Genomic DNA, 46,192 nt, shown 5'->3' with positions numbered 1-46,192 from the left:
ACTGGCGATCACCCATTGAAGTCTTTATGCGAAAAATGTTTCGATGAAGTGTTCAATTTATTTATTGCAATCTGCCAAGAAGAAAATAACCATTATTCAGTTTTAGCAACCAATACTAATTAGGCGCGGAGCAACATGTAACTTATATAGTGATAACAATATCATCAAAAAGTGTTGATAAAAAGTAACTTTTCTAGAAGGGTCATCCCTGTATCTCAGGTACAATTGAAGTCTACCAAACGATCAGTGGAAAGAGAACTGTTTTTACCGATCTTATAACCAGGATATAAATGTTATATTTATGATGTAATTACTCCATTTGCGGTTTCTTTTGAGCATAAAATGGTGATAAATGAATAAGAACGTTTATACTTACTATATACTTTTTAATTAAGGGGGAAACTGATGGATATCAGAAAAATCAACACGCAAGCGCGCTTGAAAGAAGGCTTTTTCCTGCTACTCGCTGAAAAGAACCTTTCTGAGTGCACGATTAGCGATATTGTTGAATATGCCAAAGTAAGTAAAAAAAACGTTTTATAATTATTACCAAAACAAGCGAGAATTTTTAATTGAAACCGAGCGTGATCTCCTGGAAGGACTGCAGCAAGCACTTTTAACCGATCGTGAACAGGTAAAGCTACTAGACCACCAGCCTACCGCAAAGGAGATTGTCGAGCTATCAGCTCATGCCTTTAACGCTACCTTGGCATTTTGCGACCAATACAAGGTTCAGTTCTCACGACTGCTGTCTTCAAATGGTGATATGTTTTTCTATAAAAATATTGTCAAAATTGGGATGGAAGAATTTGACTACCGTTTTCCCTACCTATTTGGTGAAGAAAAATCACCGAACCGTAAGAACATTTTGCCCCTTAGTTTCGTGAAGACAATTTATGTTGAAACGATCATCAATCTTCTCGTCCACTGGGGGAGAAATTCTAACTCGATGAGTATTAGCGACGTTAAATTTCTCGTCGGTATTATTCAAACGAAATCACCTGTCGAATTAGTCAAGCTAAGTCAATTTGAATAATTAAAGGGTCAGACACTTCACTTTTGGTCTGACCCTTTTTAGTCGTTATGGTACTTGTATACTTTCACTATAAAAAGCGGTAGCGGCTTGCTATCACCTCAGTTATAAGGAATATGTTTTAGAACTTCATGACTACCTGTAGTCAACAGTAATAATACTAACCTTTCATTTTCAATCCGATAGCACAGGACCCAATCATCATTGTAGCTTCTATCTACATGAACATGCCAAACAGTAGGATGTGTTCCTTTGATTATTCCTAACTTATGTTTTCTTTTTAATTCATCCACATCATTTTCAACTATTAGCTTAACAACTTTCTTTAGTCGTTCAATATCGTAATGCTTTCGTTTTAGCTTTTTTACATTGCGCTTGAAAGTTGGTACTTGCTCAATTTTCATCTAATGAGGCCGCCCAATCATCAAAATTGTCAAACGTTTCTACTTGCCCCCGATCGGCTTCTGCGATAGCTTGATCAAGTTCTGACGTAGCCTTGGGAGTAAATGGCAGTTTATTGTCTTGCGTAACTCGCTTAAGATAAATTTTAATGCCGGTAGATAAATCCAATCCCATTGAAGAGAAAACTTTAGTTGCGTCTTTCTTTAAGTCATCATCAATTTTGATATTAATTTGTGCCATCTCAATCACCTCTTCAACGATTAATTATAGCATATCGTATATATTATTTATATATGGTATATTTATATTTTCTTTCTAATAGTACTGTTCATCTCTCCAGTTACAAAAAGCAGCAGTTGATGTCGAACCATTTTCTGTCCCCCACTGTAAAGGAGATAGCTTGGAGCCAACTGTTCTTAATGGTGCATTAGCCATCATTAGAGAACAACCATAACTTAAAAATAGTAAAATCGCTGTTGTATTAGAAGATGATGACAACGAAACTGCTTTAAAGTGTGTTAAATTAATGTTAATGGCGAAACGGTTTTATATGCCGCTATTGGCTTTGTGGATAGTAACCCCGTGTTAATTGTCTGTACTAATACCCGCATTATTTTTCTTGGTCGTGATTAATTTACGGAACTGAAACAAAAGAAATCCCTTTGGATATGGTTGATAGAATTTCTTGCTCTAAAGAGTTGGTTCTAGGAAGTTGCTGTCAATAAGTCCCTCAGGATAGCTCTCAGGGCCGTTAGCTTGGCTAAACAAAAATTTCCACTTCTACTTGCTCTCTCGTTGTCCTTCTGCTAGCACAAGGGATAAACCTGTACGCAATTTCTAAACAACTAGGTCACTCTAACTTGTCGACTACCGCTAACACTTATGCTTATCTAATTGACGAATACAAAGATAAAATAGATCAGCAGATAATTGATGCTCTAAAATCCTTATAGTATAAGACTTCAAGTTCTGTTTGGCTCCCACACAAAATGGGAGCTTTTTATTTATTTGTGTGGAAAATGTGTGGCACTTGTATACTTTTCTATGCTTTTCCATGTGAACTAAAAGAGCACAAACCCCAATATTTCAAGGGTTCGTGCTTCTTTGTGCTTTCACAAGCTTTATATATAAAGGAGAGTACAGGATTTGAACCTGCGCGCCCGCTCAACACGGGTTCGCCGGATTTCGAGTCCGGTGCATTACCACTCTGCCAACTCTCCATATTCAACTGCATTATTATAGCAAAGAAATGCCTTAGCGTAAAGCTACCATGCAGTTGAAATTTGCCTACTTTTGATTTGCAATATCGTAAGTAGTCTGACCATCCTTCGCCGTGTATACCGCCTGCTTTGTATTATCTGGGTTAACAATACTGATAGAATAGTCACCATTCAGCGCCTTTGATACCTGCGCTGAATTCTTCTTAATCGAATTAGTTAAGTCTGACCAACCGATTTGCGATGCTTGGCTAGGGTCATCCACCAACGCCTTAATTGCACTGACGGTATTATCATCAGTTGGCTTGATCACGTACGTATTCGTGCTTTCCTTAAACTCAACCGTTCCCAGCTTTGAATACCCCTTTTGCAGTTGGCGCAGGACTGAAGCCTGCTGATTGGCACTCGTTTGCCCACCATTAATCCCGCTTAACCGGTTCGAAAAGCTTGAATCCTGAACAACCTGCGCTGAAGAGCTCTCCTGACTTGCCGACTGCTTATCCTTATGGAAATAAGGTAGGTTAATTGCACCATAAACCACCGCAATCAAACTCAATACCACAATGATTGTCCCTGATTTCCATTCACGGTACCGTTGCCAGGAATTAGTTAAATAAAAAGCCCCTAAGATCAGCATCAGGCCACCGAAAATTACTAAGAAAATCATTTGCATAACTCCTTTTGGTTGCTATAAAAAGAAGGGTGTGACGGTTTGTCCACCCTCTTTTTTAAAATTCCATCAATGTCTTAACGCCGTACTTATCAATCTTTTCACGACCATTAAGGTCCTTTAATTCAATCAAGAAGGCACAGCCAACGACGATTCCGCCCATTTCTTCAACCATCTTGATCGTAGCAGAAATGGTACCACCGGTTGCCAGGAGATCGTCAACCACTAATACCCGCTGGCCAGGCTTAATCGAATCTTTTTCCATTTGCAAAGTAGCGGTGCCATATTCAAGCGTGTAGGTTGCGCTGACCGCTTCACGAGGAAGCTTCCCCTTCTTACGGGCTGGCGCAAATCCAACTCCCAGTTCACGGGCAATCGGGCAACCAACAATAAAGCCCCGCGCTTCCGGGCCTACTACCATGTCAACTTGTTTATTTTTTGCGTAATCAACCAATTCATCAGTTGCTTGCTTGTAAGCTTCACCGTCAGCCATTAGTGGCAAAATATCCCGGTAAATGATCCCCTTCTCCGGGTAATCAGGAATACTAGCAACATATTTATAAAGGTCTAAAGTCATACCAGAAATTGTCTCCTTTAATTCTTCTTCAGGCACTGCATGACCCACTCGGTCAGCGTACCAGCATTACTAAACAAGAGCGTTTGCTCAGCTTGGTAGCGAGCGAGTTGCGCTTGATAGTGGTCTGTCTGTTTTAAATCTCTTTTCTGGACACCGGTCACTAGATTTAAAACACCATCATTAATTGTAACAAATCCTACCTCAGAAAACACACTTATCATTAAATTTAATCGAACTTCATTAATTCTTAAGTAACGACTAACTGCTGACCGTTGTTGTGGCCACTGAAGATTCGGGTGCTGAGCAATAAAACGGTAGAAGCTGGCAAAGTCCGCCCGGGCAGGCATCCCCGCCAAGTAAATACTATTGGCATCATATAACAACAAGCGGATCACCGCTGGTTGTCCACTATCGCCATCAAAGATTCCCTTAAACTGGTCTAATTGTGGTGGACAGTCAACAACCGTCACACTTTGGCCACCAAAATCAACTGTTGTTGCTTCTGCCGGAGTAAGGACGTGTCCCGCACTAATATGTGGCGTGATATTATCATGGAGCCGGTCATCAGCAACTACATAATAACCTTCCATGGAAAAATGTTGCGGCGTTAGGTGGTTTGTCCGCTGGTCAAGGATAATCGTTCCACCAATCTGAATATCAACGAGCATGAGCTGCACGGTTCGCTTACCCCGCCATTCATTAATGCTTAGTTTAACAAGAATATCAATGTCTGCTCCCTGTCCGGTTAGCAGCGGCGCCAGCTTTCCCTTTCCAAAGGCAACCACCGTTACCGGTCCTAGGTTAAATTTAAGGTGAGAGTTATCCTTACCCATTGTTTTGATACTGTGGGGTAGAACATCGTCCATTTCAAAGACCGGCTGCTCATTTCCCGGCCCAAACGGACCCAGTAACTGAACCTCTTGATAGAGTTTTTCATTTACGTCACCAACAACCAGGTGTCCGTCTACGGCAATTTTACTTTTTTCTTGGCCGGTAAAGCCCTGCTTTTTAGCTTCGTGAACCAATGCTGACCGTAACTGGTCGAGATTTTCCTCCGCAAACGATAGGCCGCAAGCCGCTGGGTGCCCACCAAACGTTGTAAACAAGTCACGGTGAGCGGCAAGGGCCGTAAATAGGTTAAAGCCATCGCTACTCCGACCCGAGGCTTTGGCGACCGTTTCACCATCATTGACGCCTGCAACGATGGTCGGTTTACCCGTCTCATCCATAATCCGGCTAGCGACAATGCCTAAAACGCCCTGGTGCCAATTGTGCCCCAGGAGAACAAGGGTTGGTGAATCAGCGTTCTCCGGACTCGCCGCCTGTTCACGAGCACTGGTCATAATCTTATCAACCAGTTCTCGCCGCTTCTGGTTAGCTTCCTCAACCTCGGCAGCCAGTTCTTTCCCTCGTCCTTCATCTAAGGTTGTTAATAGTTCAACCCCTTCGTTAGCATTAGCTACCCGTCCTAGCGCATTTAAGCGTGGTGCAATTGAAAAACTAATATCTTTGTCCGTCAGCTGGCTCTCATTTACTCCTGCTAGTGAAACCAGTGCGTGTAACCCCGGCCGCATCCCCTGTCGCAGTTCCTGTATACCAAGTGAAATCAATGCCCGATTCTCATCAGTAACATTTACCACGTCAGCAATTTCACCAATTGCTAAGAGGTCCAGTTCTTCCTCTGGAAACTCCTTTTGCAGAGCCCAGACAACCTTAAACGCAACCGCGACACCAGATAAGTCGGGGAAGGGATAGTTACTGCCCGGATAGCGGGGGTGAACTATTGCCGTCGCATTGGGCAGCTCAGCGGGCAATTCGTGGTGGTCAGTAATGACAACATCAACGCCCTTGGCCGTCGCCTGGTCAATCACTTCTTTACCGCTAACCCCGTTGTCAACTGTAATAATTAAGTTTGTGCCGTCCGCAATGATCTTATCATAGGCAGTCTGGTTTGGGCCGTAACCGTCCGTAAAGCGATCCGGAACATAGTAGTTAACGTTAGCACCAATTCCCGCCAATGCTTCATACATTACTGCCGTACTGGTAATCCCATCCGCATCATAATCGCCATAAATGGTTATCTTTTCACCATTAGCAACTGCCTCTTCGATCCGTTCAACCGCCTTGTCCATATCATGGAGCTGACGCGGGTCATGAATGGTTTCTAAACTCGGTTTCAAGAATTCTTGTGCCTTGTCAGGATCAGTTAGACCACGTTCTGCCAATAACTTTGCCATCACTGGTGAGACGCCCAACGCCTTTTCCAGTGCCGCAGTTTGCCCTTTATCAACGCTGGCCGCCTTTTCCTGCCAATTATATTGTGCTTTAATCATTCTTTTCCCCACATTTCCTAAAAATAAGAAAGGCGTGGCAAAAATGCCACTGCCCCTTCAATGCCCCTAACAATTTGAGCGGGCTAATATAACGATCGTTACTACAGTGAGACTGAGGATTTCTACAATTCCTTTTTATTTTGCTGAAAATCAAAGAACTTCTTGATCGCCCAGTCACCGAGACCTGGGAAGACCTGGTAAGCCCAGCCAAAGTAAGCAACATAGCCGGGGACGTTGATTTCACGTGTCTTGTAGCCAACGTTATTCCAAATCCGCCGCGCCAGCTCGTCCGGTTCAATAAACATCCACTTTGGCAGGTGAGCCCGGTAGCTACCGTCCTGGTCGGCCTTATCAAAGAATGGTGTGTTGACGGGGCCAGGGTTAACAGTTAACACTTGGACCCCGTAATCAGCAACTTCCATCCGCAAAACATTATCAAATTGGATAACGCCAGCCTTAGTTGCGGAATATGCCGCACTGTTAGGTGTTGGAATCTTCCCACAAGCGGATCCGAGGTTGATAATGGCACCGTATCCCTGGTCCATCATCTGCCGGGCAACGCACCGACTGATGTACATTAATGCTAGCAGGTTTACTTCCGTCATTTGATCCATTGTCTTATAGGATTGCTCAGCCGCCGGAGCAAACTCCGCCAATCCAGCAGAATTGACTAGTACATCAATCGCGCCGACCTGGTGACGAATCTGGGTAAGTACTTCATCAATTTGGTCCGGTGAAGTTGCGTCCATCTGGTAGGCAAAAGCTGGCCGCCCTGAAAGAAGCAAACACTGTTTTGCAACTTGGTCAAGTTTCTCCTTATTCCGGGCAGTTACGACTACGATTGCACCGCGCCGGGCCGCCTCTAATGCTAATGACTTACCGATTCCGCTGGAACCACCCGTGATCAAAACAACTTCGTTCCGTAAAAACCGCAACGTCTTTACCCGCTTCAGCATAATCATCGCTCCTTACTTATTAAAAGGAATGTCTATAACATCAAAATCATTTACTACCCGCGTATTTGGAAATACGTCGCGAACCTGGTAGGCAAGCTGGTAAGCCGACTTACCAGCATACCGTGCCGAGATGTGGTTCAACAAAAGCTGCTTTGCACCGGCCCGCTTGGCAATTTCAGCCGCCTGGAGACTAGTCGTATGGTAGTAGCTCCGGGCCAACTTAACTTCATCCTTCGCAAAGGTACTTTCATGGACAAGTACATCCGCGTCCTTTGCTAGTTTAACAGCATTCTCCGTCTTCCGGGTGTCACCACAGATTGCCACAATTCGGCCCTTCTGTGGTTTTCCAATAAATTCTTTACCATCAACCGTCCGGCCATCATCAAGGGTCACCGTTTTACCAGCCTTCAACTGCCCGTACACCGGACCGGAAGGAATGTTCATTTCACGCAACTTATCAACCTGGAGTTCACCAGGGTGGTCCGCTTCAATTACCCGGTAACCATAACAAGCAATCTTGTGATCAAGCTTTTTAGCAATTACCGTAAAACCGCGATCGTGGAATACCTCCCCCTCATGGTCAATTTCTACAAAGTGGAGGGGGTAGCTTAGCCGTGATTCACTTACCTGTAAAGCAGTTACCACAAACCGCTTGATCCCAACCGGTCCATAAATCGTTAACGGCTCATTGCCACCCTGGAAGGAACGTGAACTAAGTAACCCTGGTAAACCAAAAATATGATCGCCATGAAGGTGGGTAATAAAGATTTTTTCAATCTTCCGTGGTCGAATCGTTGTATTTAATATTTGGTGCTGAGTTGCTTCACCAACGTCAAAAAGCCAAATTGCGTTCCGTTCTTCAAGTAACCGCAACGCCACACTTGAGACGTTCCGTTGCTTACTTGGGGAGCCCGCTCCCGTTCCTAAAAATTCAAGTTGCATTATAAAAATTCCCTACCTTTTCTAGTAACGACTACTGGATAAACTCAAAGACAAACTTCCGGATTCGAACCATCTCGCCGTCTTTAATTCCCTTTTCACGAAGGGCATCATCAACACCCATTTGTCGCATCTGACGCGCAAACCGTAGTTGACTTTGTTCGTGCGTCAAATCTGTCATGTCAAACAAGCGAAGGAGCTTTTCACCGCCCAGAACCCAGGTACCATCTTCGTCCCGTGTAATGGTAAATGCTGGACCTTTATCCGCTTGAAATTCTTTACCAGCCTCTTCATACGCTGGTGTCAATTGTTCATCGTGGCTTTCACTATCAAATGCCGGCGTCTTATCCAGTATGTCTGCCGTTAACTGCATTAACTGCTGAACACCCTGGTGGGTAACTGCCGAAATTGGGAAGATCGTCGGTTGGTCGGCCGACGTATCATCCGCCGCTAATTGCTTTTTAAAGACTTCGAGATTCTTATCAGCATTTGGCATATCCATCTTTGTTGCCACCACAATCTGCGGCCGCTTTAAGAGTTCTGGATCATAATTTGCCAGTTCGTGGTTAATCTGACGGTAACGCTCAATTGCTTGGTTTTCGTCTTCTGCCGACATATCAACCAAGTGTAAAAGAACCCGTGTCCGTTCGATGTGGCGAAGGAACTTTAATCCCAGGCCAATTCCCTTTGAGGCGCCTTCAATTAACCCTGGCATATCAGCCATGGCAAAGTCCCGACCGTCAGGCAGCATCACCATTCCCAAGTTTGGTACAAGGGTAGTAAATTCATATGCCGCAATTTTAGGCTTGGCACCAGTGACAACGGACAGGAGCGTTGACTTACCGACTGATGGGAATCCGATCAGGCCGACATCAGCTAACATTTTCAATTCTAGCTCAAGATACCGGTCCTCACCTGGTTCACCATTTTCCGCAATTTCTGGCGCCGGATTTTTAGCAGTGGCGAAGTGGATGTTGCCACGACCACCACGGCCACCCTTAGCAATTACTAATTCTTGACCATTCTCAACCAGGTCACCAATTATTTTACCAGTATCCAGGTCGCGGACAGTTGTCCCCTGGGGAACAGCAATCACGGTGTCTTCAGCACTAGGGCCGGTCATCTGCTTATTCATCCCGTTACCACCATTTTTTGCTTTAAAAATCCGGTGGTAACGAAAATCCATCAACGTCCGCAGTCCTTCATCGACTTTCAAGATGATTGAGCCACCATGGCCGCCATCACCACCAGCTGGTCCACCGTTGGGAACATACTTTTCCCGGCGGAAGGCAACCATTCCGTCGCCCCCTTTACCGGCATGTGCTTCTATTTTAATTTGATCTACAAAGGTATTCATGATAATTTCTCCGTTCTTTCATCTTATACCTAGTATATGGGAAAAAATAAGGGGCGTCAAAATCAATCGTGACTACTCCCCTTAGCAACTTCCGCATTTTTCTGCAACGAAACCTTAATCAGCTGGGCGGTCGGCCGATTGATCCCCAGCGAGTGAATTTCATCAACCGATGCCTGAGCGATCTTAGTCACTGAACCATACTTTTTCAGTAACTTTGTCCGGGTTCGCGGTCCAACCCCCTTGATCTCATCCAGCCGTGAACTGAGTGAGTGTTTTGTATGGACATTCCGGTGGAAGGTAATGGCAAAACGGTGAACCTCATCTTGAATCCGTTGTACAAGGTAAAAGCCCTGGCTCCGCGGGTTCAGATTAACGTGTTCATCATTTTCACCGAAGAGAAGGTCCGCCGTCTTGTGCTTGTCATTTTTAACCATCCCCACAACTGGGATGTCCAAACCAAGCTCATTTTCAAGGACATCCTTAACGGCGTTCATCTGGATTTCGCCACCATCCATAAAAATCATGTCCGGCATCGGCTTATTTTCCCGGAGAAGGCGACTATACCGACGACGAATGACCTCCCGGGTACTAGCAGCTTCATCCGCATGGTTAATCACTGTCTTTAGCTTATACTTACGATATAGCTTCTTTGCTGGTTCGCCATCCACAAAGACGACCATTGCGCTAACCGGGTCTGCCCCCTGGATATGTGAGTGGTCAAAGGCCTCAATCTTGTGTCCTTCCGGCAGGCCAAGTGCATCGGTAATTTCTTTCATAGCACCGGTCGTCTTCCCCTTGTCCATTTCTAATAACCGGAATTTTTCATCCAGGGTCAGGCGCGCATTTTCGGCCGCCATTTCCATCAGGTCCCGTTTCTCGCCCCGTTCCGGCGTCCGTACCGGGATTCCAAGGATTTCGCTGATTTCCTTATTAGGGAGCCCCTTGGGAAGCAGCAGCTCCCGGGGGAGAATATTATTCCGCCGGTTATAAAATTGCAGGATAAAACTAGTCATTTCCTCCACGGCCGTATCGACAACCGGGAATAAGCGTTTTTCCCGTTTCATTAGCCGGGCCTGCCGGATAAAGAAGACCTGAATTGATAACCAGCCCTTGTCCATATAGAAATTGAAAAGGTCCCGTGGCGTCTTATCGTTGGAAATGATCTTTTGCTTTTCGACCGTTACTTCAATGTAGTGCAGCTGGTCACGAATCTCTGCTGCCCGTTCATATTCTAGATTTGCTGCCGCCTTATTCATTCGCGCAACCAGGTGCTTTTTTACCGTGGCGGTATTCCCATTTAAAAAGGACTTGATCCGCTTAATTTGCTGGTCGTATTCTTCACGAGGCACCTCCTTAAAGCAGGCACCTAAGCACTGTCCCATGTGGTAGTAAAGACACGGGCGCCCCTGGTAGCCATTGCACCGACGAAGGGGGTAAACCTTCTGGATAAAGTGCACCGTCTCCTCTGCCGCATAGACATTTGGATAAGGGCCAAAGTAGTAGGCACCATCCTTATTAATCTTACTGGTAATCTTAATTTCGGGGTCACGCTCATTAGTAATCTTAATGTACGGGTAACCAGTCCCCCGCTTCAATTTAATATTAAAGTAAGGCTGGTGTTTCTGAATTAATGTGATTTCAAGTAAAAACGATTCCTTGTTTGTCGACGTAATAATCGTTTCAAAGTCTGCTACTTCAGAAACCATCTTTGCAACTTTTCCGGTGTGACTGGATTTAAAATAGGAACGCACCCGGTTTTTCAAGTTTTTCGCCTTACCAACGTAAATAATTTGTCCGTTAATATTCTTCATCAAGTAGCAACCGGGCTTATCCGGCAATAATGTTAACTTATGCTCAAGATATTCACTTGCCATCGTAACCCTCCGTATGAAATGCTAGTATAATATTATAAATGATAAAGCGCGGTCAGGGCAAAGAATGTGACCGAATTTAATGGGGATTTCTTGCGGCACGTTTGCGGCATGTGCTAAGATAGGTGCAAATAAAAAGGAGAGCGATAGGATGGGCTTAGTAACGAGACGGAGTGAACAACTCGACCGCCTCTTCGACCAGTTTGCCATTGACCCAAAGAAGAAACGGCCAACTGATAAGTCGAAGGATCAACAAAAAGAAAAGCAAGAAAAAGAAAAAAATTAAATCAATAAAAGTGAAAGCGGGAGCGTAACAGAACTGAGTTTTGTCATACTCCCGCTTTTCGCATATATCCACAGAAAAGGCTTATTTATTCATGCTTCTTAAACCCAGTTGGGTAACGCCGGTTTAATTCCGCAATATTTGCCTTAGCAACCTCGTCAAACGGAATGTCCGCCCATTCAGCGATTTGTGAAAGGTACCACAAAACATCTCCCATCTCATGGACTAATTCTTCCCGACTTAGTTTTTTCCCCTTAAAGGTATAGTTTTTCACCAAGTCAACCACTTGACCTGACTCGCCCGCTAAACCCAGGGCACAATTAGTCAGAACTTGCTCATTGCCATATAACGTTCGCTTGGCTGCATCTTGGTATTCATTAAAATTCACCGTTAATTCATCCCCGTCTGCTCTTCAATCCAGTTCCAAACAGCATCTTTGCCGGTCTTCTTCACCGCCGAGAATAAGACAAGCGGTGTTTGCTTATCAATTCCCAACGTTTTCTTCACCAAGCTCTCTTCCCGGTTCCAGGCGTTCCCCTTCACCTTATCAATCTTGGTTGCAACGACCATTGTAGGAATATCATAATACTGCAACCACTGGTACATACTTATATCATCATCTGTCGGTGCGTGGCGACCATCAACCAGTAGGATTACTCCCCGTAATTGTTCCCTTGTCGTAAGGTACTTTTCAATCATTTGGCCAAAGCGTTCGCGTTCCTTTTTTGAAACCTTTGCATAACCATATCCGGGAACATCCACAAAGTATAACTCATCTTCCACCACGTAGAAATTTAATGTCTGGGTCTTACCAGGTTGACTAGAAGTATGCGCAAAGTTCCGCCGGTTAATCAAAACATTAGTTAATGAGGACTTCCCCACGTTCGAACGACCAACCAGGGCAATTTCCGGATAGTTAGTCTGCGGGTACTGTTCTGGTTTGACCGCACTAATTGTTAAATCAACATTATGAACTTCCATCTCACACTCTCCTGTTAATTATGAGGCTTTCTCATCCTTCATGATGAACTTTGGCTGGGCATGGTCAGTGACACAACGCTTCCCAATTACCACTTTGGCCACATCATCACGACTCGGCAGTTCAAACATTACGTCCTGCATAACCTCTTCAATGATCGACCGCAAACCACGGGCACCAGTATTACGGGCAATTGCTAGTTTAGCCATTGCGGTTAAGGCACCATCTGTAAAGCTCAGCTCGCTACCATCTAAGCGAATTAATTCCTTGTACTGCTTAACCAGCGCATTCTTCGGTTCGGTAAGAATCCGTACCAAGTCATGTTCGTCAAGCTTTTCTAGCGCCGTCATTACTGGCAGCCGACCAATAAATTCAGGAATCAGGCCAAACTTAAGCAGGTCTTCTGGAATAACATGCTGCAAAATATTCTTTTCCGTAATGTTGTCCCGTTCAGAAGTACTAGTTCCGAAGCCAATCGTCTTTTCACCGATTCGTTCCTTTACAATATTTTCAATGCCGTCGAAAGCACCACCAACGATAAAGAGAATATTGCTGGTATCAACCTGGATAAATTCTTGTTGCGGGTGCTTCCGTCCACCCTGTGGCGGTACATTGGCAATTGTCCCTTCAAGGATCTTTAACAGTGCCTGCTGAACCCCTTCACCAGAAACATCACGGGTAATCGAAACGTTCTCACTCTTTTTGGCAATTTTATCAATTTCATCGATGTAAATAATGCCCTTTTCGGCCCGTTCAACATCGAAATCAACTGCTTGTAAGAGCTTGAGAATGATGTTTTCAACGTCTTCACCAACATAGCCGGCTTCAGTTAACGTAGTTGCGTCGGCGATTGCAAATGGGACATTCAAAATCCGTGCTAGTGACTGAGCCAGGTAAGTTTTACCGGAACCAGTTGGACCAATTACCGCGATATTACTCTTTTGTAATTCGGTATCATTATTATCACCAGTCATCATCGCGTTTACCCGCTTATAGTGGTTGTAAACAGCGACGGCCAACGTCTTCTTGGCATCGTCCTGGCCAATCACGTAGTCGTCTAAGTCCTTGACAATTTCTTCCGGTGTTGGTACACGGAAGGTCTTCTTAGCGCTGTCCTCCGCTAATTCTTGGGTAATGATCTGCTGGCACAGATCAACACACTCATTACAAATATAAACGCCTGGTCCAGCCACAATCTTCTTTACTTCGTCTTGTGATTTACCGCAAAACGAGCAATGAACGGAATCCATTCCACTGGTATCTTCAAACATTTATAAACCTCCTCTAAAACTTATGAAATAATCATACCAAAATTCCGCTATAAATACGAATATTCTGTTTTGAAAAGAATTGATGCTGCGAGGTAAGTCCTCAATTAACAACAGTTAACATGGTACGTAATCGTTCACAAGCCACGATTTGCTATTGAAATTGATCCCCCTAAAAAATCAATCAATGCTTGGCGCTATGACAACCCCAGTATTTTGAAACAATAATGGTGGCGCAGCGTAAGTCATTCCTGATAAATTAAAGTTGAACACAAATAGGGATCCAGAGTTCACGGTTTCTTGCCGGTCTCTGGACCCCTATTGTACTTGCAGGGCTCGAAAGTCAGTACTGACCTTCGTCTTGTTCCCTTCAATATGACAAAATACTAACGATTACTTGTCAGCCTTTTCGTCATCCTTCTTGGCATCCTTAACTTGCTTTGCTGAATCAGCAACCAAGTCAACTGCCTTCTTAATCTTGATATCATGACTCAGCATGTCCTTTGACAGGGCCTTTTCAACGGCATTTTCTTCCATCCCGTATTGCTTTGCCAAGTCCTTGATTTCATCCTTGATTTCGTCATCGCTTGCTTCCAGGTTAGCATCATCAACGATTGCTTCCAGAACTAAGTTAGTCTTAACCCGTTGTGCAGCGTCATTAGCGAATTGCTTCTTCAGGTCGTCTTCCTTAGTACCAGTGATTTGGAAGTACATTTGAGGACTGATACCCTGTTGTTGCATACCAGCAAGGTATTGTTGCATTTGCCGGTTAGTATCTTCGTCCAGCATTGCTTGTGGGATGTCTTCGATTTCTGCGTTAGCAACTGCCTTTTCAATTGCAGCATCTTCAATGGCACCTTTAGCTTGGTCGTCCTTTTGTTGTTGAAGTTGCTTCCGGGTCTTGTCCTTCAATTCATCTAAGGTGTCAACATCTTCGTCAACGTCCTTAGCAAAGTCATCGTCTAATTCTGGAAGTTGCTTTTCCTTAATTTCGTGAACCTTTACCTTAAAGATTGCATCCTTACCAGCAAGTTCCTTTGCGTGGTAGTCTTCAGGGAAAGTAACCTTAACATCAACGTCATCACCAGAGTTAGCACCAACTAATTGGTCTTCAAAGCCTGGAATAAAGGAACCAGAACCTAATTCAAGTGAGTAGTTGTCGGCAGAACCACCGTCAAACTTCTTACCATCAATGCTACCTTCGTAGTCGATAACAACCGTATCGCCCTTTGCAGCTGGCTTGTCTTCCTTCAGAACTAATTCAGCTTGTTGTTGACGCTTCTTTTCGATTTCTGAGTCAACATCAGCATCGGAAACAGTTGTGTCTTGTTCTGGAACTTCCATTCCCTTGTATTCGCCCAGCTTAACTTCTGGTTCAACTGCAACTTCAGCAGTCAAAGTCCAAGGTTGACCCTTTTCCATGCTCTTGATGTCAATCTTTGGTTGGTCAACTGGCTTGATACCAGTTTCCTTAACGGCATCACTGTAAGCATCTGGTAATACCTTGTTTAAAGCATCTTGGTAGAGAGATTCTTCACCGTACATTTGGTTGAAGATTTGGCGTGGAACACGGCCCTTCCGGAAACCTGGAACCGTAATCTTCTTCCGAGTTTCAACGAAAGCTTCGTCAATTCCCTTGTTAATCGTGTCGACATCAATATCAAACGTTAATGTCCCTTTGCTGGCATCGCTATCGCGTTCCCATTTTGCTGACATTTTATTTCCTCCAATAACAATCAATTTGACCATTGCTTAAAAGCAGGTCTTTACATACCTTATTAGTTTACCGTACGCCTGCCGCAATTGCAACTAAATGCAAGCTTTCCACCCTTATTATTTAAAAGAAAAAGAACCCGGAATAATCCGGATTCTTTCAAATTGCCTAATTGAAAAATTAGTCTAAGACTTCTGATACCACACCGGCACCAACAGTGTGTCCACCTTCACGGATGGTGAACTTCAGACCCTTTTCAAGGGCAACTGGCTTTTGCAGGTTAACAGTGAACGTTACGTTATCACCAGGCATAACCATTTCTACGCCATCTGGCAATTCAATCGTACCAGTAACATCAGTTGTGTGGAAGTAGAATTGTGGACGGTAGTTGGAGAAGAATGGCGTGTGACGGCCCCCTTCTTCCTTGGTCATAACATAAACTTCACCCTTGAAGTTCATGTGAGTTTGGATCGAACCTGGTTCAGCAAGAACTTGACCACGTTGAACTTGGTCGTGTGAAATACCACGAAGAAGTACACCAACGTTGTCCCCGGCTTCACCAAGGTCAAGAGTCTTGTGGAACATTTCCAGACCAGTAACAGTTGACTTCAGAACATCTTCAGTCAAACCAACGATTTCAACTTCGTCACCAATCTTAACAGTACCACGGTCGATACGACCTGAAGCAACAGTACCACGACCAGTGATAGTGAAGACGTCTTCGACAGGCATCATGAATGGCTTGTCAGTAGGACGCTTTGGAGTTGGGATGTAGTCATCAACAACATCCATCAAGTGAAGGATAACCTTTTCTTGTTCTGGGTCACCTTCAAGAGCCTTGAGGGCAGAACCACGAACAACCGGAATGTCGTCACCAGGGAAATCGTATTCACTAAGCAGGTCACGAACTTCCATTTCAACCAAGTCAACCAATTCGTCATCGTCAACCAAGTCGGTCTTGTTCAAGAATACAACGATGTATTGAACACCAACCTGACGAGCCAGAAGAATGTGTTCACGGGTTTGTGGCATAGGACCATCAGTTGCGGCAACAACCAAGATAGCACCATCCATTTGTGCGGCACCAGTGATCATGTTCTTAACGTAGTCGGCGTGACCTGGAGCATCGATGTGGGCGTAGTGACGCTTTTCAGTTTCGTATTCAACGTGGGCAGTGTTGATAGTGATACCACGTTCCTTTTCTTCTGGAGCAGCATCGATATCAGCGTAATCTTCTGCCTTAGCAAGGCCCTTTTCAGCAAGTACCTTAGTGATAGCAGCAGTTAAAGTAGTCTTCCCGTGGTCAACGTGGCCAATAGTACCAATGTTAACATGGGGCTTAGTACGTTCATAATGTTCTTTTTCAGCCATTAATGAAAACCTCCTGATAATTTACAAGTATAATGCCAGTCGTCCCATAAGAATGACTGACACACCTTTATAGATATTGTACTACTTCTTTTCGCCAATTGAAAGATTTATATCAACAGCTCGAAGAAGAATTCTTAAATATAATATCAACTATCATCCAATTTGTAAATAATAATGCTAATGTTTTTCGCTTAAATCATCAATTATCCTGGTTAATTCTTCCTGAGTAGCCATTACCTTTGGATTTACCTTCCCTTTTTCACCACGAATCCGCATGATCAGACACCTAATCCACTCTTTTACATCATCAATTTGATTATTAATCAGTGGGTAAAGCAGCATCAACTGCATCTGAAGCTCCTGGTTGGCAAGCTGAAGCTCACTTGGGTTGTGGTTGCCTAATTCATTGGTCAACTCATTTCTTAATGCTTGAACAAGTCCTAAATCATCAATCGAAAGTAAATCACCGGGAACAAACGAATATTCCTTGCCGTCGATCCAGCGAATAACCATTTCTTTTTCAATGCCAATTTGCCGGAGCGTATCGACAATCGACGCCTTAATTAACTGGTGGGTAAAGGGATCACGCAGCAAAAATTGTGCCCCGGTTAAATACTCATCGAGTGGTAATTGCTGTGCTTCACTCAGCCGCTCTTGTTGTTCATTTAATGAACAATCACCAAGGTGGTAAAAGGAGCGCAATTCCGTCTGAATTGTTGTTTGAAATTTCTGACGCGCATCCCGTTCACCTTCTTCAACCAACTGGATGAGTTCGTCTTGCCAACCAGCTGGTAACCCAGCGATAAACAGGCGGGCTGAAATGTAAGACTGGTTATGAAGCAAAAGGTGAACCGCCAGCCGCGCATTAGGTTGGTCAGCCGCAAAAACGGCCGGTTGCTCAACTAGGTAAACAAATGCTCGCGCGTATTGTTTCCCCCGGTACAAGGCAAGTACTAGTGATTTTGTGACGTCATCACTTGGCACTTGGTTAAGCAAGTCTTCAAGCAATGAAGCTGCTTTTAGCCACTTTTCTTCTGTCATTAATTTTAAAGCTTTTTGGTATTGTTCTTCTTGCTCGTTATTCATGTGTTGTTCCTCATTATAGATAGAAAGCGGGGTTGTGGAAGATTGCCCACAGCCCCACTTGCACATATTCAATTAGTTACCTTGCTTTTTCTTGTCTGCTTGATGTTTCCGTCCTCGACCGCGACCACGGTGTTGTTCTTTCTTGTGGTTAGCTTTTTCCTTCTTGTTTTCGCTCCCACTATTATTTTTGGCCTTTTTCTTAGCGTGTTGGTTAATTTCCATAATTACCGGAAGAATAACCGGGTGCCGCTTAGTCTGGTCAAACAAGAACCGGTTTAACTTTTCACGGACGTCTTGTTTAAGGTGCCCCCAGTCAAATTCCTTTTGGTCGAGGTTGTCTTGAACTACCTTTTCAACCAGGTCAGCACTTTGCTTCATCAACTGGTGGTTAGTCTTAACAAAGACAAAACCACGGGAAGTAATTTGTGGACGAGCCACGATCTTTTTCTTCTTCCGGTCAATTGTTGCAACAACTACAAAAATACCATCTTCGGAAAGAACCCGGCGGTCACGAAGAACGATGTTCCCAATGTCACCAATACCGGTACCATCAATCATGGTATTGCCGACATCAATGTGTTCACCGACATGGAATTCACCATTGTCGTAATCTAAAACATCCCCCTTATTAGTAATGAAGATGTTTTCTGGCTTTACCCCAACTTCCTCTGCCAGTTCGGCATGCTGGTCTAAGAGGCGGTACTCACCCTGGATCGGGATAAAGTATTTCGGCTTCATGAAGTTAAGCATTAATTGTTGGTCATTTTGGTTAGCGTGACCGGACGGGTTAAGATCATCAGAAATAAACTTAACTTCCGCACCAGTGCGGTAGATCATATCTTTAGTCTTCTGTACTTCAGTTTCTTGCGCATATGAAGGCGTGGTGGTGACAAATACCAAGTCATTATCCGTTAGCTTAATCTTTGGGTTGTCCCCGTTAGCAATCTGCTGAAGTGACTTAATTGGCTCACCCATTTTGCCGGTTTCAAGAATAACCACTTGATTTGGATCCAGCTTGTCAGCTTCCTTAATGCTAATCAGTAAGTCCTGTGGAAGCTTTAACTTGCCCAGGTCCATCGCGGTATCAATAATTTGTTCGATATCGCTACCAGAAAGAACGATTTTACGGTCAACCGCTACCGCTGCATCAATAATCTGCTGGACACGCATAATATTTGAAGCAACACTAGCAACGACGATCCGCCCACTCTGGTACTTGAAGGTCTCCTTGATATATTCACCAATATCCTTCTCCCGCGTCGAAGCACCGGCAATGCCAGCACCCGCAGAATCACTAAGAAGAGCTAGCACACCCTGGGAACCAACTTCTGCCAGTCGTGCTAAGTCAGTTTGGTAACCTTCAGTTGCCGTTTGGTCGAACTTGAAGTCACCAGTATAAACAATATTTCCTTCGTTTGTCTCCAGCACAATTCCTAATGTTTCCGGAATCGTGTGCGTGGTCTGGAAAAACGAAACAGTTACGTCGTCAAAGTCAATCGCGGTGCTCTCGCCAACCACGTGAAAGTCGTTAAACTTCTTAGCTTCCTTATGCTTCTTTACTGCCAGCTTAGCAAGTGCAATTGTCATTTCACTACCGAATACTGGAACGTTAAAGTCCATTAAGAAGTACGGTAGTGCTCCGATCGAATCCGCATGTCCGTGGGTCAGGAAAACGCCGACGATCTGGTCCTTGTGCTTGCGTAAGTATTCCCAGTCTGGAATAACAACATCAATTCCCATCAATTCATTTTCGGGGTACTTCAGACCAGCGTCCAGAATAAAAATCTGGCCATCAATTTCCACCGCGTACATGTTTTTTCCATTTTCACGAACCCCACCAAATGGGATGATTTTAATTTTGCTCATTAGCTTGGCTCCTTTAAGTTTATTTCTCTTTTTAAGTTAATCAACAAAGAGAATTTATTTCGTCCAAAAATAGCTATTAATATCTTACCACATTCAATATTAACAATGGAAACCAAACAAATAAAAAAGGTATCCCAGCGAAAACTGGAATACCTTTTCGTGAATTAAGATTAACGACGTAAACCTAATTCCTTAATCAATTCACGGTAAGCAGGAAGGTCAGTCCGACGTAAGTAAGCTAACAGGTTACGACGGTGACCAATCTTCTTCATCAAACCACGTTGTGAGTGGTAATCATGCTTGTGAGTACGAAGGTGTTCGTTCAGTTCATTGATGTCAGCAGTTAAAACAGCGACTTGAACTTGAGTAGAACCAGTGTCACCTTCATGAGTTGCGAATTGCTTAATGATTTGATCCTTGCGTTCCTTTGAAAGAGCCATGATCAATTTCCCACCTTTCAATAATTAAATCTGCCTAGTTCTAAGTACGACGTCGGTGAGGATCGTCAAACTGAGAAGAGGCAATGCCGCAAACGCGGTCTTTAACAATATACGGCATCTTCGCCCAGATTGCAATACTTTCTCTCCAATCCACTCCTATTATGGTTAAACTATTGCATTGGCGGCGAGTCTTTTGTATAATGACAAATGTTGAAAATTCTGGTCAACTGAATACTGGGTAACGGAGGTGAAACTCATGCCAATTATTAAGTCAGCGATCGAACGTGTTAAGACTAGTGAAAAGGCCGAAGCACGTAACGCTTCCCAATTAAGCCATATGCGGACTGCTATCAAGAAGTTCGACAAGGCCAAGCTTGCTGGTGAAGGCGACCTTGACAAGTTATACAAGGATGCTATTTCAGCAATTGACCGTGCCCACTCAAAGGGTCTTATCAAGGCTAACAAAGCAGCACGGGATAAGTCTCGTCTGTCAGCTCGTTACAACAAGTAATGAGATTTGTTAAGGCAACTTATCTGAGTTGCCTTTTTTCTTTCTAAAAACATACATACAAAACAAGAGACTAGGAAAGGTTTATTTTCTTCCTAGTCTCTTGTTTTTTAAATTAAATCAGACCGCTCGTGAATATTGGAGTAAGAAGAGCTGAAACAGTAATTCAGGGTCCCGTTGGGTCGTCTTCAGCGACTTCTCAATTCCTACGAGCCCCAAATAAGCATTTTCTAAGTCTAACAAAGTAAAGCGCCGGACCGTTTGCAAACCTAGTTTAACCCGGTATGGGTGTACGCTTAGCTTGCTGGCAATACTTCCCTGACTCAGGCCATGCTTTGCTAGTACCTTAATTTGAATCAATAAGCGGAATTGGCTTACTAATACCGCATTAATCTGCAGCGGCTGTTTTTGCCCTTCCAGGAGCTGCTTATATAATTCCAGTGATGTCACCTGGTTATGTTGTAAGACCGTAGTCACCAGGTCAAACACATTATCATCAAGTGACTGTGGTACCAAATCTTGGACCATTTTTACCGTGATTAGTTTTTCTTGGTAAGCAAGGATCTTAAGCTTGCTTAGGTTAGCGACCATCAACCCATAGTCAGCATTCGTCCGTTGAACCAGTTCATCAAGTGCCTGGTCTTCAATCGAAAATCCCTCCGTCCGTAACTGGTTAGCTAACTGCTGACGGGCCTGTTGTTCGTTAAGCGGTGCGGCACTAACGGTAACCGCAACCTTCTTTAACTCTTTAACGATTTTTTTACGGCCATCAAGTTTTTCGTACGGTGCAAGAAATACTAAGGTTGTCGCCGGTTCCGGGTGTTGTAAATAATGCAGTAACGAGTCAAGGTCGTGGTCTACCTTGGCTCCCTTTTCATTGGTAAGAAAGTAAGGTTTGTTAATAATTACCAAGCGTCGGTCGCCAAAGAAAGGCGCTGACATCGCATCATCGAGTGCACTGGCAACCGGTGTTACTTCCATATCATACCGTCCAACGTTCATCACCTGCTGGTCTGCCGGGATAATTGAAAGAAAGCTATTTAACGCAGCCTGCTGCAATACCTGCTGGGTTCCTAAAACTAGGTATATCATTGCTGGCGCTTTTTGTTTTAACTGTTTAGTGAGTTCGGTAACGTCCACCGAATTTCATCCCCCTTTAGTTTCGTCAGCCAACGGCCGTGTGTTCCATAATACTTATATTTTATCATCCCATATTGCTGGGTTGAAAGCGTACTGATCCGTCCTTGTTTCAGCTCATCGACCACCTCATCATTTGGGTGGTGATAACGGTTAAACCGTCCCGCCGAAATAATCGCATACTTAACCTGCAATTGAGTTAAGAAGTGCGGATCACTAGCAGTGCGACTACCATGGTGTCCTAGTTTTAACACATCGACCCGTAAACTAGGATACTTAGCGAGAATTGCTAATTCCCCCTGCCGGTCAAGGTCACCGGTAAACAAGAATAGACGACCACCAAACCGCCCCGTCACCACTAATGAGTCCTCATTTTTGCCTTCACCAACCGTAAAGGGGTGTAAAACCCTTAGCTCACGATTGATTGCCGGCGACTGGTCCGTTACCCCGAGCACTTGCCCGTTAAATGGACAGCCAGCCACTTTTCGTAAAAAGGCCGCCTGCTTCTCCATTCCCGCGGGCACAACAACCTGCTTCACCTTCATCTCCTGCAAGAATGTCGGTAAGTAACCAATGTGGTCAGCATCATGGTGACTAAGATAAATGGTGTCGAGCCGATTAACCCCCTGGCTTTTTAAATAATTAATTGTTGCCCGGTGCGCAAGGTCACTTGTAAAACTGCTCTGCGCCCACGCAGGTTGCCGAAAAGTTAGTTTGCCACCAGTATCAATTAAGTATACCCGACGATTAAAAGGCGTCTTAACGATGATGCTATCACCCTGACCGATATCAACAAATGTTACCTCACCATGAAGTGGAAAGTGAATTAGGGTAAAGCAAATTAAATATAACGTAAAAAGCTGGCAATAACGTTTCCGGCTTTCACATTCAATAAGCCAAATGGTCATGGTAAAAAGAACCAGGGCCCACCATAGACTAGGCTTACCAAAGCTGACCTCCCCCGGAAGACTTGCCAACACATTAAGGAGTCGTTGAAAAATCACGAGGATGGTATTAGCAAAGCTACCGATCCATGGCAACAAGGAATAAATAACTGCACTAATTAAGACTAGTGGGAAAATAACCGTTGAAAAGACAGGGATCATCACAAAGCTTGCCACCAGGCTAAGCACATGAAACTCATATACGTGACAAAGGATTGATGGAAGACTAAGCAATCCCAATAGCCAACACTGCTTAAAGGGGCGAATATCCCCCGCAAGCACTTGCAATGTTAGCGAAAGGAGGTAGCTTAATTGACCACCAAGGTTAAATAAAAGATACGGGTTCCAGGCAAGGCCAAGCAGTAAGCTAATTGCCCACCCATCAAGCGCATCGACCTTTAATAACCGGTGCGTAAGTGAGACTTCCATCATCAAAACTGCCCGCACCAAGCTGGTTGAGCCACCGCCAATAATGAGGTACAGCGGTAAAATAATGATTAACAGCCAATCTAGTGTCTCCCGTTCAAGCCATAGGTAGGTACCCACTAGTTGGATAATATTCACCAATAAAATAATGTGCATCCCGGAAATGCAAAAGAGGTGGATAATCCCAAGCCGACGAACTGCACTAGTCAATTCATCATTATTAACCGTATTATCGCCCACTATCAGTTGCCGACAGTAACCAGTCAGTGGCTGTGGCATTGTTGAAAAGTACCGAATTAGCATTGCCCGTAGCTGGTGACACTGCTGGCGAATTCCTCGTGGCTTTACCTGCTGAATCGCGTCAATTTCTTTTATCCGTAACTCATTAAAGATTCGTTGCTGCTGGTAATAAAAACGTGAATCAAATTGTCCCTCATTAGTCGCTGGTATAATCGGCTGCAGAGTACCAGTTACCCGCCATAAGGAAGGAGATTTCAGTGACTGAATTTGCTCTAATTCTTCCTTGCTTTTGGCCCGGTAGGTAATCGTTTCGCGCTGGTGGTCAGACTGACTAAGACCAGTTGCGAACACCAAGGCCCCGTTAGTCCTAACCTCATCCGGCATCACCAGCAGGACCTGCCTACAATCAACAGCAGAAGAAAGCCTTTGGTGGTCAGCCGATTGACAACGAATTACCGCAATTAGGCTTACGACCCCTACTGCGATAATTGACGTTAACAGTACTCGGCGGTTTTCTAAGCGAATCACTCGCCAGGTCATCCAACCACCGATAAGGATTATTAACGGGTGCGGATTAATGACAACCGTTGCAAAAATTCCGGCAAGGAGCGCCGGAAATACCCAATAATGACGGATTTACTTATTGGCCGCCTGGGGATCAATATATTGATCCAGGTGGACTTCATCCAGAATATTGTCGTCTAATTTGATTTGGCGTAAGCGAACATGTTTTAGCTGGATTAACTTCATTGCGTAATCATCATTATGGTAATTACGGATATAGTTAATCTCACGGATTCCCGCCTGAAGCAGACTCTTAGTGCACTGCAAGCAAGGGAAGTCTGTCACGTACAGACTTGCTCCATCCATTGAAATACCGAACTTAGCACACTGCAAGATGGCATTCATCTCCGCGTGAATGGTCCGCACACAGTGACCGTCACGGAGGTAACACCCCTTGTCAATACAATGATCATCACCGGCAACGGAACCATTGTACCCGCCGGCGATAATCCGCTTATCACGAACCAGCACTGCCCCTACGGAAAGTCGTTCACAGGTGCTCCGTGATGCTAATAATGCCGCTTGGATCATAAAATACTGATCCCAATCAATTCTTTGCTTCATCAAATCACTCCCTTATATTACGTTTAGTATAGCAAATAATTATTAATAGCCAAATACTTAGACGGCAACTTGATCTTTCAGCTTTGCAACGGTTTTTTCACCAAAGCCGTCAACCTGCATCAACTCGTCAACCGATTTGAATTGCCCGTGCTGTTGACGATACTCAAGGATCATGTCTGCTTTTTTATCTCCAATTCCGTTAATTTGACATAGCTGCTCCTTACTAGCAGTATTTAGGTTTATTGTTGATTTTCCATTATCGGTACCATTAAGACTCGCGTCACTACTGCTTGCCGCTGCTGGAACTTGTTCACCAACTACCGGCACGTATACCACCTGCTGGTCAGCCAACTCCTTTGCCAGATTCACTGCCTTCATTTCAGCATTATTAAGCGGTCCGCCTGCTGCACGCAACGCTTCAGCAACCCGCGCACCACGTTTAAAGTAATATATCCCTGGCTTTTTTACCGCTCCCTTCACATCAACACATACCTTACTAGGCTGGTCTGACGAAGATACAGAAGTTGAACTGCTCACTGATGACATGGTGCTAAATGATGCCGGCTCACTTTGCCTCGTTTGCTCACCATGCCGCAGCCAAGCCAGGGCCCCGAGGATTACAACAAATACTAAGCCGATTACGATTTGGTAATGGTAGTCAATCCACCATTCACGTAGTTTTTCCATTTCATCTCCCCTCCTAGTTATTAAATACGGTAAAAATTAAAAATGTGGCCGAGAAATATTTTTTCTCAGTCACATTTTAAATATTATCCTAGTTGGTCGACTGGAGGTAATGAACAGCCTGGTTGAAATTAGTAATCGGTACTACCTTCATCCCTGGCGCGTACTTCTTAGCCGTCCGCTTTGCCATTTGGTAGTTTGTCTGGTGGTCTTCCTCATACTTAAGCAGTAGCTTAGTTGGCTTGACATATGGTGCAAGAAAAATTTTTGCCCCAGCACGGTGGGCGGCAATAACTTTCTTATCAATCCCGCCAATTTCACCAACCTGGCCATCGGAGTCAATCGTTCCAGTTCCAGCAATCTTCCGTCCCTTTTGCAGGTCCTGACCGCTAATTTGTTGATAAATTTGAAGGGTAAACATCAGACCACCCGATGGCCCGCCCAGTTGGCCAGGGTCTACCTTAACCTTGGGTTTAGTAGTAACCTTCATGTTATTCGTCAACATAATACCAATCCCAGCACGGGTACCAGTTAATCGTACCAGCCGGTGAGTTGTGGTATGTTCCTGACCACCCCGTTGGTAGGTGACGGTCAACGGTGAACCCACTTTTTGCTTCCCAATGTATTTTTGGTAACCCTGGGCTGTGTTAAAGTGGCGCCCATTAACCTTGGTAATTGTATCACCGACATGGATGGCCTTTTTGAACCGTGAATTAGGCTGTACCTGGAGGACGTAAATACCCAGGTACCTCTTTTTAACTGGTTGGCCTGCTTTCTTGAAAGCAACCGCAATTGCCTCATTAATTGAGCTATCCATGTAGAACTTCTGTACCTTGTCAAAGGTGGCACTATTCTGACCGCCCGTCACGTCATCAGCCTTTTCCACTGACAGGTATGGGACCATTTTGGCCATCACATATGTCGCTGGTCTTGCCTGTTGCAAGGCAACCGAGGTAATCATAAAACTGCCCCTCCCGTGGTCCGGATGGCCCTTAATTTTCACAAACGAGCGGAGGTTACTAGCATTACCGGGCCCTTCAATGTATGAATTGAGTGGCCATAGCAGTGCCCAGCCAACAAAAAGGACCAGGGCTAAGACAACCCCAATCCAGCGTAATACCTTTTTATCTTGTTTTTTCATTATCCTTCTCTACCTGCATTAGTTGCTTTTCTTCAAGACGTTTCCGTAATGCTTCATTAATATTAGCGGGTAAGTACGCAGAAATATCACCACCAGCAGCCGTTACTTCCTTCAAGAGACTACTAGAGAGGTGCTGGTATTGCGGCTTAGCCAATAGAAAGACGGTCTCACACTGGTCGTCAAGAAATTCATTCATTGCGGCAATGTCACGTTCATATTGAAAATCAGTTGTGTTCCGCAACCCCCGCATTAAGTAGTCCGCCCCAATTTTGTTCATCAAGTCAACGGTTAGCCCCTGGGCGGTAATAACTGAAACATTATCTAAACCACTGACCGCCTCTTTAATTTGGGCCACCCGTTCGTCGATCGTGAACAAGGGCTGCTTGCTCTGGTTTGTCATCACCGCTACCGCTAGTTGGTCAAAGAGAGCACTACCCCGCTTAATTAGGTCTAGGTGGCCAAGTGTCAACGGGTCAAAAGTACCCGGAAATAATGCAACTTTCATCTTACTGCTCCTTCTTATAACGATAAATAGTTAGAAATGTTATACCATACGATTGCCGTTTAAGGAAGGAAAAACAATCCCAGTCTTCAAGTGGGAGCTTTGCCGTCTCATCCGTTTCAGCAACAATCAATGCCCCATCAGCGAGGAGTTTTTTTTCCGCCATGGCAGTCATATTTTTGACGATCTGTTGCTTAGCATAAGGTGGGTCAAGAAAAACGAGGTTAAACTGAAAGCCCTTCTTGGCCAAGACATTCAACGCCTTGACTGCATCCATCTTGAACACCTGAAATAACTCAGGATGCTTGGTAACCGCAATGTTCTTTTTAATTGTCTTGATTGCTTGGTACTGACGATCAATCAAAACTGCCTGGTCAATGCCACGGGAAACAGCCTCGACGCTTAAGCCACCACTGCCACCAAATAGGTCAAGGCTATTGCCACCATCAAAGTAAGGACCAATGATGTTAAACAATGCCTCTTTTACCTTATCCGTTGTTGGTCGCGTTGCCATTCCAGGAACAGCACTTAATCGGCGGCCACCAAATTTACCAGATACAATTCTCAATTTTTATCATCCTCATCGTGTAATTTGTAAACACCAGTCATCTCTAGGTCCGTTAAAGTCGAATCAAGGTCTGGACGGTAAGAGGGTTCAACTGTCCGCACAGCACGCAACTTTTTTACATGCTCCGTTACTTCGTCAATCTTCGCCTGATCAACATAGAGGACGACATAATGCATTCGCCGTGAGTAGTACCGAACCAAGCCATAGCGTCGGAGGCTCCTCACTGCTCGATTATTATTTACTCGGACGATTAGTGCCCGCCGTGGTGTTAATTCAAACATTACTTATCGCTCCCTTCAACTTGAACGAAGGGGTGTCCCATCTGAACCTGTTCCTTATTCTGCTGCATACTGATATTCATGATAATCCCCACCGCACTGGAAAGGACAAGCATACTAGAACCACCATAGGAGATGAATGGGAAAGTAACCCCCGTAATCGGCAAAATTCCTAGGACACCACCAATATTAAAGAAAGTTTCGACCATCATAAAGGTAGCAGTACCATAACAGATTAATGTCTGGTAAAGTGACCGGCTGCGGACACCGACCAAAATAATCCGGCAAATTAGGCAAAGAAGCAAGCCGAGAATGGCGGTTATCCCTAACAGTCCTAGCTCTTCACTAGTAATCGCCATAATAAAGTCCGTGTTCGGTTCAGGAAGGTATCCCATCTTCTGAATACTGTTTCCGAGACCAACACCAAACACACCACCGTTACTGATGGCATAATAAGAGTTTACCAGCTGGCTTCCTGAGCCACTGGCGTTCCCAAAGGGGTTCATAAAGGCAATAAACCGTTGCGCACGGTAGCCACCGTGGATTAGCCCGCTTTCAACTGCCTTTTCTAGTAAGAAGTAGCCAGCCGTCGGGAAAAAGATAATGGCACCAATTCCGTACCCCCATTTAATATCGCACGCTAACACCATCACAATAATAATTGAGGCATTGATAGCAAAGCCCCCTGTATCTGGCTGTGCAAGGATTAATAGCAGGAAAATCGCGGCAAAGACCAGTGGCCCAACCGCCGCACTTGAATCAAGGAAGTGGGTACCTCGTTGCCGGGCACGATCCATCCGGTCAGCCAAGTAAAGGATAAAGTAAAGCTTACAAAATTCAGCTGGCTGGAGGTTAATCGGCCCAAGAGACAGCCATCCCTTCGCACCATTAACCGCCCGTCCGACAATTAAGACAATTGCCAGGAGGAAAAACATAATAAAGGTTGAGTACTTTAGAAAACGGCGCGTTCGAAAATGGCGGAGGGAAAAATTAGCAAAGAATAAAACACAGCTAACTCCCAAGATTGCGTAGATGGCCTGCTTAACTAAGTAGCCAGTAGGACTACCCCCATTTTGCATTTCGATCCCCGCGCTTGATGAATAAACCATTACCACCCCTACCAGGCACAAAATAAGGTATGGCACAAGAAGGTAATAGTCACAATAACACATATCATGCCATACCCTCTTTAATGGTAACCGCCGGACTGATAACTTTTTCATTTAATAATTGCCACCTACCTAACCATTAAAAATACAGACCTCATTATAACATTATTAACCAGAGCTAATTAATTAAAAGCCCAACCGTCGATCCACGGTCAAACATTCGACACTAATAACACAAATGCCCTCCAGCATTCGGCAAAGAGCCCGAAAGCTGGAGGGCGATTATAACAGCAGGGCGTGAAAACTTTTCTCCCCCTACAATTTATTTACTTCCGTGTAGCAGCCTTACGACGCTTAGCAGCCTTTTCACGAGCATTCGTGTTCAAAATTTGCTTCCGTAAACGAATGTTTTCTGGCGTAACTTCACAGTATTCATCTTCATTCAAGAATTCAAGTGATTCTTCAAGTGAAAGGTGGGTAGGCGTCTTAATGTGGGCCATTTCATCAGAACCAGCCGCACGAACATTAGTCAGGTTCTTACCCTTGGTGATGTTAACAGTAATATCGTTTTCACGACTGTTTTCACCAACGATCATTCCTTCGTAAACTTCCGTACCTGGGTCAATCAGCAACTTACCACGACTTTCAATCCCCATCATGGCGTAAGTAGTAGCCTTACCGGCATTCATTGAAACCAGCGTACCCTTTTGACGACCAGGGTTCCAGTTCTTAATAACTGGTGCGTACTTTTCAAAGGTATGGCTCAAGATACCATAACCACGGGTCAAGGTCATGAATTCAGTGGAGTAACCAATTAAACCACGTGAAGGAACCAGGAAGATCAACCGTGTTTGACCGTTTTGTGAAGGCTCCATGTTCTTCATTTCACCCTTCCGCTTAGAAAGACTGTCAATGATTGAACCGGTGTATTCATCAGGAGTATCAACTTGGACTTCTTCGAATGGTTCGCACATGGTCCCATCGATTTCCCGGTAGATAACTTCTGGACGAGATACTGACAGTTCGTAGCCTTCACGGCGCATCGTTTCAATCAAGATTGAAAGGTGTAATTCACCACGACCAGAAACGGTCCAAGCACCTGGATCATCGGTATCTTCAACCTTCAGTGAAACATCAGTTTGCATTTCACGCTTCAGGCGGTCTTCAAGTTGACGGGCAGTAACGAACTTACCTTCCCGGCCAGCAAATGGTGAATCGTTAGTCCGGAAAGTCATCCGCAGTGTTGGTGGATCAATCCGCAGTGGTGTCAATGCTTCTGGATGTTCTGAGTCAGTGACGGTTTCACCAACGTTGATGTCTTCCATCCCGGAAACGGCGATTAAGTCACCAGCCTTGGCTTCTTGAATTTCCAACCGCTTCAGACCGAAGAAACCAAAGAGCTTGGTAACCCGGAAGTTCTTCTTAGTTCCATCAAGCTTCATCACGGTAACGGTGTCGCCAACCTTAATCTTACCGCGGAAGACCCGACCAATACCGATCCGGCCAACGAAGTCGTTGTAGTCCAGGATGGCAACTTGGAATTGAAGTGGTTCATCAGAGTTGTCAACTGGTGCAGGAATGGTCTTAATGATGGTATCAAACAGTGGCTTCATTGTGTGTTCCTGAGTAGAAATATCAGAATCATAACTTGAAGTACCATTCATCGCAGAAGTGTAGATAACTGGGAAGTCAAGTTGGTCTTCGTCAGCGCCTAATTCGATAAAGAGGTCCAACACTTCGTCAACTACTTCTTCTGGACGAGCACCTTTACGGTCAACCTTGTTGATAACAACGATTGGCGTCAAGTGTTGTTCAAGGGCCTTCTTCAAAACGAACCGGGTCTGTGGCATGGTACCTTCAAAGGCATCAACAACCAGCAGTACACCGTCAACCATCTTCATAACCCGTTCAACTTCACCACCGAAGTCAGCGTGGCCTGGTGTATCCAGGATGTTGATTTGGTAGTCACCGTACTTAACGGCCGTGTTCTTTGACAGGATAGTGATACCACGTTCACGTTCAATGGCGTTAGTATCCATCGCCCGGTCTTCAATTGAGAAGTGTTCTGGTAACGTATCAGATTGCTTTAACATTTCGTTAACCAGGGTTGTCTTACCGTGGTCAACGTGGGCAATAATCGCGATGTTGCGAATGTCGTCACGTGTTTTCAAAGTTTGATTCTTCCTTTCATTACTATCATTTTCCTGGATAAGTATACACTCATTCGGGGTTGATTTCATAAAAAAACTGTGACTTATTTTGTCACAGCTTTAACAATTAACCAATTATCTTAGCGATATCTTGGCTAGCTTGTCTTGTAGCTATCAATACAAGGTTAGATGATAGCACATCTGGAGTGGTCCCGTCAATTGATTTGACAACCAGTCCTAATTCCTCTGCCATCGCCCTTCCTGCAGCTAAGTCCCACGGCTTCAGGTGGGAAACATAACCGACTAATTCACCAGTAATCATACCGATCATTTCCATGGCCGCACTGCCGTACATCCGCAAGCCACTTGCGGACTCCGCCACAGCGGGTAGGTGATATTCATTTTCCAGGATTAATGGACTGCTAATTGCGATTAGGCCGTCACGCAGGTCAAGGTTACCCGGTGCTTCAATTTTCTGGTCATCAACATAAACGCCCCGACCAGGTCCGCCATGATATAAACGGCTATTCTTGCTATCCATGATGTAACCGAGGGTCGGTTGACCATCAATATAAAGTGCCAGCATAATTCCAAAATAGTTGCGCTGCTTAACAAAGTTTAACGTTCCATCAATTGGGTCAACAATCCAGACGTGCCCCGCTACGTCCTTGATGTCCCTAGTGCCCAATCCTTCTTCACTCAAAATTTGGCAGTCCGGATCGACCCGCCGCAGGTAGTCATCAATGTATTGCTCATTTTCTTTATCAACTGAAGTAACCAGGTCATTAAAGTGGGTCTTAGTTGCAACCTGGTATGGTTCATTCATCCGGCTAAGTGTCCGTTCATTAACCGTCTTCATCAATTTAATAATCTTACTGTCTAATTCATCAATCACTGTTAATCGCCAACCATCTTTATTGTCTTACTTGCAGAATTCTGCGCTAATTTCACTAGCGGGTAAAATTCGTAGCCTGACGCATCAGCAAACTGCCGGCCGAGCCTTTTCTCACCCATTTTGCTTCCAGCAACGCCTTGAAAGGCACGGTAGCAACTAAGGAACTTATCCCGACTAATGCCCACCTCATAGGCATCTTCAACCGCCCGGAAGAAGTTAATAACAGTTGTTATCTCATCAGTCGTCCATTCAGGGTCCAGCGGGTATGAATAAGTTTGGTTTTTCATCTTTGATCCCCCACATCCGTTTCTGACCTTATTATACCCTGCTCGTTTTAAATTAGCGACACTTATGGCAAAGTCGCTGATTACTGGATCATTTGATTATTCTTCCTTATCATCACACTGGTATGGTAGACTATTATGTGATTAAGCTTATTTGGAGGCGGAAACATGTATTTAATGAAAGATATTGTCCGCGACGGTGACCCCGTCTTACGTAAGCGGGCAGCAAAAGTTGAATTCCCACTCTCTGATGAGGACCAGGAATTAGCTAAAAAAATGATGGAATACCTGGAAGTAAGTCAGGATCCAGAATTGTGTGAAAAATATAAGCTGCGGGCCGGTGTTGGACTGGCGGCACCGCAAGTTGGCGTGTCAAAGCAAATGGCAGCGGTCCTTGTTCCACCAACGGAAGAAGGCGGCGATCCAGAATTTAAGGACGTAATTATTAACCCGGTAATCGTCAGCGAATCTGTCCAGTACGGTGCCCTGACAGAAGGTGAAGGGTGTCTTTCAGTCGATAAAGATGTACCCGGCTACGTTCCCCGTCATGACCGGATCACTTTGCGCTACCAAGACACGAAGGGTGAGACACATAAGGTTCGCTTAAAGAACTACCCCGCCATTGTCTGCCAGCATGAAATTGACCACTTACATGGTGTCTTATTCTACGACCACATTAACAAGAAGCAACCGTTCGAAGCACCTGCTGATACAATCATGATTAGCTAAGGCCTTTGCTATCTTAAAAAATGAGACTGGGAAAAATAATTTTCCCCAGTCTCATTTTTATACCACATAATAGTCATCCAAAATATTTTCTCCAGCAATTAACCAAATCACCAAACCTTTCCGGCTCACTTTACTGATGGTCAATTCGTTTTAAATCGGCAACATATTCCTTGGTTGCCTCATTTAACAGGTAGGCAACATCAATGTGTTGGACTTTCTCGTATTGCCACCAATCCGTTACCACAAAGGTTGCCTTACTTCCTTCCGCGGTCGCTAGCTGGTGTTCTTGTGCATAATCATTTAGTGCCGTATTAAGCTGGTCGCGGGTTAACGGGCCCACATCTTCCTGGGGAAAATGATACTCAAATGCTAAGACCCCTTTTCCCCATACATCGGCAACCAGTTGCGAACCCACCTTTTTATTCCAACCCAGGATACCCTGAAGGCTCTGGTTAACCGCCGTATCGGTTGTTTGTTGGGCGCTGTTCCGCAGCATGATCGTTGCCCGTTTAATGAGCATCCGGTGGACAATTGCATATAGGCCGGCAACTAGGATCACCGCAATTAGACAGATCCAAAAAATTTTCATTTACTTACACCCCGTTTGGTTCTTTCTTAAATTAATAATACCATGTTGGTAAATCTTAAGACAGCCAAACAGAGATGTGCTAAAATAGTTTAAGTAAATCACTGAAAATAACATCTTTATTATTAAGGAGTTTTTAGTAGAATGACTTTTAAAGTATATTTCCAACCAGATGACACTAAACGGCCTGTACGGGAAAACACCCAATCAATTTACATTGAAGCTGATTCAGAGGCAGAAGCGCTGCTGATGGTTGAACATAACACTAATTACAACGTTGAATATGTTGAACAGCTCGATGAAAAGGCCCTTGAATACGAAAAGCAAAATCCTAACTTTAAAATTACTACTTTCTAAATTAGGACCATCAACAACCGGGATTTTTAATTCCGGTTGTTTTAGTAAACCAACACTTTGGGCAAGTAGATAGAGGAACATCACTTATGCACTATTCAGTTATCCTTAACCCAACCGCTAGTAACGGCCATGCAAAAGAAGTTTGGGGCTCAATTAAACAACAATTCGAACAGGCAGGAGTCGATTTTGACCTGCAAACAACCAAGAAGGCCGCTGATGCCGAGTATTTTACCCGGCGCCTTTGCCAACAACGGCGAGCAAGCAACACGACGGTCGTGGTTGTCGGTGGTGACGGGACGCTTCATGATGTGCTAAACGGTTTAGAAAAGGCCGCCCGCTCGCTGCAAAAAGAGCTATTGCCACTTGCATATATTCCTACAAGTAATTTGAGCCGCTTTGCCCAAGCCTACGGAATCTCGCTTGACCCGAACAAGGCATTGCAACAAGTTCTTGGGGCAAGTCAAGTTGAAAAGGTGATCGTTGGCCACTGTAATGATGCAATTAAGAACCAACATGGCTACTTCTTAAACAGCATCGGGATTGGCTTTGATGCGGCACTGCTTAGTCATAGCCGGAAAGCAAAGCGGCGTAAGAAGTTTCGCTGGCGGCGGTTTAGCTTTCTTTCCCATGCCCTATCCGTCATCTACGACCAGCAACCATTCCAATTAATGGTTACCCAGCAACAGCACCGCTTTTTATACCCGAAAGCATACATTGTCCTGATCGCTAACCACCCTTACCTTGACTGTGGCGTAAAGTTGTCCTCAGCCAACAACCTTACCCAGCCATCACTAGAGCTGTTAACCGTTGAACGGCGGGGATGGCCAATTACATTCTGGCAGCTATTACAACTATACCGGGGAAAGTTAGGGCAATCACGGTTTGCTAACCACCTGACTGCTAATAACCTCCACCTCACAACGACATCGCTTGAATTTAGCCAAACCGATGGGGAGGACCAGGGAAACCGGTTCATTGATATTACGGTCGACGTGACTACCTACCCGTTCCGTGAGTTGCATTAGGGCAACCAAAAAAGCGTGTCAGTGATAAGCTTAAAAACTAGCTTACCACTGACACGCTTTTTTGAATTCATCAATGTTTAGTCCTCAGAAGCTTCCATCGCTTCTAAGATCACCCGTAACTGACTGCATTCTTCACGTAATGACTGCATCTCACTGCCACAGGTGGGGTTAATTGTTACCGTTTGATTATCATAAGCATGGCTGCTACATTCCGTTTGGCATAGATCTGCTAAGCGCGATTCAGCCTGTGCTAATTCTTCTTCGATTTCGTGCTTATTACTCACTTTAAACACTCCCTAGGTTAGTTAATATTTAAAGCAATTAAAATTGCATATTGCTAAAATAGCACGAAAGCGGCCAAAAGTTAACCCCGTTATCGTTACAAGTCAGTTACTTTCTGATGAAAGAATTCTCATTAAACCTACTTAACCGTCCCGGCAAAGCTTGGTGCAAAGTATGGGCTTAACGTGTAAATTGAAACGTTTGTCCCTGGTCTTGCCGCTGCCGCATACTGGTTATTACCAGTATAAATTGCAACGTGGTAAGTGCTACCATGGTTCCCCCAGAAGAGAATGTCTCCTGGTTGGGCTTCACTAACGGGGTGTTGGTTAACATAGCTTTCCAATGCAACTGAATTATGTGGTAACTGCTTATTTTCTGCGTTGGCATAAACATAGTCAACGAAACCAGAACAGTCCATCCCGCTAAGGCTATTACCACCCCAAACATACGGAACGCTGTTAGAGTTAGCAATCTTGGTTGCTAAACTAACTACGGAACCTGTTTGAAGGTCAGAACTAGGAGTAGTCGTAGTTGGGGTTTGTGGTGCCGTTGCCGGTTGGGTTGGTTGTGCAGGCTGGGTTGGCTGCTGTGTAGTAGTAGTCTGGCCGGTAGTCGGTAGCTGGTTATCAACACTTGCACCATTATTATTTGCGGGTGCCGTGCTTTGCTGTGGCTCAGTTACGGCAGTTTGTCCCTGCTGGCTGGTTGTATTATTAACCGGTTGGGAATCAATGTTAGGCGTGCTAGTTGCCACACCAGTGGATTGACCCTGGCCATTATTCGTCACTGGCACACTTACCGGTTGCTGGTTCCCGCTTACGGGTTGGGAATCAGCCGTTTCCTGAAGATTATTGTTAGCAACTGGCGTCCCCTGGTAACTAACCGTTTCCTGCGTTGCAACATCTGGAGTAGCAGTATTATAAGCTGCCGCATTTTCTTCCGTCGTTGTTGGAACTTGGCTTACGTAAACATTTGACTGTGTAGTTTGGTTGACCGGACTAGTAGTTGCTTGTACCGGCGACTGGTTAGTCTGGCTGGCATTTTCATTAACTACGGACGTCTGCTGACCATTAACAACCAATTGTTGATCCGCTTGAAGCTGACCATTGCTCAGTTGATTCCACTGTGCCAGCTGGCTAGTAGTTACACCAAACTGTTGGGCAACGCCACTTAAGGTATCCCCACTTTGGACGGTGTAAGTTGAAGCCGTGTTAGTTCCCTGCGAAGTCGAAGCAGTAGTTTGACCATGCCCATCAGGGAGAGTTAACTTTTGCCCTACCTGGATGAGGTCAATGCTGTTACTAATCTTCTTAATCGTCGTTGGGTTAGCATCTTCAACTGCTTTCGTTGTTAAACCATGCTGTTGCGCTATCCCCCAGACAGTATCACCGGGCTTAACGGTAACCTGACTAGCTGAGGCCGCTTGGGTGGTGAGGGTTAATAACCCTAATGCCCCCAGAGTCCCCACAACCGCATGGCCTACCTGGTGACTTTGCTTTGTTTTCTTAACCATTCGAGAACGCACCTTCTTAATATATAAATAAAAACAAACAATGAAACAAAATAGCTGGATTAAGTCGACCGATTGACCGGCCTAGTCCTACAATTTTAATATTCAAAATAGCGAACAATTGGTTGGTTTTAAAAAATAAAAGAGACTCGTAAACACGGTGTAAAGCCTTACAGAGCCTCTTTAAATTAAAATATTAATTTTTCATAAAATCTGCGAGGCGGTCAATTGCTAGGTCAATATTTTGGTCGGCGGCGGCGTATGACAAACGAATATGCCCTTCACCACCAGGTCCAAAGGCGCTTCCTGGAATAACACCAACCTTTGCTTTGCGGGCCAGTTCACGGGCAAACTTAAAGTCGTCATCCCCGTATTTTGCCGGAATCTTCGCAAAGAGGTAGAAAGCACCGTCAGGAACGGCAATCTCAAAGCCCATCTTCCTCATTGCACTAGCGAGACGGTCCCGCCGCTGTTGGTAGTGCTGCCGAAATTCTACCGGGTCATCTTGACCATTAGTCAATGCCTCCAGTGCCGCAGCCTGGGCGGTATCGTTAGCACAGGTAACCATAAACGAGTGCATCTTTGAAACCTGGTCGACAACTTCGGCCGGCGCTGCTAAGTATCCCAGGCGGTAGCCAGTCATCGCATGTGACTTAGAGAAGCCATTGATTAAAACCGTTTGGTCAGGAACTAGGCTTGCGAGCGAGGTAAACGGCTGGTCATAAACTAACTCACTATAGATTTCATCAACAATGGCAAGCAACTGGTGGTCCTTAATCACCTTTGCCAAAGCAGTCAATTCTGCCCGTGAATAGGTACGACCAGTAGGATTATTAGGATAATTCAAGACCACTGCTTTAACCTGGTCACCATACTTTGCCAGTTCTTCCTCTAGCCGGTCTGCAGTTAATAAGAATCCTTGTGCAGCGGTATTAACGGTGACTGGCTCGGCACCGGTTAGCGATACACTTGGGAAGTATAGTGAAAATATTGGGGTCGGCACGATTACCTTGTCACCCGGGTTAAGGAGGGCAAAAGTGGTGGCAGTAATTGCTTCAGTACCGCCAACCGTAACAATAATTTCCTTTTCCGGGTCATAACTAACCCCCCGGGTCCGCTGTAAGTACGCACTAATTGCTTGCCGTAATTCAATCGTCCCCCGGCTAGCCGAATAATGCGAGTCATTATCCTCAATACTCTTCTCTGCTGCCCGTTTAACGTGGTCCGGAACGTTAAAATCAGGTTCACCTAACGTTAACTTAACGAGTCCCGGAATCGCCGAAATTTCATCATCAAAAGCCCGTATTTGTGCTGGTGGCAAACTATTTACACGGTCATTGACAATCGACCACATGCTGTTTGGCAGGGTTGGCATCTAATCACTCCTTACAAGATATTTTCAAGCCCAACGACTAATTTATTGAGGTCTAGCACCTTGTCGAGTGCTACCTTAACCCCACTCATAAATGATTGACGGTCAAACGAATCTTGCCGAATTGTCAGGGCTTCACCGGCCCCACCAAACAGTACTTGTTCGTGGGCAATATAACCCGGCAGGCGGACCGAATGAATCTTAATGCCATGGTAGTCACCACCACGAACATTAGCCAAGGTTGCCACTTCATCGGGGCTACTCTCATGATTTGGCCGTACCTGGTCGATTAATTTGGCAGTACTCAGGGCCGTTCCGGAAGGGGCATCCTTCTTATCAGCATGGTGCATTTCAATGATTTCAACATCAGGGAAATACTTTGCCGCTTCCTTAGCAAACTTCATCAACAAGACAGCGGACATCCCAAAGTTAGGAGCAATCAGCCCGCCTAGTTGGCGGTCCTTGCTCTCCTTAATCAGCGCGGCCTCTTGTTCATCAGTCAGACCAGTTGTCCCCACCACTGGAGCAAAGCCATGTTCAATCGCAAAATGAACATTATCATAAACCGCCGCAGGAACGGTAAAATCAACCCAAATGTCAGCAATTCCTTCCTGAACCTGGTCTAGTTGGTGGTAAATCTTAACGTCCGGGCGAAGATGATACTGGTCCCGTTGGTCATCCGTCAGGCTTGGTGCTAATACCGCAGTTAATTCAACATCTGGCAAACCATTGACCAGTGCCACGGCCTTTTGTCCCATTACACCGGCAGCACCAGCAATTAAAACTTTCTTCATTATTTATTCCCCCAAATTCAGTGGTAATTGCTTATTCAATAACTTATCAGCAGGCAGGTCCAGGGCACTAGCCAGTGACCGTTGTTCATCCTCATTTAGTGGCAGGATCGGTAAACGACAACTACCGGTACTAAAGCCCTGAGCATTTAATACCGCCTTAACAGGTGATGGTGACGGGTACATGAATAGTGCCGCCATCTTAGGAGTCAACCACCGTTGCAACCGCCCGGCAGTTTGATAGTCACCATCGTAAAGAGCATCGTACATCTGCCGCATTTGTGGTGCGTAACTGTGCGAAGCAACCGAAATTACCCCGTTGGCACCAAGTACCCGGGCTGTCAATGCCTGTGCATCTTCACCAGTAAAGACAGCAAAACCCTTATCCTTATTTTCAATGATTTCTTCCATTTCTTCAAGAGAAGCACATTGCTTAACAGCAGCAATATTCTGGTGGTGGGACAACTTAATGATCGTCGATGCTTCCATCTTTACACCGGTCCGTCCAGGAATGTTGTACATCACAATTGGCATCTTTACTTGGTCCGCCACGGTAGTAAAGTGAGCCACCATCCCTCGTTGGTTGGGCTTATTGTATGGTGGAACAACAACTAATGCATAGTCAATTCCGGGAATTTGCGCAACCTCATTCGTGAACGCAATTGTTTCCGCCGTGTTATTACTACCGGTTCCTGCAATCACCGGTACCCGACCATCAACAATCTTGCCAAATTTTTGGTAAAGCTTGATCTTCTCATCATGGCTCAAGGTTGGAGTTTCACCAGTGGTTCCGCCGATCACAAAGCCATTACTCCCCTGGTCAATCAAGTAGTTAGTCAGCTTCTTGAGGCTGGCAAAGTCAATTTGTCCCGCATCATCAAATGGCGTCACAATTGCTGTCAATAAGTCTGCATCTGCTAATCTCATTTCTATTCCTCCATGCCTAATTATTCATCCGTGCTTCCATGAAACCGGTAATCGCATCAACGCCCCGCTTAATTGCGGATTCTTTTGGCGTTAAAGTTGCGGAGTGAAGCTGTGAATCATCATCAACCCCAAGCCAGAACATTGTTCCCGGGAACTTTGCCAATAAGAAGCCGAAGTCCTCGCCAGTCATTGCCGGAGCCGTCTCAATAAAGTTAACCCCTGCTGCCTGTTTCATGTAGTCAATAAAGAACTTTGTCAATTCCGGACTATTTTCCACCGGCCAGTAGCCACCCTGGTTGAGTTCAAGCTTTACATCCATATTAAAGCTCCGGCCAATCCCTTCACAGATATCCGTTAAGCGACCATCAATCTTTTCAATCATCTTCTGGGTAAGGCCCCGAATAGTTCCTTCAATCCGGGTATGGCCAGCAATCACGTTGCGGATTTCACCACCACGAATTTTGCCAAGGGTAATGACACCACTATGAATCGGGTCAATACTCCGCGAGATAACTGTTTGTACCTGCATAATCAGGGCCGCTGCTGCTATCACCGTATCATTAGCGTCCTGGGGGTAGGCCGCGTGACCGCCCTTCCCCAGCAAGTCGATGTTTACTTCCGTCGTTCCAGCAAATAATGTTCCCATCCGACAACCAATTGCTCCTGCTGGTAAGTCCGGATTGTCATGCAAGCCGTAGAACTCATCTGGACGCCACTTGCCAGTAAAGAGGCCGTCTTCATAAGCCCGCTTGCCACCATAATCACTTTCTTCTGCCGGTTGGAAGAAGAAAAGGAGGTTATCCTTTGGCTGGTGTTCACTAAAGTAGTTAAGCACTCCGAGGGCGACCGTCATGTGGATGTCATGACCACAGGCATGCATCACACCGGGGTGCTGGGACCGATACGGGAGTCCCGTTTTTTCTTCAACTGGCAAGGCATCGATATCCGTCCGGTAGCCGATTGTCCGCTGGGGATTGGTCCCCTTCACCAGGACAAATAGTGACGTTGGCAATTCTTGTGGTTCACGAATCTCCAAAAAATCCTGGTTAAAACTCTTCACTACCTTTAATAGGTAGGCATGCGTCTCTGTCTCATGAAGTGCTAACTCCGGGATCTGGTGGAGGTGGCGCCGAATCTCAATTAAATTCTCTTCTGATAAAACCATCTTATAGCTTCCTCAAATCGTCTTCTAGTGCTGTCTTATCGCTAGTTTGCTGGTCAACATTCTTAATGAACTTAGCGGGAACGCCAGCAACCATCGTGTGTGGTGCAACGTCATGGGTTACAATTGCGCCGGCCGCAACAACCGCCCCTTCACCGACGTGGACACCCTCAATAACGACAGCGTTAGCACCAATCAACACATTATCATCAATACGGACTGGCTGGGCGCTAGCTGGTTCAACTACCCCGGCAAGAACAGTTCCAGCACCAATATGACAGTGTTTACCGACAATTGCCCGGCCACCAAGGACCGCTCCCATGTCGATCATTGAATCTGCACCGATTTCAGCACCAATGTTGATAATGGCACCCATCATTACAACTGCGTTATCGCCAATCAACACCTTATCACGGATGATTGCACCTGGTTCAATCCGTGCATTGATTTCCTTTAGGTTGAGCAATGGTACCGCTGAGTTACGAGCATCGTTTTCAATGTGGTAGTCTTCAATTACATCCTGATTATCATCAAGAAATGGCTTTACTACCGACCAGTCACCATAGATTGTCGCCGTCTTATCTTCTGGAAAGGCCTGGATTCCTTCGGGGAAGCTAAGGCTAGTGATATTTCCCTTTAGGATTACCTTTACGGGTGTCTTCTTTGGTGCATTGCCAATGTAGTTAATAATTGCTTGTGCGTCTAATTTTGCCATTAAAAAAACCTCTTTCTACCTATTTATATTACTTATATTCTTCATATGGTTGGTCCAGGTGAACCAGATCTTCGTAACTTTCCCGTTTGATCACTACTTGGGAATGACCATTTTCAGCGAAGACAACTGCCGGCCGCGGGTTACGGTTATAGTTGGAGGCCATTGCGTAACCATATGCTCCCGTGTCAAGCATTGCCAATAAGTCACTCGGCTTAGTAGCGGGCAATGCTTGGTCCTGGCTTAAGATGTCACCAGATTCACAGTACTTACCGGCCAGGCGAACATGTTCCTTTAGTGGCGCATGAGGGTCACTGGCCAGTACGGTTTCATACTGAGCTTGGTAAAGAGCGGGCCGAATGTTATCACCCATCCCCCCATCAACGGTTACATATGGTTTCAAACCGGGTAAGTCTTTGCGCGAACCAACCGTATACAGGTTGTACCCCGCGGGACCAGCAATTGACCGTCCTGGTTCAATCCAGATTGCGGGCGTCCCGAGGTCAGTCGTGGCAACGGCCTGCTTGATTGCCTTGATAATTGCATCAACGAATTCTTCCGGCCGTAATGGCTGGTCACTCTTAACATAGCGAATTCCAAACCCGCCACCAACATTAATTACCTTGGCCTGGTAGCCAAATTTCTTTTGCCAGTGGTCAGCAACTGCGACCAGCTTATTGGCGACACCCTCAAAACCGGCAACTTCAAAAATTTGGGAACCGATGTGAGCATGGAGCCCGATCATCTTCATCCGGGGGTTGGCTAAGACCTTTTCTAGTGCTTCATCTGCCTGACCTGATTCCAGGTCAAAGCCAAACTTACTATCAACCTGCCCCGTTTGAATATACTTATTTGTGTGCGCTGAAATTCCCGGCGTAATCCGTAGCATTACGTTGACGTTTGCATCGAGTTCATCAAGGACCTGCCCAAGTAGGTCAATTTCATGGAAATTATCAATTACTACCACACCAATGTGGTTTTTAACCGCCATTACCAGCTCGTCATAAGACTTGTTATTTCCGTGGAAGCTAGCTTTTGCCAGTGGGAACCCCGCCTTCAGTGCGGTGTACATCTCCCCACCAGAAACAACATCAACATGTGCACCTTCCTGATTAACTACCTGGTACATTGCTACCGCCGCAAAGGCCTTGCTGGCATATGAGACCGCATAATCAACTTGGTTCTTTTCAAAGACCCGCTTGAATGCACGAATTTGGTCCCGAATTTGACTTACATCATAAACAACAAGGGGAGTTCCATATTCCTTTGCCAGATCAACCGCATCACAACCACCGATTAGCAGGTGACCTTCCGCATTAATTTGATCTGCTGAAATTTGCTCATTCATCATCAATTCCTCCAATTCAGTTCCGGGGAAGTCGACCAATAAAAAAATCCACTATTTGCGCAAAACAAATAGTGGATGTCAAATATCCATTTCATTGTCGATAGCGCAACGTAGGCTCAATATTCGTCCTACGACAGTCCGTGACTTATTCAATCACGCCCCAGCTAGCCTAACCGCTGCCCGGTTAAGTGCTTCGGCAACCGCCCTGTTCAACAAAGATCATCATCCGGCAGAAACTCCATCTGCATACTAGTGTTGGCTGCGCCTCTTCGATTTGTATTAAGCTTATAAAAAATGCATGAGAAAGTCAATAGCAAAATTAATCTACTATGATTAACTTTAATTTTGACATTCGAGGTAAAACGTTTATCCTCGACCTTTTTTATACCTTCCGACTTGCAACTTCCGGTAAACATGTTAGAATTCGATTAAAATTATTTGCGGAAAATTAGCAAAGTTGGCGTTTTCCAGAAGGAGTGCTTAAAAAATGAAAGTTGTTAAGTTTGGTGGATCATCCCTCGCCGATGGTCAACATTTTGCCCAAGCCATTAATATAATTACGGCCGACCCCCAACGACGGGTAATCGTTACTTCGGCACCTGGAAAAAGAAATTCCGATGACATTAAGGTAACCGACCTTCTAATTCGCTATGCCAAGCAGGTGTTGGCCAACGAAGACTACCAGGAAACGGTTGACCAGATCATTGACCGCTACACAGCGATTGCAAACTACTTCGATGTTCCTAGTGAAAAGCTTCAGCCATTAGTTGACCGGCTAAAGGAATTACCGTCCTGGCGCTTTCCTAATGATAGCTACCTGATGGCTGCATTCAAGGCTCATGGTGAACACCTAAATGCTAACTTAATGGCAATTGTTCTCCAGCAGCTTGGTTACGAAGCCCGGTTCGTTACCCCGGAAGAAGCTGGTATCCGTGTTACCGGGACCCCGAATAACGCTACCGTTACTCCGGAAACTTATACCCTCCTCGATCATTTTTCATTTAATGACAGCGAACTACTGGTTTTCCCCGGCTTCTATGGGATAACATTAGCGGGTCATATTGCTACTTTCTCCCGTGGAGGTTCTGACATCACCGGTGCGATCCTTGCCCGGGGGCTGCATGCCGACCTGTACGAAAACTTCACCGACGTAGATGCAATTTATGCTGCCAACCCCCAGGTGGTTGACCACCCACAAGCAATTTCAAAGATGACTTACCGGGAAATGCGGGAACTTTCTTATGCCGGTTTCTCCGTCTTCCATGATGAAGCACTAATCCCGGCAATCCAGGGTAACGTCCCAATTAACGTTAAAAACACCCAACACCCGGAAAAGCCTGGTACCCTAATCGTTCCTGACAAGGGCTTCCAGCCAGCCGATATTGTGACCGGGGTTGTTAGTGGTAAGCACTTTGCCGCGATCTACCTGCACAAATACCTGTTAAACAAGGAGGCTGGTTTTACCCTGCGGATTTTGAACATTCTTGCCCGTCATGATATTTCTTATGAGCACATGCCATCAGGGATTGATGACATTACCATCATCCTTGATAAGAACCAGATCGATGACGAAATGGTTGACGTGATTTGTAACGAAATTCAGGAAGAAATTAACCCTGACCAGCTGGAATGGATCGATAACTATGCGATCACGATGGTTGTTGGTGAAGGAATGCGCAACCGTACAGGCGTAATCAATGATATCCTAGAACCACTGACGGAAGAAAATATCGCGGTCCCAATCATTAACCAGGGTGCTTCCCGTATCTCGATTATGATTGGAACCTACGTTAAGGATGCGGATAAGGCCGTTCAGGCAATCTACCACCGCTTTTTCGCAAATTAGGAGGAAATTAAAATGGTGCAATTATTAAAGGTTCACGGCTCACAAAATTGCTTTTTTATCCTGGACCAAACTAAACTCAAGCAGGAATTAAGTGACGATGAGCTCCGTCAACTAACTACCCAAATTACAGACCAGGAGACTGGCCTGCTGGGCGGGGCGGACGGCGTGTTAGTCGTCAACCATCCCATCCGCAAGGGTGCGGTCGCCCAAATGCGGGTAATTAATGCTGACGGAAGTGAAGCGTCGATGTGTGGTAATGGTTTGCGGACAGTTGCGCGTTATGTTGCTGAACGTGACCACCTGACCGACTTCAAGGTCGACACCATGAATGCTGGTCTCCAGGTTCGCAAGGAAGCCGACTTTGCTGACCATGTTCCTGCATTTGCAGTTGAAATTTCCCCGGTTCGCTTTAATAAGGAGGCACTTCCCTTTGACCACCTTGGCCATGACCGTTTGCTTGGGACAATGGTTCCTGAACTGGCTCCCCAGCTTACCTTTTCCGCAATTGCGGTACCTAACCCGCACCTAATCAGTTTCGTGAGCCAGAAGGTAATCGAAGGACCACTGTTAGGCAAGCTTGGTCCATACTTAAATGGCGACAACCCCTACTTTAGTGATGGGGTCAATATTAACTTCGCCCAGATTCTCGGGCCAAACAAGCTCTTTGTTCGGACATTTGAACGGGGGGTTGGTTTTACAAACGCCTGCGGTACCGGGATGTCCGCAACCACGCTTGCTTTTGTCCTCCTCCACGGAGACCAAGCAGCCTTTGATGAACCGGTCACGGTTTATAATCCAGGTGGGATGGTCAAAACAATTGCCCACTTTACTGATGGCCGGTACTGGGTTGAATTAGTGGGGAACGCCACCTTCACGCACCAAATCACGGTAGCGGAAGAAGCGCTCCACCGTGGCCAGGTAACGGCTGACAATAGCCAGGTAAGCTCAACTGGCGAGCAGGAAGCATATGAGCAATTCATCCAGGACTTACCAACCTTCAACTTAAGCGTCAAGTAATGATTAAAAGCAAATTTCACAAAGCTAAGTTAGGTCTGTAAAATTTGCTTTTTTCGCGATATTTATAAATTAGAAACCAAAAGAGGAGGCTGGGAAAAAACTCCTAGTCCAAAATAAAAACCGGATGATGAATTTTTTGAACAATTCATCATCCGGTTTTTATGTACACAGG

Annotated in this window: 48 protein-coding genes, 1 tRNA gene and 1 riboswitch; of the genes, 10 read left to right on the top strand and 39 right to left on the bottom strand. The window is 45.2% G+C overall.

Annotated elements, in window-relative coordinates; genetic code table 11:
- The first annotated feature begins 405 nt into the window (after nucleotides 1–405).
- Nucleotides 406–543, top strand: a complete 138-nt coding sequence (locus QOS07_RS05035) for a hypothetical protein (RefSeq protein ID WP_283587905.1) — start codon at nucleotides 406–408, stop codon at nucleotides 541–543.
- Between the two features lie 223 nt (nucleotides 544–766).
- Nucleotides 767–1,036: a hypothetical protein gene (locus tag QOS07_RS05030; protein WP_283587904.1), complete on the top strand. Its 270-nt coding sequence runs from the start codon at nucleotides 767–769 to the stop codon at nucleotides 1,034–1,036.
- A 98-nt stretch (nucleotides 1,037–1,134) separates the two neighbouring features.
- On the opposite strand, the gene QOS07_RS05025 is transcribed toward QOS07_RS05030, so the two are convergent.
- Nucleotides 1,135–1,437, bottom strand: a complete 303-nt coding sequence (locus QOS07_RS05025; protein ID WP_283587903.1) for a type II toxin-antitoxin system RelE/ParE family toxin — start codon at nucleotides 1,435–1,437, stop codon at nucleotides 1,135–1,137.
- The gene (locus QOS07_RS05020) at nucleotides 1,427–1,675 is read right to left on the bottom strand and encodes a type II toxin-antitoxin system RelB/DinJ family antitoxin (protein WP_283587902.1); all 249 of its coding nucleotides are present in this window, start codon (nucleotides 1,673–1,675) and stop codon (nucleotides 1,427–1,429) included. The genes QOS07_RS05025 and QOS07_RS05020 overlap by 11 nt, the downstream gene beginning before the upstream one ends.
- A 282-nt stretch (nucleotides 1,676–1,957) precedes the next feature.
- Between QOS07_RS05020 and QOS07_RS09605 the strand changes: the two genes are divergently transcribed.
- Entirely contained in the window at nucleotides 1,958–2,068 is a 111-nt protein-coding gene (locus QOS07_RS09605) for a PH domain-containing protein (RefSeq protein ID WP_408613325.1), read from the top strand.
- Nucleotides 2,069–2,566: 498 nt separating this feature from the next.
- Here QOS07_RS09605 and QOS07_RS05015 read toward each other — a convergent pair.
- The 8 genes from QOS07_RS05015 to uvrC form a co-directional block, all read right to left on the bottom strand.
- Nucleotides 2,567–2,655, bottom strand: a tRNA-Ser gene (locus tag QOS07_RS05015).
- A 67-nt stretch (nucleotides 2,656–2,722) separates the two neighbouring features.
- The gene (locus tag QOS07_RS05010; RefSeq protein WP_283587901.1) at nucleotides 2,723–3,319 is read right to left on the bottom strand and encodes a DUF308 domain-containing protein; all 597 of its coding nucleotides are present in this window, start codon (nucleotides 3,317–3,319) and stop codon (nucleotides 2,723–2,725) included.
- A gap of 61 nt (nucleotides 3,320–3,380) precedes the next feature.
- Complete coding sequence (locus QOS07_RS05005) at nucleotides 3,381–3,899, bottom strand: adenine phosphoribosyltransferase (protein WP_283587908.1); 519 nt, start codon at nucleotides 3,897–3,899, stop codon at nucleotides 3,381–3,383.
- 17 nt (nucleotides 3,900–3,916) lie between these two features.
- The gene (recJ, locus tag QOS07_RS05000) at nucleotides 3,917–6,232 is read right to left on the bottom strand and encodes a single-stranded-DNA-specific exonuclease RecJ (RefSeq protein ID WP_283587900.1); all 2,316 of its coding nucleotides are present in this window, start codon (nucleotides 6,230–6,232) and stop codon (nucleotides 3,917–3,919) included.
- A gap of 122 nt (nucleotides 6,233–6,354) precedes the next feature.
- Nucleotides 6,355–7,188: an SDR family NAD(P)-dependent oxidoreductase gene (locus QOS07_RS04995; RefSeq protein WP_283587899.1), complete on the bottom strand. Its 834-nt coding sequence runs from the start codon at nucleotides 7,186–7,188 to the stop codon at nucleotides 6,355–6,357.
- Between the two features lie 12 nt (nucleotides 7,189–7,200).
- Complete coding sequence (rnz, locus tag QOS07_RS04990) at nucleotides 7,201–8,130, bottom strand: ribonuclease Z (protein WP_283587898.1); 930 nt, start codon at nucleotides 8,128–8,130, stop codon at nucleotides 7,201–7,203.
- A gap of 31 nt (nucleotides 8,131–8,161) precedes the next feature.
- Nucleotides 8,162–9,484, bottom strand: coding sequence for a GTPase ObgE (gene obgE, locus QOS07_RS04985; RefSeq protein WP_283587897.1), 1,323 nt, complete (start codon nucleotides 9,482–9,484; stop codon nucleotides 8,162–8,164).
- A gap of 62 nt (nucleotides 9,485–9,546) precedes the next feature.
- On the bottom strand, nucleotides 9,547–11,358 hold the full coding sequence (uvrC, locus tag QOS07_RS04980; RefSeq protein ID WP_283587896.1) for an excinuclease ABC subunit UvrC: 1,812 nt from the start codon (nucleotides 11,356–11,358) through the stop codon (nucleotides 9,547–9,549).
- Between the two features lie 148 nt (nucleotides 11,359–11,506).
- Here uvrC and QOS07_RS04975 point away from each other — a divergent pair, with 148 nt between their 5' ends.
- The gene (locus QOS07_RS04975; RefSeq protein WP_283587895.1) at nucleotides 11,507–11,641 is read left to right on the top strand and encodes an SPJ_0845 family protein; all 135 of its coding nucleotides are present in this window, start codon (nucleotides 11,507–11,509) and stop codon (nucleotides 11,639–11,641) included.
- Between the two features lie 85 nt (nucleotides 11,642–11,726).
- Here QOS07_RS04975 and QOS07_RS04970 read toward each other — a convergent pair whose 3' ends face one another.
- From QOS07_RS04970 to rpsO, 8 genes are all read right to left on the bottom strand, one after another.
- Nucleotides 11,727–12,026 (bottom strand): nucleoside triphosphate pyrophosphohydrolase family protein, encoded by a 300-nt coding sequence (locus QOS07_RS04970; RefSeq protein ID WP_283587894.1) that lies wholly within the window; start codon nucleotides 12,024–12,026, stop codon nucleotides 11,727–11,729.
- 2 nt (nucleotides 12,027–12,028) lie between these two features.
- Entirely contained in the window at nucleotides 12,029–12,619 is a 591-nt protein-coding gene (gene yihA / locus QOS07_RS04965; protein ID WP_283587893.1) for a ribosome biogenesis GTP-binding protein YihA/YsxC, read from the bottom strand.
- Nucleotides 12,620–12,637: 18 nt separating this feature from the next.
- Nucleotides 12,638–13,888 carry an ATP-dependent Clp protease ATP-binding subunit ClpX gene (gene clpX / locus QOS07_RS04960; protein ID WP_283587892.1) on the bottom strand — a complete coding sequence of 417 codons (1,251 nt, stop codon included), beginning with the start codon at nucleotides 13,886–13,888 and terminating at the stop codon, nucleotides 12,638–12,640.
- A gap of 390 nt (nucleotides 13,889–14,278) precedes the next feature.
- The gene (tig, locus tag QOS07_RS04955) at nucleotides 14,279–15,601 is read right to left on the bottom strand and encodes a trigger factor (RefSeq protein WP_283587891.1); all 1,323 of its coding nucleotides are present in this window, start codon (nucleotides 15,599–15,601) and stop codon (nucleotides 14,279–14,281) included.
- 178 nt (nucleotides 15,602–15,779) lie between these two features.
- Nucleotides 15,780–16,970, bottom strand: a complete 1,191-nt coding sequence (gene tuf, locus QOS07_RS04950) for an elongation factor Tu (RefSeq protein WP_283587890.1) — start codon at nucleotides 16,968–16,970, stop codon at nucleotides 15,780–15,782.
- A 177-nt stretch (nucleotides 16,971–17,147) separates the two neighbouring features.
- Entirely contained in the window at nucleotides 17,148–18,056 is a 909-nt protein-coding gene (locus tag QOS07_RS04945; RefSeq protein WP_283587889.1) for an outer membrane protein assembly factor BamD, read from the bottom strand.
- 72 nt (nucleotides 18,057–18,128) lie between these two features.
- On the bottom strand, nucleotides 18,129–19,922 hold the full coding sequence (locus tag QOS07_RS04940) for a ribonuclease J (protein WP_283587888.1): 1,794 nt from the start codon (nucleotides 19,920–19,922) through the stop codon (nucleotides 18,129–18,131).
- A gap of 170 nt (nucleotides 19,923–20,092) precedes the next feature.
- Complete coding sequence (rpsO, locus tag QOS07_RS04935; RefSeq protein ID WP_003711721.1) at nucleotides 20,093–20,362, bottom strand: 30S ribosomal protein S15; 270 nt, start codon at nucleotides 20,360–20,362, stop codon at nucleotides 20,093–20,095.
- Nucleotides 20,363–20,618: 256 nt separating this feature from the next.
- Here rpsO and rpsT point away from each other — a divergent pair, with 256 nt between their 5' ends.
- Entirely contained in the window at nucleotides 20,619–20,873 is a 255-nt protein-coding gene (rpsT, locus tag QOS07_RS04930) for a 30S ribosomal protein S20 (protein WP_283587887.1), read from the top strand.
- A gap of 117 nt (nucleotides 20,874–20,990) precedes the next feature.
- Here the strand turns inward: rpsT and holA are convergent, their stop codons facing one another.
- The 12 genes from holA to QOS07_RS04870 form a co-directional block, all read right to left on the bottom strand.
- Entirely contained in the window at nucleotides 20,991–22,010 is a 1,020-nt protein-coding gene (gene holA / locus QOS07_RS04925) for a DNA polymerase III subunit delta (RefSeq protein WP_283587886.1), read from the bottom strand.
- The gene (locus tag QOS07_RS04920; protein ID WP_283587907.1) at nucleotides 21,980–24,253 is read right to left on the bottom strand and encodes a DNA internalization-related competence protein ComEC/Rec2; all 2,274 of its coding nucleotides are present in this window, start codon (nucleotides 24,251–24,253) and stop codon (nucleotides 21,980–21,982) included. The genes holA and QOS07_RS04920 overlap by 31 nt, the downstream gene beginning before the upstream one ends.
- Nucleotides 24,254–24,745 (bottom strand): ComE operon protein 2, encoded by a 492-nt coding sequence (locus QOS07_RS04915; RefSeq protein ID WP_283587885.1) that lies wholly within the window; start codon nucleotides 24,743–24,745, stop codon nucleotides 24,254–24,256.
- Between the two features lie 57 nt (nucleotides 24,746–24,802).
- Entirely contained in the window at nucleotides 24,803–25,432 is a 630-nt protein-coding gene (locus QOS07_RS04910; protein ID WP_283587884.1) for a helix-hairpin-helix domain-containing protein, read from the bottom strand.
- 88 nt (nucleotides 25,433–25,520) lie between these two features.
- Entirely contained in the window at nucleotides 25,521–26,570 is a 1,050-nt protein-coding gene (locus QOS07_RS04905) for a SepM family pheromone-processing serine protease (protein WP_283587883.1), read from the bottom strand.
- On the bottom strand, nucleotides 26,554–27,075 hold the full coding sequence (gene coaD / locus QOS07_RS04900; protein ID WP_283587882.1) for a pantetheine-phosphate adenylyltransferase: 522 nt from the start codon (nucleotides 27,073–27,075) through the stop codon (nucleotides 26,554–26,556). The genes QOS07_RS04905 and coaD overlap by 17 nt, the downstream gene beginning before the upstream one ends.
- Before the next feature lies 1 nt (nucleotide 27,076).
- A complete protein-coding gene (gene rsmD, locus QOS07_RS04895; protein ID WP_283587881.1) occupies nucleotides 27,077–27,640 on the bottom strand; it encodes a 16S rRNA (guanine(966)-N(2))-methyltransferase RsmD in 564 nt (187 codons plus the stop codon).
- Nucleotides 27,637–27,921: a YlbG family protein gene (locus QOS07_RS04890; protein WP_283587880.1), complete on the bottom strand. Its 285-nt coding sequence runs from the start codon at nucleotides 27,919–27,921 to the stop codon at nucleotides 27,637–27,639. The genes rsmD and QOS07_RS04890 overlap by 4 nt, the downstream gene beginning before the upstream one ends.
- Nucleotides 27,921–29,141 (bottom strand): FtsW/RodA/SpoVE family cell cycle protein, encoded by a 1,221-nt coding sequence (locus QOS07_RS04885; protein ID WP_283587879.1) that lies wholly within the window; start codon nucleotides 29,139–29,141, stop codon nucleotides 27,921–27,923. The genes QOS07_RS04890 and QOS07_RS04885 overlap by 1 nt, the downstream gene beginning before the upstream one ends.
- A 212-nt stretch (nucleotides 29,142–29,353) precedes the next feature.
- Nucleotides 29,354–31,198: a translational GTPase TypA gene (typA, locus tag QOS07_RS04880; RefSeq protein WP_283587878.1), complete on the bottom strand. Its 1,845-nt coding sequence runs from the start codon at nucleotides 31,196–31,198 to the stop codon at nucleotides 29,354–29,356.
- A gap of 106 nt (nucleotides 31,199–31,304) precedes the next feature.
- A complete protein-coding gene (locus tag QOS07_RS04875; protein WP_283587877.1) occupies nucleotides 31,305–32,072 on the bottom strand; it encodes an inositol monophosphatase family protein in 768 nt (255 codons plus the stop codon).
- A 2-nt stretch (nucleotides 32,073–32,074) separates the two neighbouring features.
- Complete coding sequence (locus QOS07_RS04870) at nucleotides 32,075–32,359, bottom strand: UPF0223 family protein (protein ID WP_283587876.1); 285 nt, start codon at nucleotides 32,357–32,359, stop codon at nucleotides 32,075–32,077.
- A gap of 165 nt (nucleotides 32,360–32,524) precedes the next feature.
- On the opposite strand from QOS07_RS04870, the gene def reads away from it, so the two are divergent.
- Nucleotides 32,525–33,085 (top strand): peptide deformylase, encoded by a 561-nt coding sequence (gene def / locus QOS07_RS04865; RefSeq protein WP_283587875.1) that lies wholly within the window; start codon nucleotides 32,525–32,527, stop codon nucleotides 33,083–33,085.
- A 130-nt stretch (nucleotides 33,086–33,215) separates the two neighbouring features.
- On the opposite strand, the gene QOS07_RS04860 is transcribed toward def, so the two are convergent.
- Nucleotides 33,216–33,674 (bottom strand): hypothetical protein, encoded by a 459-nt coding sequence (locus tag QOS07_RS04860; RefSeq protein WP_283587874.1) that lies wholly within the window; start codon nucleotides 33,672–33,674, stop codon nucleotides 33,216–33,218.
- 141 nt (nucleotides 33,675–33,815) lie between these two features.
- On the opposite strand from QOS07_RS04860, the gene QOS07_RS04855 reads away from it, so the two are divergent.
- The gene (locus tag QOS07_RS04855; protein ID WP_283587873.1) at nucleotides 33,816–34,028 is read left to right on the top strand and encodes a DNA-directed RNA polymerase subunit epsilon; all 213 of its coding nucleotides are present in this window, start codon (nucleotides 33,816–33,818) and stop codon (nucleotides 34,026–34,028) included.
- A gap of 86 nt (nucleotides 34,029–34,114) precedes the next feature.
- The gene (locus tag QOS07_RS04850; protein ID WP_283587872.1) at nucleotides 34,115–35,053 is read left to right on the top strand and encodes a diacylglycerol/lipid kinase family protein; all 939 of its coding nucleotides are present in this window, start codon (nucleotides 34,115–34,117) and stop codon (nucleotides 35,051–35,053) included.
- A 77-nt stretch (nucleotides 35,054–35,130) separates the two neighbouring features.
- On the opposite strand, the gene QOS07_RS04845 is transcribed toward QOS07_RS04850, so the two are convergent.
- The 8 genes from QOS07_RS04845 to lysA form a co-directional block, all read right to left on the bottom strand.
- Complete coding sequence (locus tag QOS07_RS04845; RefSeq protein ID WP_283587871.1) at nucleotides 35,131–35,337, bottom strand: hypothetical protein; 207 nt, start codon at nucleotides 35,335–35,337, stop codon at nucleotides 35,131–35,133.
- Between the two features lie 137 nt (nucleotides 35,338–35,474).
- The gene (locus QOS07_RS04840; RefSeq protein WP_283587870.1) at nucleotides 35,475–36,848 is read right to left on the bottom strand and encodes a C40 family peptidase; all 1,374 of its coding nucleotides are present in this window, start codon (nucleotides 36,846–36,848) and stop codon (nucleotides 35,475–35,477) included.
- A gap of 193 nt (nucleotides 36,849–37,041) precedes the next feature.
- Nucleotides 37,042–38,220 carry an aminotransferase class I/II-fold pyridoxal phosphate-dependent enzyme gene (locus tag QOS07_RS04835; protein WP_283587869.1) on the bottom strand — a complete coding sequence of 393 codons (1,179 nt, stop codon included), beginning with the start codon at nucleotides 38,218–38,220 and terminating at the stop codon, nucleotides 37,042–37,044.
- A gap of 11 nt (nucleotides 38,221–38,231) precedes the next feature.
- Complete coding sequence (gene dapB, locus QOS07_RS04830) at nucleotides 38,232–39,011, bottom strand: 4-hydroxy-tetrahydrodipicolinate reductase (protein ID WP_283587868.1); 780 nt, start codon at nucleotides 39,009–39,011, stop codon at nucleotides 38,232–38,234.
- Nucleotides 39,012–39,014: 3 nt separating this feature from the next.
- Nucleotides 39,015–39,935 (bottom strand): 4-hydroxy-tetrahydrodipicolinate synthase, encoded by a 921-nt coding sequence (dapA, locus tag QOS07_RS04825; RefSeq protein WP_283587867.1) that lies wholly within the window; start codon nucleotides 39,933–39,935, stop codon nucleotides 39,015–39,017.
- A 16-nt stretch (nucleotides 39,936–39,951) separates the two neighbouring features.
- Nucleotides 39,952–41,100: an N-acetyldiaminopimelate deacetylase gene (locus QOS07_RS04820; protein ID WP_283587866.1), complete on the bottom strand. Its 1,149-nt coding sequence runs from the start codon at nucleotides 41,098–41,100 to the stop codon at nucleotides 39,952–39,954.
- A gap of 1 nt (nucleotide 41,101) precedes the next feature.
- The gene (gene dapD, locus QOS07_RS04815) at nucleotides 41,102–41,812 is read right to left on the bottom strand and encodes a 2,3,4,5-tetrahydropyridine-2,6-dicarboxylate N-acetyltransferase (protein WP_283587865.1); all 711 of its coding nucleotides are present in this window, start codon (nucleotides 41,810–41,812) and stop codon (nucleotides 41,102–41,104) included.
- A 28-nt stretch (nucleotides 41,813–41,840) separates the two neighbouring features.
- Nucleotides 41,841–43,157, bottom strand: a complete 1,317-nt coding sequence (gene lysA, locus QOS07_RS04810) for a diaminopimelate decarboxylase (protein WP_283587906.1) — start codon at nucleotides 43,155–43,157, stop codon at nucleotides 41,841–41,843.
- 92 nt (nucleotides 43,158–43,249) lie between these two features.
- Nucleotides 43,250–43,435, bottom strand: a riboswitch (Lysine riboswitch).
- A 209-nt stretch (nucleotides 43,436–43,644) separates the two neighbouring features.
- On the opposite strand from lysA, the gene QOS07_RS04805 reads away from it, so the two are divergent.
- Nucleotides 43,645–45,003, top strand: a complete 1,359-nt coding sequence (locus QOS07_RS04805) for an aspartate kinase (RefSeq protein WP_283587864.1) — start codon at nucleotides 43,645–43,647, stop codon at nucleotides 45,001–45,003.
- 12 nt (nucleotides 45,004–45,015) lie between these two features.
- Nucleotides 45,016–46,020 (top strand): diaminopimelate epimerase, encoded by a 1,005-nt coding sequence (gene dapF, locus QOS07_RS04800; protein WP_283587863.1) that lies wholly within the window; start codon nucleotides 45,016–45,018, stop codon nucleotides 46,018–46,020.
- The last annotated feature ends 172 nt before the right edge of the window (nucleotides 46,021–46,192 follow it).

The organism is Limosilactobacillus viscerum (assembly GCF_947387525.1).
GTDB lineage: Bacteria > Bacillota > Bacilli > Lactobacillales > Lactobacillaceae > Limosilactobacillus > Limosilactobacillus viscerum.
The sequence above is the reverse complement of the archived record's forward strand: the minus strand, read 5'-3'. Positions and strand labels throughout refer to the sequence as shown.

Coding starts and splice junctions, on each gene's coding strand:
- QOS07_RS05035 (WP_283587905.1), top strand. CDS start 406: ATGGATATCAGAAAAATCAACACGCAAGCGCGCTTGAAAGAAGGCTTT.
- QOS07_RS04975 (WP_283587895.1), top strand. CDS start 11,507: ATGGGCTTAGTAACGAGACGGAGTGAACAACTCGACCGCCTCTTCGAC.
- QOS07_RS05030 (WP_283587904.1), top strand. CDS start 767: ATGTTTTTCTATAAAAATATTGTCAAAATTGGGATGGAAGAATTTGAC.
- QOS07_RS04910 (WP_283587884.1), bottom strand. CDS start 25,432: ATGGAAAAACTACGTGAATGGTGGATTGACTACCATTACCAAATCGTA.
- QOS07_RS04905 (WP_283587883.1), bottom strand. CDS start 26,570: ATGAAAAAACAAGATAAAAAGGTATTACGCTGGATTGGGGTTGTCTTA.
- obgE (WP_283587897.1), bottom strand. CDS start 9,484: ATGAATACCTTTGTAGATCAAATTAAAATAGAAGCACATGCCGGTAAA.
- QOS07_RS04850 (WP_283587872.1), top strand. CDS start 34,115: ATGCACTATTCAGTTATCCTTAACCCAACCGCTAGTAACGGCCATGCA.
- lysA (WP_283587906.1), bottom strand. CDS start 43,157: ATGAATGAGCAAATTTCAGCAGATCAAATTAATGCGGAAGGTCACCTG.
- coaD (WP_283587882.1), bottom strand. CDS start 27,075: ATGAAAGTTGCATTATTTCCGGGTACTTTTGACCCGTTGACACTTGGC.
- QOS07_RS04805 (WP_283587864.1), top strand. CDS start 43,645: ATGAAAGTTGTTAAGTTTGGTGGATCATCCCTCGCCGATGGTCAACAT.
- QOS07_RS04885 (WP_283587879.1), bottom strand. CDS start 29,141: ATGAAAAAGTTATCAGTCCGGCGGTTACCATTAAAGAGGGTATGGCAT.
- QOS07_RS04890 (WP_283587880.1), bottom strand. CDS start 27,921: ATGTTTGAATTAACACCACGGCGGGCACTAATCGTCCGAGTAAATAAT.
- dapA (WP_283587867.1), bottom strand. CDS start 39,935: ATGAGATTAGCAGATGCAGACTTATTGACAGCAATTGTGACGCCATTT.
- rpsO (WP_003711721.1), bottom strand. CDS start 20,362: ATGGCTCTTTCAAAGGAACGCAAGGATCAAATCATTAAGCAATTCGCA.
- dapD (WP_283587865.1), bottom strand. CDS start 41,812: ATGGCAAAATTAGACGCACAAGCAATTATTAACTACATTGGCAATGCA.
- uvrC (WP_283587896.1), bottom strand. CDS start 11,358: ATGGCAAGTGAATATCTTGAGCATAAGTTAACATTATTGCCGGATAAG.
- QOS07_RS05020 (WP_283587902.1), bottom strand. CDS start 1,675: ATGGCACAAATTAATATCAAAATTGATGATGACTTAAAGAAAGACGCA.
- QOS07_RS04940 (WP_283587888.1), bottom strand. CDS start 19,922: ATGAGCAAAATTAAAATCATCCCATTTGGTGGGGTTCGTGAAAATGGA.
- tuf (WP_283587890.1), bottom strand. CDS start 16,970: ATGGCTGAAAAAGAACATTATGAACGTACTAAGCCCCATGTTAACATT.
- QOS07_RS05010 (WP_283587901.1), bottom strand. CDS start 3,319: ATGATTTTCTTAGTAATTTTCGGTGGCCTGATGCTGATCTTAGGGGCT.
- dapF (WP_283587863.1), top strand. CDS start 45,016: ATGGTGCAATTATTAAAGGTTCACGGCTCACAAAATTGCTTTTTTATC.
- QOS07_RS05025 (WP_283587903.1), bottom strand. CDS start 1,437: ATGAAAATTGAGCAAGTACCAACTTTCAAGCGCAATGTAAAAAAGCTA.
- tig (WP_283587891.1), bottom strand. CDS start 15,601: ATGTCAGCAAAATGGGAACGCGATAGCGATGCCAGCAAAGGGACATTA.
- clpX (WP_283587892.1), bottom strand. CDS start 13,888: ATGTTTGAAGATACCAGTGGAATGGATTCCGTTCATTGCTCGTTTTGC.
- rpsT (WP_283587887.1), top strand. CDS start 20,619: ATGCCAATTATTAAGTCAGCGATCGAACGTGTTAAGACTAGTGAAAAG.
- QOS07_RS04835 (WP_283587869.1), bottom strand. CDS start 38,220: ATGCCAACCCTGCCAAACAGCATGTGGTCGATTGTCAATGACCGTGTA.
- recJ (WP_283587900.1), bottom strand. CDS start 6,232: ATGATTAAAGCACAATATAATTGGCAGGAAAAGGCGGCCAGCGTTGAT.
- QOS07_RS04915 (WP_283587885.1), bottom strand. CDS start 24,745: ATGAAGCAAAGAATTGATTGGGATCAGTATTTTATGATCCAAGCGGCA.
- yihA (WP_283587893.1), bottom strand. CDS start 12,619: ATGGAAGTTCATAATGTTGATTTAACAATTAGTGCGGTCAAACCAGAA.
- dapB (WP_283587868.1), bottom strand. CDS start 39,011: ATGAAGAAAGTTTTAATTGCTGGTGCTGCCGGTGTAATGGGACAAAAG.
- QOS07_RS05005 (WP_283587908.1), bottom strand. CDS start 3,899: ATGACTTTAGACCTTTATAAATATGTTGCTAGTATTCCTGATTACCCG.
- QOS07_RS04840 (WP_283587870.1), bottom strand. CDS start 36,848: ATGGTTAAGAAAACAAAGCAAAGTCACCAGGTAGGCCATGCGGTTGTG.
- QOS07_RS04860 (WP_283587874.1), bottom strand. CDS start 33,674: ATGAAAATTTTTTGGATCTGTCTAATTGCGGTGATCCTAGTTGCCGGC.
- QOS07_RS04820 (WP_283587866.1), bottom strand. CDS start 41,100: ATGGTTTTATCAGAAGAGAATTTAATTGAGATTCGGCGCCACCTCCAC.
- QOS07_RS04995 (WP_283587899.1), bottom strand. CDS start 7,188: ATGCTGAAGCGGGTAAAGACGTTGCGGTTTTTACGGAACGAAGTTGTT.
- QOS07_RS04945 (WP_283587889.1), bottom strand. CDS start 18,056: ATGAATAACGAGCAAGAAGAACAATACCAAAAAGCTTTAAAATTAATG.
- QOS07_RS04855 (WP_283587873.1), top strand. CDS start 33,816: ATGACTTTTAAAGTATATTTCCAACCAGATGACACTAAACGGCCTGTA.
- QOS07_RS04870 (WP_283587876.1), bottom strand. CDS start 32,359: ATGAAAAACCAAACTTATTCATACCCGCTGGACCCTGAATGGACGACT.
- def (WP_283587875.1), top strand. CDS start 32,525: ATGTATTTAATGAAAGATATTGTCCGCGACGGTGACCCCGTCTTACGT.
- rnz (WP_283587898.1), bottom strand. CDS start 8,130: ATGCAACTTGAATTTTTAGGAACGGGAGCGGGCTCCCCAAGTAAGCAA.